The sequence below is a fragment of the Telluria sp. ZB4P34 genome (assembly GCF_059686055.1).
In genome coordinates this window covers 908,788-966,458 of the sequence record NZ_JCASIF010000001.1, presented here as the reverse complement: position 1 = coordinate 966,458, position 57,671 = coordinate 908,788, and the positions used below count along the sequence as shown (strand labels likewise).

45 protein-coding genes (2 of these 45 only partly in view) are annotated in these 57,671 nt (G+C 66.5%); 20 read left to right on the top strand and 25 right to left on the bottom strand.

Translation table 11 applies throughout. From position 1 onward, the window contains the following. On the top strand, nucleotides 1–640 hold the 3' portion of the coding sequence (gene imuA, locus AC56KL_RS04285; RefSeq protein WP_497178893.1) for a translesion DNA synthesis-associated protein ImuA. It extends 95 nt beyond the left edge of the window; 640 of the gene's 735 nt are visible here — the last part of the coding sequence; the start codon falls outside the window, past its left edge; the stop codon is at nucleotides 638–640. After that, a complete protein-coding gene (locus AC56KL_RS04280; protein ID WP_497178892.1) occupies nucleotides 570–2,102 on the top strand; it encodes a Y-family DNA polymerase in 1,533 nt (510 codons plus the stop codon). Before imuA ends, AC56KL_RS04280 begins: the two co-directional genes overlap by 71 nt. Nucleotides 2,103–2,333: 231 nt before the next feature. Here AC56KL_RS04280 and AC56KL_RS04275 read toward each other — a convergent pair whose 3' ends face one another. From AC56KL_RS04275 to AC56KL_RS04225, 11 genes are all read right to left on the bottom strand, one after another. Beyond that, entirely contained in the window at nucleotides 2,334–2,777 is a 444-nt protein-coding gene (locus tag AC56KL_RS04275) for a YybH family protein (RefSeq protein ID WP_497178891.1), read from the bottom strand. 26 nt (nucleotides 2,778–2,803) lie between these two features. Further along, entirely contained in the window at nucleotides 2,804–3,802 is a 999-nt protein-coding gene (locus AC56KL_RS04270) for a CopD family protein (protein WP_497178890.1), read from the bottom strand. Beyond that, on the bottom strand, nucleotides 3,803–4,168 hold the full coding sequence (gene copC, locus AC56KL_RS04265) for a copper homeostasis periplasmic binding protein CopC (protein WP_497178889.1): 366 nt from the start codon (nucleotides 4,166–4,168) through the stop codon (nucleotides 3,803–3,805). It lies immediately after the preceding gene. Between the two features lie 63 nt (nucleotides 4,169–4,231). Further along, nucleotides 4,232–4,615 carry a copper-binding protein gene (locus AC56KL_RS04260; RefSeq protein WP_497178888.1) on the bottom strand — a complete coding sequence of 128 codons (384 nt, stop codon included), beginning with the start codon at nucleotides 4,613–4,615 and terminating at the stop codon, nucleotides 4,232–4,234. 89 nt (nucleotides 4,616–4,704) lie between these two features. Continuing rightward, complete coding sequence (locus AC56KL_RS04255; protein ID WP_497178887.1) at nucleotides 4,705–6,096, bottom strand: multicopper oxidase family protein; 1,392 nt, start codon at nucleotides 6,094–6,096, stop codon at nucleotides 4,705–4,707. A 15-nt stretch (nucleotides 6,097–6,111) separates the two neighbouring features. Continuing rightward, on the bottom strand, nucleotides 6,112–7,527 hold the full coding sequence (locus tag AC56KL_RS04250) for a TolC family protein (protein ID WP_497178886.1): 1,416 nt from the start codon (nucleotides 7,525–7,527) through the stop codon (nucleotides 6,112–6,114). A gap of 14 nt (nucleotides 7,528–7,541) precedes the next feature. After that, nucleotides 7,542–7,868: a hypothetical protein gene (locus tag AC56KL_RS04245; RefSeq protein ID WP_497178885.1), complete on the bottom strand. Its 327-nt coding sequence runs from the start codon at nucleotides 7,866–7,868 to the stop codon at nucleotides 7,542–7,544. 105 nt (nucleotides 7,869–7,973) lie between these two features. Then, entirely contained in the window at nucleotides 7,974–8,390 is a 417-nt protein-coding gene (locus tag AC56KL_RS04240; protein ID WP_497178884.1) for a hypothetical protein, read from the bottom strand. A 210-nt stretch (nucleotides 8,391–8,600) separates the two neighbouring features. Then, nucleotides 8,601–8,795 (bottom strand): heavy-metal-associated domain-containing protein, encoded by a 195-nt coding sequence (locus AC56KL_RS04235; protein WP_497178883.1) that lies wholly within the window; start codon nucleotides 8,793–8,795, stop codon nucleotides 8,601–8,603. A 112-nt stretch (nucleotides 8,796–8,907) separates the two neighbouring features. Beyond that, nucleotides 8,908–9,366, bottom strand: coding sequence for a Cu(I)-responsive transcriptional regulator (gene cueR / locus AC56KL_RS04230; protein WP_497178882.1), 459 nt, complete (start codon nucleotides 9,364–9,366; stop codon nucleotides 8,908–8,910). A gap of 14 nt (nucleotides 9,367–9,380) precedes the next feature. After that, nucleotides 9,381–11,879 carry a heavy metal translocating P-type ATPase gene (locus AC56KL_RS04225; RefSeq protein WP_497178881.1) on the bottom strand — a complete coding sequence of 833 codons (2,499 nt, stop codon included), beginning with the start codon at nucleotides 11,877–11,879 and terminating at the stop codon, nucleotides 9,381–9,383. A gap of 369 nt (nucleotides 11,880–12,248) precedes the next feature. Between AC56KL_RS04225 and copM the strand changes: the two genes are divergently transcribed. From copM to AC56KL_RS04210, 3 genes are all read left to right on the top strand, one after another. Further along, nucleotides 12,249–12,551, top strand: a complete 303-nt coding sequence (gene copM / locus AC56KL_RS04220) for a CopM family metallochaperone (RefSeq protein ID WP_497178880.1) — start codon at nucleotides 12,249–12,251, stop codon at nucleotides 12,549–12,551. Between the two features lie 400 nt (nucleotides 12,552–12,951). Then, nucleotides 12,952–13,290: an ISC system 2Fe-2S type ferredoxin gene (gene fdx, locus AC56KL_RS04215; protein WP_497178879.1), complete on the top strand. Its 339-nt coding sequence runs from the start codon at nucleotides 12,952–12,954 to the stop codon at nucleotides 13,288–13,290. Nucleotides 13,291–13,353: 63 nt separating this feature from the next. Further along, nucleotides 13,354–15,783 (top strand): heavy metal translocating P-type ATPase, encoded by a 2,430-nt coding sequence (locus AC56KL_RS04210; protein WP_497178878.1) that lies wholly within the window; start codon nucleotides 13,354–13,356, stop codon nucleotides 15,781–15,783. A 231-nt stretch (nucleotides 15,784–16,014) separates the two neighbouring features. Here AC56KL_RS04210 and AC56KL_RS04205 read toward each other — a convergent pair whose 3' ends face one another. Together AC56KL_RS04205 and AC56KL_RS04200 are read right to left on the bottom strand one after the other, a co-directional pair. Further along, entirely contained in the window at nucleotides 16,015–16,659 is a 645-nt protein-coding gene (locus tag AC56KL_RS04205) for a PEP-CTERM sorting domain-containing protein (RefSeq protein WP_497178877.1), read from the bottom strand. A 52-nt stretch (nucleotides 16,660–16,711) separates the two neighbouring features. Then, the gene (locus AC56KL_RS04200) at nucleotides 16,712–21,973 is read right to left on the bottom strand and encodes a beta strand repeat-containing protein (RefSeq protein ID WP_497178876.1); all 5,262 of its coding nucleotides are present in this window, start codon (nucleotides 21,971–21,973) and stop codon (nucleotides 16,712–16,714) included. A gap of 501 nt (nucleotides 21,974–22,474) precedes the next feature. On the opposite strand from AC56KL_RS04200, the gene AC56KL_RS04195 reads away from it, so the two are divergent. After that, nucleotides 22,475–22,903 (top strand): response regulator, encoded by a 429-nt coding sequence (locus AC56KL_RS04195; RefSeq protein WP_497178875.1) that lies wholly within the window; start codon nucleotides 22,475–22,477, stop codon nucleotides 22,901–22,903. A 130-nt stretch (nucleotides 22,904–23,033) separates the two neighbouring features. Beyond that, nucleotides 23,034–23,282 carry a hypothetical protein gene (locus AC56KL_RS04190; RefSeq protein ID WP_497178874.1) on the top strand — a complete coding sequence of 83 codons (249 nt, stop codon included), beginning with the start codon at nucleotides 23,034–23,036 and terminating at the stop codon, nucleotides 23,280–23,282. 16 nt (nucleotides 23,283–23,298) lie between these two features. Here the strand turns inward: AC56KL_RS04190 and arfB are convergent, their stop codons facing one another. After that, the gene (gene arfB, locus AC56KL_RS04185) at nucleotides 23,299–23,694 is read right to left on the bottom strand and encodes an alternative ribosome rescue aminoacyl-tRNA hydrolase ArfB (protein WP_497178873.1); all 396 of its coding nucleotides are present in this window, start codon (nucleotides 23,692–23,694) and stop codon (nucleotides 23,299–23,301) included. A gap of 137 nt (nucleotides 23,695–23,831) precedes the next feature. Here arfB and AC56KL_RS04180 point away from each other — a divergent pair, with 137 nt between their 5' ends. Further along, nucleotides 23,832–26,114 (top strand): DOMON domain-containing protein, encoded by a 2,283-nt coding sequence (locus tag AC56KL_RS04180; RefSeq protein ID WP_497178872.1) that lies wholly within the window; start codon nucleotides 23,832–23,834, stop codon nucleotides 26,112–26,114. Between the two features lie 30 nt (nucleotides 26,115–26,144). Here AC56KL_RS04180 and AC56KL_RS04175 read toward each other — a convergent pair whose 3' ends face one another. Beyond that, nucleotides 26,145–27,254 (bottom strand): metallophosphoesterase, encoded by a 1,110-nt coding sequence (locus tag AC56KL_RS04175; protein ID WP_497178871.1) that lies wholly within the window; start codon nucleotides 27,252–27,254, stop codon nucleotides 26,145–26,147. Nucleotides 27,255–27,282: 28 nt separating this feature from the next. After that, entirely contained in the window at nucleotides 27,283–27,975 is a 693-nt protein-coding gene (locus AC56KL_RS04170) for an aspartate/glutamate racemase family protein (RefSeq protein ID WP_497178870.1), read from the bottom strand. Between the two features lie 219 nt (nucleotides 27,976–28,194). On the opposite strand from AC56KL_RS04170, the gene AC56KL_RS04165 reads away from it, so the two are divergent. The 4 genes from AC56KL_RS04165 (at nucleotide 28,195) to AC56KL_RS04150 (ending at nucleotide 32,676) form a co-directional block, all read left to right on the top strand. Then, nucleotides 28,195–28,653, top strand: coding sequence for an Hsp20 family protein (locus AC56KL_RS04165; protein ID WP_497178869.1), 459 nt, complete (start codon nucleotides 28,195–28,197; stop codon nucleotides 28,651–28,653). Nucleotides 28,654–29,041: 388 nt separating this feature from the next. Then, nucleotides 29,042–30,580, top strand: a complete 1,539-nt coding sequence (locus tag AC56KL_RS04160) for a Do family serine endopeptidase (RefSeq protein WP_497178868.1) — start codon at nucleotides 29,042–29,044, stop codon at nucleotides 30,578–30,580. Between the two features lie 81 nt (nucleotides 30,581–30,661). Continuing rightward, nucleotides 30,662–31,324, top strand: coding sequence for a response regulator (locus AC56KL_RS04155; protein WP_497178867.1), 663 nt, complete (start codon nucleotides 30,662–30,664; stop codon nucleotides 31,322–31,324). Further along, nucleotides 31,321–32,676: an ATP-binding protein gene (locus AC56KL_RS04150; RefSeq protein ID WP_497178866.1), complete on the top strand. Its 1,356-nt coding sequence runs from the start codon at nucleotides 31,321–31,323 to the stop codon at nucleotides 32,674–32,676. The genes AC56KL_RS04155 and AC56KL_RS04150 overlap by 4 nt, the downstream gene beginning before the upstream one ends. A gap of 108 nt (nucleotides 32,677–32,784) precedes the next feature. Here AC56KL_RS04150 and AC56KL_RS04145 read toward each other — a convergent pair whose 3' ends face one another. Then, nucleotides 32,785–33,561, bottom strand: coding sequence for a LytR/AlgR family response regulator transcription factor (locus tag AC56KL_RS04145; protein WP_497178865.1), 777 nt, complete (start codon nucleotides 33,559–33,561; stop codon nucleotides 32,785–32,787). A 14-nt stretch (nucleotides 33,562–33,575) separates the two neighbouring features. Next, entirely contained in the window at nucleotides 33,576–34,676 is a 1,101-nt protein-coding gene (locus AC56KL_RS04140) for a sensor histidine kinase (protein ID WP_497178864.1), read from the bottom strand. A gap of 144 nt (nucleotides 34,677–34,820) precedes the next feature. Here AC56KL_RS04140 and dacB point away from each other — a divergent pair, with 144 nt between their 5' ends. The 4 genes from dacB to AC56KL_RS04120 all read left to right on the top strand — a co-directional run bounded on the left by dacB (nucleotide 34,821) and on the right by AC56KL_RS04120 (nucleotide 40,042). After that, nucleotides 34,821–36,329: a D-alanyl-D-alanine carboxypeptidase/D-alanyl-D-alanine endopeptidase gene (dacB, locus tag AC56KL_RS04135; RefSeq protein WP_497178863.1), complete on the top strand. Its 1,509-nt coding sequence runs from the start codon at nucleotides 34,821–34,823 to the stop codon at nucleotides 36,327–36,329. A gap of 72 nt (nucleotides 36,330–36,401) precedes the next feature. Further along, a complete protein-coding gene (locus AC56KL_RS04130) occupies nucleotides 36,402–38,567 on the top strand; it encodes a TonB-dependent receptor plug domain-containing protein (protein ID WP_497178862.1) in 2,166 nt (721 codons plus the stop codon). An 82-nt stretch (nucleotides 38,568–38,649) separates the two neighbouring features. Next, a complete protein-coding gene (locus AC56KL_RS04125; RefSeq protein WP_497178861.1) occupies nucleotides 38,650–39,780 on the top strand; it encodes a branched-chain amino acid ABC transporter substrate-binding protein in 1,131 nt (376 codons plus the stop codon). Nucleotides 39,781–39,790: 10 nt separating this feature from the next. Next, on the top strand, nucleotides 39,791–40,042 hold the full coding sequence (locus AC56KL_RS04120) for an MbcA/ParS/Xre antitoxin family protein (protein ID WP_497178860.1): 252 nt from the start codon (nucleotides 39,791–39,793) through the stop codon (nucleotides 40,040–40,042). A 121-nt stretch (nucleotides 40,043–40,163) separates the two neighbouring features. Here AC56KL_RS04120 and AC56KL_RS04115 read toward each other — a convergent pair whose 3' ends face one another. The 4 genes from AC56KL_RS04115 to AC56KL_RS04100 all read right to left on the bottom strand — a co-directional run bounded on the left by AC56KL_RS04115 (nucleotide 40,164) and on the right by AC56KL_RS04100 (nucleotide 46,399). Beyond that, nucleotides 40,164–40,397, bottom strand: coding sequence for a hypothetical protein (locus tag AC56KL_RS04115; protein ID WP_497178859.1), 234 nt, complete (start codon nucleotides 40,395–40,397; stop codon nucleotides 40,164–40,166). A 172-nt stretch (nucleotides 40,398–40,569) separates the two neighbouring features. Next, entirely contained in the window at nucleotides 40,570–42,303 is a 1,734-nt protein-coding gene (locus AC56KL_RS04110; RefSeq protein ID WP_497178858.1) for a response regulator, read from the bottom strand. After that, the gene (locus tag AC56KL_RS04105; protein WP_497178857.1) at nucleotides 42,290–43,780 is read right to left on the bottom strand and encodes an ATPase domain-containing protein; all 1,491 of its coding nucleotides are present in this window, start codon (nucleotides 43,778–43,780) and stop codon (nucleotides 42,290–42,292) included. The genes AC56KL_RS04110 and AC56KL_RS04105 overlap by 14 nt, the downstream gene beginning before the upstream one ends. Nucleotides 43,781–43,978: 198 nt before the next feature. Further along, nucleotides 43,979–46,399, bottom strand: a complete 2,421-nt coding sequence (locus AC56KL_RS04100) for a TonB-dependent receptor plug domain-containing protein (protein ID WP_497178856.1) — start codon at nucleotides 46,397–46,399, stop codon at nucleotides 43,979–43,981. Nucleotides 46,400–46,745: 346 nt separating this feature from the next. Between AC56KL_RS04100 and AC56KL_RS04095 the strand changes: the two genes are divergently transcribed. Continuing rightward, nucleotides 46,746–48,278 carry a methyl-accepting chemotaxis protein gene (locus AC56KL_RS04095; protein WP_497178855.1) on the top strand — a complete coding sequence of 511 codons (1,533 nt, stop codon included), beginning with the start codon at nucleotides 46,746–46,748 and terminating at the stop codon, nucleotides 48,276–48,278. Between the two features lie 15 nt (nucleotides 48,279–48,293). On the opposite strand, the gene AC56KL_RS04090 is transcribed toward AC56KL_RS04095, so the two are convergent. Next, nucleotides 48,294–48,986 carry a sigma-70 family RNA polymerase sigma factor gene (locus AC56KL_RS04090; RefSeq protein ID WP_497178854.1) on the bottom strand — a complete coding sequence of 231 codons (693 nt, stop codon included), beginning with the start codon at nucleotides 48,984–48,986 and terminating at the stop codon, nucleotides 48,294–48,296. A gap of 148 nt (nucleotides 48,987–49,134) precedes the next feature. Between AC56KL_RS04090 and clpP the strand changes: the two genes are divergently transcribed. Beyond that, nucleotides 49,135–49,740: an ATP-dependent Clp endopeptidase proteolytic subunit ClpP gene (gene clpP / locus AC56KL_RS04085; RefSeq protein ID WP_497178853.1), complete on the top strand. Its 606-nt coding sequence runs from the start codon at nucleotides 49,135–49,137 to the stop codon at nucleotides 49,738–49,740. Nucleotides 49,741–49,848: 108 nt separating this feature from the next. Here clpP and AC56KL_RS04080 read toward each other — a convergent pair whose 3' ends face one another. Next, entirely contained in the window at nucleotides 49,849–51,696 is a 1,848-nt protein-coding gene (locus AC56KL_RS04080; RefSeq protein WP_497178852.1) for a M61 family metallopeptidase, read from the bottom strand. Between the two features lie 109 nt (nucleotides 51,697–51,805). Continuing rightward, nucleotides 51,806–52,612, bottom strand: coding sequence for a PhzF family phenazine biosynthesis protein (locus AC56KL_RS04075; RefSeq protein WP_497178851.1), 807 nt, complete (start codon nucleotides 52,610–52,612; stop codon nucleotides 51,806–51,808). 110 nt (nucleotides 52,613–52,722) lie between these two features. Between AC56KL_RS04075 and AC56KL_RS04070 the strand changes: the two genes are divergently transcribed. After that, complete coding sequence (locus AC56KL_RS04070; RefSeq protein ID WP_497178850.1) at nucleotides 52,723–55,917, top strand: error-prone DNA polymerase; 3,195 nt, start codon at nucleotides 52,723–52,725, stop codon at nucleotides 55,915–55,917. Between the two features lie 224 nt (nucleotides 55,918–56,141). Beyond that, a protein-coding gene (locus tag AC56KL_RS04065; protein ID WP_497178849.1) for a diguanylate cyclase domain-containing protein crosses the window boundary here: on the top strand, nucleotides 56,142–57,671 show its 5' portion. Its footprint extends 423 nt past the window's final position; 1,530 of the gene's 1,953 nt are visible here — the first part of the coding sequence; it begins with the start codon at nucleotides 56,142–56,144; the stop codon falls past the right edge of the window.

Below are 57,671 nucleotides of genomic sequence, written 5' to 3'. Positions count from 1 at the left end.
CACGCGCTGTGTCGACACCGGGCATGCGGCGCTGTCGCCGCAGCTGCCCGGCGGCGGCTGGCCCGTTGGCACCCTGGTCGAGCTGCTGCTGCAACAGCCCGGCATCGGCGAAATGCGCCTGCTGCGCCCGGCCCTGCAAGCCTGCGCCGAACGCCGCATCGTCCTGCTCCAGCCGCCCCATCCGCCGCAAGCCCTGGCGCTGGCCGCGCTGGGCCTGCAGCCTTCGCAACTGCTGTGGCTGCGTACCAGCCGCAGCGCCGACGCGCTGTGGGCGGCCGAGCAGGTGCTGCGCAGCGGCAGCTGCGGGGCGCTGCTGTTCTGGGCCAACCACGCGCGCGGCGAAAGCCTGCGCCGCCTGCACCTGGCGGCGCAGAGCGGCGAAACCCTGTTCTTCATGCTCCGCCCGCTGGCCGCGGCGCAAGATGCTTCGCCCGCGCCCCTGCGCCTGGCGCTGCGCCCGGCGGCCGGCGGCATGCACATCGACTTCGTCAAGCGCCGGGGGCCGCAGCGCGACGCGCCGCTGTTTCTTCCGCTTGGTTTGCCCCTCACTTCTTCCCTGGTACAACGACATGCGTTTGTGGATCGGCCTGTCCCTACCCCAGCTGGCGCTCGACATCTTCAGCCCCAGCTGGTGCAGTGACCCGGGCAGCGTCGTGCTGGAGCAGGAGCGCGTGCTGGCAGTGTCGCCGGCGGCGCGCGCGGCGGGCGTGCGGCCCGGCATGCGGCGCGGCGGCGTGCTCATGCTCATGCCCGAAGCGCGGCTGCTCGAACGCAGCCCGGCGCGCGAAGCCGAGGCGCTCGACGCGGTCGCGCTGGCGATGCTGCAGTTCACGCCCCAGGTCGCACTGGCCGAGGAAGCGACGCTGCTGCTCGACATCGGCGCCAGCCTGCGCCTGTTCGGCGGCATCCGCGCCCTGTGCGCGCGCGTGCGCGCCAGCCTGCGCGCGCTCGGCTACACCGCATCGGTCAGCTGTGCGCCTACGGCGCGCGCGGCCTGGCTGCTGGCGCGCGCGGCTGCCCATGGCAGCATGGCGGAAGCGGGGCGGGGAGCGGGGCGCGGCCGCTTCCCCGGGCGTGCCTTACGGCAGGCCTCGCTCGAACGCCGCCTCGACCGCCTGCCGCTGGCCCTGCTGCCTCCGGCCCGGCCGTTTGGAGCCTGGTTCGAGGGCATCGGCTGCGAAAGCCTGGCCGAACTGCGGCGCCTGCCGCGCCCCGGCCTGCAGCGGCGCTGCGGACGCGAGCTGCTCGATATGCTCGACGCTGCCTACGGCCTGTGCCCCGAATTGTTCGAATGGGTCGCGCCGCCCGAGAGTTTCCGGGCCCGGCTGGAGCTGTTCGACCGCATCGAGCAGGCTGAACTGCTGTTGGCCGGCGCCCACCACCTGGTGCTGCAGCTGGTCGGCTGGCTGTGCGCGCGCCAGCTCGCGGTGGAACGCATCACGCTGCTGATGGAACACGAACGGGGGCGGGTGGCGATGCCGCCGACGCCGCTCGAGATCGTCCTGGCCGAGCCGGGCTGGCGCGACGAGCACCTGGTGCGCCTCCTGAAGGAGCGCCTGGCCCGGCAGGAATTGCCGGCGCCGGTGATCGGGCTCGGGCTCGAAGCGCGGCAGGTGAGGGCGATGGCGCCGCCGACCGAATCGCTGTTCCCGGAGCCCGGCGGCAGCGAGGAAGACCGGATGCGCATGCTCGAGCTGCTGGTGGCGCGGCTGGGAGCGGACAACGTGCTGCAGGCGCTGCCGCAGGCCGATTACCGGCCCGAAGTCGCCAACGAATGGGTGCCGGTGCAGCAGGAGCTGCGCCCGGCGGCGCAGGCGGCGCGCTTGCCGCCGGATGTCGGCAGCCTGCCGCGTCCGAGCTGGCTGCTGGCCAAGCCGATCGCGCTCCTGATGCGCAACCACCGGCCCTTCTACGGCTCGCCCCTGAAGGTGGCCTCGACGCCCGAACGCATCGAGGCCGGCTGGTGGAGCGAGACCCAGACCCGCGATTACTTCATTGCCGAAGGACAGGACCATAGCTTGTACTGGATCTACCGCGAGCGCATCGTCGGCGCGGGCGAGGACGCCGAGCCGCGCTGGTATTTGCACGGCCTGTTCGGATAGCGAGTACAGCCGACTGCCCAAGCTGCTGCGCTTTTGGTTTAGTCAGCAGCTCAAGGCATGGAAGCCTCGCTGCCTGGCCCATGAACGATTCAGCTGGCATCCGGGTACAGTGTGGCTCTACTGCGGGAGCAAGGCGCCGGCTTGACCTGTAGGCGACGCCTTGCCGGAGCATCATTCAAAGCAGGCGTACCGGGCTGATCCTGCGCTCCTGCGATACCAAGGAAAAATTACTTACTTTGCTTTCCGGGATGACCAGTGCACATGGATGATCGCCCATGCGTCGCCACGTTTTTCCAGCACCGCCGTTCCGGTACCGAAAGCGTGCACCGGCTTGCCACGCGAGGTCCCGCTGGTCTCCGTCTCCTCCCAGACAACGGCGGTGTTGCCGTCGATACGCTCGGTTTGCTTGAGCACCTTGCGCGTCGAGGCCTTTGCAAAATCCATATCTCCGCCCAGGTGATGGCTTGCATATTCGTCGCGTGAGCGCTCGACATAGCCGGCTTCATAGATTGCAATTTCTGGCGCCAGGAGGCTGAGGGCCTTCGCCTTATCGCCGGCTGCCAGCGCGTCGTGAAACGCTGCAAGCGTTTCCTTGGGAGACGCTGCGAAACTGGCAGCCGAGCTGGCAACCAGGATGCTCGCCAGTGCGAGTTGTTTCAGGGATGTCTTTATCATTGTTATTCCTTTGAACGAAGAAGTAGTCAAGATGCCGTTGGTGGTGGCGTCGAGCTTAGAAATGCTGCCGCTACGATTGCTGCAACGAGGAAGAATGCTTCCACTTGCAGGACCCGCGCGAACGCTTGGCCTGTCCTTGCCCCGACTGTCGTGCTCATGCCGGGCTCATCCTCATTGCACGTTTCGCGGCCCGCACCGGACTGGGTGCCATCGGTAAGGGTGCGAAGCTGCAAAAACATCGTCGGCATGACGACGAAGCGGTTCAGGCCGCCCAGCGTCGCGGCACAACATACCAACACTATTTTGACAAGTAGGCTCGTGGCATAAGGATTACCGAATGCGTTATCGAATTCGCCAAGGCCTCGCCAGGCACTGGCCAGGCCCGTCGCGAAAATCCCGATCAGTGCAATGCTTGCCGAACGCGACAGTACAGCAGTGTAGTCGGCGCACTCGCGACGGCTCTGCAAATCTGCATCAGGCCCGCTACGCATGACGATTGACCCCGCCACAAGTACTTCGCCTACCCAAAGACTGATCAGGATCAGGTGCACCCAGTCGAATGCTACGGCCCAGGTAAAGTCGCCGCCTGCTCCAGCGTGGCTGACCATGCTACGGCTGTAGAGCAGTAGGCCAATCCCCACCGTGCGAACCGTCGACCTTGTCCGGGCCCTCGGGTCACGCGCGACGGAAGCGACTCCGATGACGACGAGTGCAACGGCTCCGATCATCCACGCTGTGCCATAGTGGGTTGCGGTGATTACCGAATGAATTGCCGGCAGTGCCTCGGTCAATGGAACTTCCGCCATCGACGCTGCCTCGACCCAAAGGATCGCGACGTACGCCATCACGGCCGAGCCAGTCGCTGCAAGCACGGTCTTGCGTAAGCGAGGCAACAGCCTGCTTGCCCAGACAGACCTACCCCGGCGAAGCCAATGTGATGCGGTACTTGCACCGACGAGCACGGCAAACGACAGGTTCAGAACGGCCGTGACGGCACGCTGGAGCGACGCGAAGTCAGCTTCCAATTACTTCACCCGGAAGTTGAACTCGCCCTTTACCTTGTGCCCGTCGCGCGTGACGGTACTCCATTGGACGCGGTACGCACCGGCGTTCAACCTGGGAAAATCAGCAAGCAGCGCTTTTGCATTGGCAGGGTCCACTGCGATCTTCGACGGTTCGACAACGGCAGCATTCTCATCGACCAGCTTGATCTTACTGAACGGCAGTTCAAGCGGATCGCTGAACTGCAGGCGCACCTGAGCAGGCGCCGGACTGACGATGCTGTTGGCTTGGGGAGTCGACGCCTCGAGTTTCGTGTGAGCGATAGCAGCAGGGGCCGACATGATCGATACGATCGTAGCGGAGGCGACAAGCAGCTTTTTGATGTTCATGATGTTTCTCTGGAGTGTTCCCACATCAGGTGACTGTGGGATGGTTATGTAGCTTGGACGCTCTTAGTCGGCCTTCTGCATCTGCACAATCGTCACGGCGCCGTTGACGCGGTCTGCCGCAAACTTGACCCTGTCGCCCACGTTGACCTGTTCCAGCATCGCCCGGTCCTGCACGCGCAGGACCATCGTCATCGCCGCCATGTTGAGGTTCTTGATTTCGCCATGGCGCATGGTGATTTTTCCGGCTTCCTTGTCGATCTTCCTGACTTCCCCCTCGACCAGTTCGACCGGTGCTGCCGCCTGGTGACCGGCATGCGCTGCGTGCGAGCCGTGGCCAGCGTGGCCAGCGTGGCCAGCGTGGCCAGCGTGGCCATTGTCCTGTGCCGTTGCGAACGAGGCGCCGGCGGCCATTGCCATTGCCAGAGTCAGTTTCGAGAATGCGTTCATGTTGTTTCCTTTCGTTGGTCGATTCAGTTGTCGTGCTTGAAAACCTTGATCTTGCCGTCCGCGCGCACCCGCAGGACGTCATGGGGATGTCAGTGGTGTCCCTGGTGGCCCTTTGGTTTGCGAACAGTGACTTCAACTTCAGGCGTCTTGGCCGCGGGCATGGACTGGCCACCCGGGCTGTGGTGGCGAACGGCCGCTGGCGGCTCGCCCTTCCATTCATAGGCGACCGTGCCGGCGGGGTGCTTGTACCAGCCCGGATCCTTGTAGTCGCCAGGCTTCTGGTCCTTGCGCACCTTCAGCACAGTAAACATGCCACCCATCTCCACGCCGCCGAACGGTCCCTGGCCGGTCATCATCGGCAGGGTGTTGTCGGGCAGCGGCATTTCCATGTCGCCCATCGAACCGCCTTTCTCGCCCATGACCATGTAATCCGGAACCAGCTTGGTGATCTTCTCTGCAACGCCACGGTGGTCCACGCCGATCAAGGTCGGGACGTCGTGGCCCATCGCATTCATGGTGTGGTGCGACTTGTGGCAATGGAAAGCCCAGTCTCCCGGCTCATCCGCAATGAACTCGATCGCGCGCATCTGGCCTACCGCGACATCGGTCGTGACCTCCGGCCAGCGGGACGCCGGGCGGGTCCAGCCGCCATCGGTGCCGGTGACCTCGAACTCGTGGCCGTGCAGGTGGATCGGATGGTTGGTCATCGTCAGGTTGCCAGTGCGAATGCGTACGCGATCGCCCTGGCGTACATTCATTGTGTCGATGCCTGGGAAGGCGCGGCTGTTGAAGGTCCAAATATTGAAATCCAGCATTTCGTTGACGCGTGGCGTGTAGCTGCCCGGTTCGATGTCGTAAGCATTCAGCAGGAACACGAAGTCGCGGTCGACCCGATGATGCGCCGGATTCCTGGGGTGGGTCACCCAAAAGCCCATCATGCCCATGGCCATCTGGACCATCTCGTCCGCATGCGGGTGGTACATGAAGGTACCTGGCCGGCGCGCGACAAACTCGTACACGAAGGTCTTGCCTGGCTGGATGCCAGGCTGGGTCAGGCCAGTGACGCCGTCCATGCCGTTGGGCAGGCGCTGGCCATGCCAGTGGATGCTGGTGTGCTCCGGCAGCTTGTTGGTCACGAAGATACGCACGCGGTCGCCTTCGACCACTTCAATGGTCGGGCCGGGGCTCTGGCCGTTGTAGCCCCACAGGTTGGCCTTCATGCCCGGAGCAATCTCGCGCACCACGGGTTCGGCAATCAGGTGGAACTCCTTGACACCGTTATTCATGCGCCAGGGCAGCGACCAGCCGTTCAGCGTCACGACCGGATGGTAAGGACGGCCGTTGGGCGGAGACAGCGGCGGCTGCGTCGCTGCAGTGGTCATGATGGGTGCTTCGGGCAGGGTAGCCGCGCCGGCGCGGCTCACCAGGCCGGCGCCAACCAGTGCAGCTGCGCCAGTGAAGAAATCTCGACGAGAACTCATTGCTTGTTTCCTTGTTTAATGTGCTGGAGCTGCTTCGGTACTTGCGCCACCGGCCATACGGACGCTTGCGCCCCCGGTGCCGTTGATGGCAGCCTGCAAGTCGGTGTCGGCAATCCAGTAGTCGCGCTGCGCTTCGATCGCCGCATTGACCCCATTGATTTGTGCCCGTGCGTCCGCCAGCAGTTCGAAGACGCTCATCAGCATGCCGTTGTAACGCAACAAGGTCTCTTCTGATATCTTCTTGCGTAGCGGGACGATTTCATCGCGGTAGTGCTTCGCCACGTCGTAGCTGGTGCGGTAAGCGGAATACGCTTCCCTCACTTGGGACCGGGCCGAAATCGCGGTATCGGCAGTGCGGTGCACGGACTGCATGTAGAGAGCCTCGGCTTTTGCGGTGCGGGCGCCGCCCCAGTCAAATAGCGGCAGCGCAAGCTCGATCTCGTAGCCGTTCTCGCGCGGCTCGCCGGACTTGCTTGCGTTCATGTAGCCGGCTTCCAGTACATTCACGAAGCCGGTGGCCTTCGTCAGTCCCAATGCGCGTGCAGTCGCCTCTGTGCTCAGCTTTGCAACCCGGACGTCCAGGCGCTGCTGCATCGCAAGCGATTCGATATTGCCGGGTTCACGTGGGGCGGCTGGCAGATCGGGAAGCCGGTCGGGCAGCTGGAACGACGTGTCTGCACCCCATACTCCCATGAGCCTTGTCAGCTGCTCGCGTGCAGCTGTTGCGTTGTGGCGTGCACGCGCAAGCTGAGTGCCAGCCTCGGCGGAGAAAGCCTGCTCGCGTGCCTGGTCGAGCGCGCTCAGGTTGCCGACTTTTGCCATGCGCGCAGCCAGTTCGGCGCTGGCCTGTGCGGCCTCGCGCACCTGCTCGGCGTAGCGGGCGGACTGCGCCGCCGCCACCGCATTGAACCAGGCTTTGCGCGTGTCTGCAGCCGTGCGAACCGCTTCAGTGGCGGCAACCAGCTTGGCACTTTCGAAGCGGCGTGCTTCGATGTCCCGGCGCAGCGGAATCGTCAGCAGTCCGACGAGATCGAACATGACGCTGCGTTCGATCTCGGTTTCCCCGTGACCTGACATGCGACCGAAGCTGAAGGACGGGTTGGCCATACGGCCTGCCTGTACCAGGTCGGCCTCAGCAACGCCCAGCTCGGCAAGCGAAGCCCGCAGGCCCCGGTTGTTGAGCAGGGCGACGCGCACCGCACTATCGGCAGTCAAAGGCCGTTTCAGCAGGGCGGACAGTTCCGCCTGCACGTCGGTTTGCGCACCAGCACCACGCGGCAGACGGATATCCTGACCGATGCGCTCGGTCGTCATGGACGAAACGGCGTCGAGGCCTCCGTCCTTGGAGAAGGTCGCGCAACCGCCGAGGGTCAGGGCCATGGCGCCGATCGCGATACTGCGAAGGGCTGGATGTGTTTGTGCTGTTTTCATTGATCGGCCTCAGCTCAGTGATGCTTGTGTTGGTCCTTCGGCGCAGCAGCCGGCACCGGCTGGCGCGGCACTTCCTGGGCCGGTGAGGGCGCAGGCGCCTGGTGATGACCGGCGTGACCTGGCTGGCCAGCCACGGCCTCATTCGCAGCGCGCCAGGTCTTGTCGGGCGTCTGGGACCTGTTCGCAGGCGGCACATGGCCTGTCAGCACGGACTTATAGACGGTCGCTGGCACGGCAACGGAAGGGTCTGCCGGGTCGGGCGAACGATTGGACTGCTGCGCCTGAGCTTGAAGTGCGGCAGCGGACAGGGCGGCAAAGGCGGCCCACAGCTTGAGTTTCATTGTCAATCCTCGAAATCGGTCGTGAGGTGCGCATGCGCACCAACATCCAGGCCGCCCTGCAGCCACAGCCAAGTGGGCAGCAGAAGGCCTGGTCGATCAAGCGGATTAGTGCCTGGGAGGGCGTTGAAGGCCGTCCGGGATGAACCCGGCGATATGCTTGGCAGGAGCGACGACGACAGCTTCCGAACCGGTGAAACCAGGAACCGAGAGCGAAGGAGATGGGGGAGCGACGGCGCCGATACAGAATGCCGAGCAAGCGCTACAGGAAGAATGCGATAGCTTTCCTGCCTTTTCGTCGGTAGAACCGTCTTCTAGCGCAGTGTCAACCGAATCCATGGCGTGCATCTCATGATGAGAATGGTCATCCTCGGAGGCGGCAGCCAAGCCGTGGTCGGGCATGTGCACTGCGCTGGACTGTTGCTGAACCGGTGCGCAGGACATGTTGACGGACGCAGCCGCCGCGTGTAGCGGAAGTGCGGCCATCAGGAGCCATATCAGCAATGTCGTGAACAGACGGTTCATAGGTGCGATGAGTATAGCACGACAGATTTTGCGTTCTAACAGGCTTTGCCTGAGCAAAGCCGCTCTGTGCACTTCAATTTGTAGCTAAACGTAAGTTGTTCTGCGTCTCTGGATGCTTGCAGGGTGCGGTAATCCCGCAAGGTCGCAGATTGCTTGAGCCTGGGTTAACAATTGGGATGTATTCCGTCTGGAATACATCCCGCTCATTGCTCAGGACTCGCGCGGCGGGAAGCCGGCCGCGCGAAGCGCTTCCACGATATCGGTTCGCGACGCCGAGGTTTCGACCGTTGCCCGTCGAGCCGGCGGATCGGTAGCAACGACTGCATTCGCATCGACCGATTGGATAGCCTTCGTAACGCTACGCGCACATCCGCCGCAGGTCATGTTTTCGAGATGAAATTGCATGGTAAGACTCCTCTTTCAATGTGAACGGTAAGCTTAAAGCTTGCTACGGTTGGAAGGTCAAGCGCCCGTGTCATTGCCCTGTCGTGAGGTGTGGGCGCTGGTATGGAAAGGACTAAGGTCTCGCGCCATCCACGCGCCGCTGCACCGCGCCTGTACGTTGTTCCGACTCTCCACGCATATCGTCCGGCAACGCCAAGTTGGCCAGGATGGGACAGTCGGGGCGCTCGTCCCCCGCGCAGCAGCTAACCAGCGATCCAAGGGTGTCTACCATCTGCTGCATGGCCGCCATCCGTCGCTGCAGGTCGTGGATATGTTCCTGCGCCAGGCGCTTGACGTCGGCGCTGTGTCGCGACTTGTCGTTCCACAGGCTGAGCAGGTCAGCAATTTCCGCGACCGAAAACCCCATGTCGCGCGCGTTACGGATGAAGTGCAGGCGGTGGATGTCCGACGAGGTATAAGCCCGGTAGCCGGAGCCGGTGCGGCTGGCAGGAGGGATCAGGCCGGTCTGCTCGTAATAGCGGATCATCTTGGCCGATACTTTTGATGCCCTGGATGCTTCTCCGATATTCATATTTACTCTCCTCATTATTCGGCGGCGCCAGCGGACGCCACCAGCGGCGCCTTGAACCGGCGCAGACGCAAGGCGTTGCCCAGCACGAAGACGCTGGAAAGGGCCATGGCGCCGGCCGCAAAGACCGGCGACAGCAGCAGGCCAAAGGCAGGATACAGCGCCCCCGCGGCCACAGGAATCAGGGCAGTGTTGTATGCAAAGGCCCAGAACAGGTTTTGGCGAATGTTGCCGATGGTCGCCTTCGACAAGGCGATGGCATTCGGGACACCCTGCAAACTGCCCGACATCAGCACGACGTCGGCCGATTCCACCGCAACATCGGTCCCGGTGCCGATCGCTATCCCAACGTCCGCTTCCGCCAGGGCCGGCGCATCGTTGATACCGTCTCCGACGAAGGCGACCCGGCCGTGAGCGGCTTTCAGGCGCTTCACTGCTTCCACTTTTCCTGCCGGGAGCACCTCGGCCACGACGTCGTCGATGCCCAGCCGCCGCGCAATTGCTTCCGCCGTGCGCCGGTTGTCGCCGGTGATCATCGCCACTTTCAGGCCAAGCCCGTGCAAGGCCGCAATGGCGGCCGGCGTACCGGCCTTGATTGGGTCTGCCACCGCAATGATGGCGGCCAGGCGCTTGTCGACAGCCGCATACAGCGGCGACTTCCCTTCGCTGCCCAAGCGCTGAGCGGTATCGGCGAAGTCGCCGACGTCCAAGCCCAGAGAGCGCATGTAGCGATCGGCACCCACATGAACCTCAAGCCCATCGACCGTCGCGCGCACGCCCATCCCGGTCACCGAATCGAAATCGGACAGCGCCGGAAGTGCAATCCCTCCTGCAGTCGCCGACTCGACGATGGCGCGGGCGATCGGGTGCTCCGAACGCGACTCAACGGCAGCAACCATCGCCAACACCTCCGTGCGGTCGAATCCGGGAGCGATCTCGAGATCGGTCAGGACAGGGCGACCTTCGGTCAGGGTGCCGGTCTTGTCGAGCGCCACGACCCGGGCATCCTTGAGCAGCTGGAGCGCTTCGCCCTTGCGGAACAGGACCCCCATCTCCGCCCCGCGCCCGGTGCCGACCATGATCGAGGTTGGTGTAGCCAGGCCCATCGCGCACGGACAGGCGATGATCAGCACGGCCACGGCGTTGACAATCGCAAAACTCAGCGCCGGCGAAGGTCCGAAGGCGAACCAGACTGCGAAGGTAAGCGCAGCGGCGATCATGACGGCCGGGACGAACCACAGGGTTACCTTGTCCACCACGGCCTGGATCGGCAGCTTGGAGCCCTGGGCCTGCTCGACCAGGCGGATGATCTGGGCCAGCATGGTCTGCGCGCCGATCGCGGTGGCCCGGATCCTCAGACTGCCTTGCTGGTTGACGGTGCCGCCCACGACGCTGCTGCCAGCGATCTTCTCGACCGGGACTGGTTCGCCGGTGATCATCGACTCGTCGACGTAGCTGCGGCCTTCGGTGACCTCACCATCCACGGGAACGCGTTCGCCGGGCCGGACTTCGACGAGTTCGCCAAGCGCGACCTCGGCCACCGGTATGTCGACGACGCGGCCATCGCGCAGCACATGCGCGTCCCTGGCTTGCAATCCAACGAGGCGCGTGATGGCTTCCGAGGTGCGGCCCTTGGCGCGGGCTTCCAGATAGCGGCCCAGCAAAATCAATGCGACGATGACGGCGGCCGCTTCATAGTACACATTGACAGTGCCGGCAGGCAGCAGGCTTGGCGCGAAGGTGGCAACGACGGAGTAGCCGAATGCAGCCGCGGTGCCGACTGCGACCAGGGAATTCATGTCCGGCGCCAGGCGCAGCATGGCAGGCAGACCTTTCTGGAAGAAGCGCCGACCCGGGATGGCCAGCACCAGTGCGGTCAGCACGAATTGCAGGTACCAGCTCGCCTGCATGCCGATCGTTGCCATGATCCATTCGTGCACACCTGGAATCAGGTGCGAGCCCATCTCGGCAGCGAAGACCGGCAGGGCGAGTACCGCGGCCACGGTCAGGTCGCGCTTCAAGGCCGCCTGCTCGGCGTCTTTCTTTTCCGCGGCTTCAGCGTCGGTACGCACAGCGGCATCGACCGGCCGCGATGCGTATCCGGCCTTGTCGATTGCCTCCACCAAGGTCTCGACACTGGCCACGCCGCGTACGGTGGCGCGCTCGGTCGCCAGGTTCACTGTCGCCTGCGCGACGCCCGGTACCGCCGCCAGGGCGCGCTCGACGCGGCCGACGCATGAAGCGCACGTCATCCCCTCGACCACCAGTTCCACCGTGTTGGCGGGAACGTCGTAGCCGACCTTCTCGATGGCCTGGACCAGCGTCATCCGGTCGACGCCAACGGCCGACCGGATTTCCGCCCGCTCGGTGGCAAGGTTGACGGAAACACGCTCGACGCCCGGGATCTTTGCCAGGGCAGCCTCCACCCGTCCCACGCAACTTGCGCAGGTCATTCCGTCAATCGGCAGGCTGATTGTCGACGTGTCGCGTGCACTCATCGTACTGGACATGCTCATGGTTCGCTCCAAGCCTTGACTAACATGCGACCAGTCTAGAGCTTGCCATCGTGGGAAGGTCAAGGGTGCTTGCGAAAATTTTAGTAGTTGGAATATCTCGACGCTGCAGACGCGGTTGACAACCCCGGCATTCCCTATCCTGAAAGCGTGCCTGCAAGTGCCGGATTACTCCGCAATGCTTGCTGTCGCGCCATTTCTGCACGTGCTCTGCGCGAAGTCCGGCAAGCACGATTGACCTTCCCACGGTGACAATCGTTAGCATCGAGCGCTCCAGGCGAATGCCAGGCGATGCACGGCCATGAAGGCCGATCGCCAATGGCGCGGACATACAACCCAGCAACGCCCCTCACTCAATTTTACGGAGCAGCCATGAACCACCACCAGCACATGCAACATGATGCAGCAAAAGCGTCTACCAATCCGATCATTGAGAAATATAAGGCTGTCAACGAAAAGATGCATGCCGACATGTCGGCAGACCTGACTGGCGACGCGGACCTCGACTTCATGCGCGGTATGATCCCGCACCACCAGGGTGCCGTTGCCATGGCGCGCGTGGTTCTCCAGCATGGCACGGACCCTGAAGTGCGTGCCCTGGCGCAAGCCGTGATCGCGGCCCAGGAGAAGGAAATCCGGATGATGCGCAGCTGGCTGTCGAGGCAGGCATTGTAGGCACATCCAGTAATACAGCGCTTGCCGGGCAGCGTTGTCATGCGTGGAGCGGGCTGCCTGGCGGGATTGATACTCACCGAATGTGCTTCCAGGTATTCAAGGATGCGTCGAGAACCAGGATGAGGGATAACACCCTTGACCTTTCCATTGTTGGAAGGTCTACAGTGGATTCACTCAGTCTTCGCGAGGTCCATCATGTACCACCACATCAGCGAAACGCTCAGCCCTGAAAGGCATCGGCCGCTCACCCCAGACTATACGAACGAAGCGTTTTCTGCGCCGCCACCTGAAGTTCCTGGGGCAGCGACAACACGCCGTCCTGACGATCGGCGCGCAGCGGCACGATCCTGCCTGTTATGCCGTTATCGTCAGGCGAGCACGCCAGGTATGGAGGTGGGTGATGCCTAAGATTCATGTCCAGCCACATCCCGACTATGCGCTCCATGGTGCAGAGCTGACTGTTGCCGCAGGTACGAGCATCTGCGATGCCCTGCTCGACAACCATATCGATATCGAGCATGCCTGCGGCAAAGTCGGCGCCTGCACGACCTGTCACGTCATCGTGCGGGGAGGCGCACAGTCCCTCCATCCAGCGAGCGAGTCCGAAGAAGACATGCTCGACCGGGCCTGGGGCGTCGAGCAGCAGTCGCGGCTTTCGTGCCAGGCAGTCGTGGCCGACGCCGACCTCGTTGTCGAGATCCCCAAGTATTCACTGAACCACGCGAAGGAAGGTAGCTAGCCTCGGACACGGCGCCGGTGCAAGGGCCGATCAGACGAGCACGCATTTTTCAAGGGAGTCAGCATGAAGCACGACGCACACGCGCATTCAGGTCACAAGCAAGGAAACGGGCATGGCGATCACGATCGCTTCGCAGCTCGCGATGGGGCAGGGAAGCACGGAACCGACATTGAGTCGCGCTCTGGCGACGTGACTGCGGCGGCTGACAAACCGTTCACCGATCCCGTCTGCGGAATGAAGGTCGCGGACAAGCCCGGCCGAAGAATTGAGCATGACAGGACTGTTTACCATTTCTGCAGCGTCAAGTGCATGGACAAATTCCGGGCCACACCATCCGCCTATTTGGCAAAGGAGACGGAGAGCGCGCCGCCAGCTGCACCGGCCGGCACCATCTACACCTGCCCGATGCACCCGGAGATCCAGCAGCCTGGTCCGGGGACCTGTCCGATCTGCGGAATGTCCCTCGAACCGATGATGCCTACGCTGGAAGAGGATGAGAATCCGGAGCTGACAGACTTCCGCCGCCGATTCTGGTGGACCCTTCCGCTGACCCTGATTGTCACCGTCCTGGCCATGGTGGGGCACCGGATATTCAGCGGCGGGCTGGCTTACCAGAGCTGGATCGAACTGGCACTCAGCACGCCGGTCGTGTTGTGGGCAGGCTGGCCATTCTTCGTGCGCGGTACGCAGTCGATCCGCAACCGCAGCCCCAATATGTGGACCCTGATCAGTATCGGCGTGGCCGCCGCCTACGGATACAGCGTCGTCGCCACGGTCGCGCCGGGCCTGTTCCCTGCGAGCTTCGAAATGCATGGACGCATCGGTGTCTACTATGAAGCTGCGGCCGTGATCATCTCGCTGACGCTGCTGGGGCAGATCCTGGAGCTGCGTGCCCGTTCGCGGACATCGGCTGCGATCAAGTCTTTGCTCGGCCTGGCGCCCAAGACCGCCCGCCGCATCCGCGCCGACGGCAGCGAGGAAGACGTGGAGCTGTCGCATGTTCACGTTGGCGACCAGCTGCGCATTCGCCCCGGCGAGAAAGTCCCGGTTGACGGGACTGTCCTCGAAGGTGAGAGCGCGATTGACGAAAGCATGCTTACTGGCGAGCCGTTGCCCGTAACGAAGCGCGCCGGCGACAAAGTTATTGGCGCAACAATCAACGCCAGCGGCAGTCTCATCATCAAATCCGAACGCGTGGGTTCGCAGACGATGCTGTCGCAGATTGTGCAGATGGTCGCAAGCGCGCAGCGTTCCCGTGCACCGATGCAGCGACTGGCCGACGTAGTAGCCGGATATTTTGTTTCGGTGGTTGTCCTGGTTGCTTTGGTGACGCTCCTTGGCTGGGGATTCTTTGGGCCGGAGCCGAGCTGGGTATATGGCTTCGTCAATGCAGTGGCGGTGCTGATCATCGCCTGTCCGTGTGCGCTGGGCCTGGCCACGCCAATGTCGATCATGGCAGCCACGGGCCGCGCTGCGACCCAGGGTGTACTGTTTCGCGATGCCGCGGCGATCGAGGCCATGCGAAAGGTCGACACCCTTATTGTCGACAAGACCGGCACCCTTACTGAAGGGAAGCCGGCGTTCGATCGGGTGGTCGCTGCGCTTGGGTTCCAGGACGAGGAGGTGCTTCGTCTTGCAGCAAGTCTGGATCAAGGCAGCGAACATCCTCTTGCACACGCCATTGTGGCCGAGGCCAGGAAGCGCGAACTCAAGCTCGACAAGCCCGAGACGTTCGAATCGTCCAGCGGGATCGGCGTACGCGGTACCGTGCAAGGTCAACAGCTTGCCCTTGGAAATACTGCGCTGATGGAGAGCGAAGGGATCGACTGGAAACCGATGCAGCTCACTGCCGAGGAGTTGCGCCAGGTGGGAGCCAGCGTGATGTACCTGGCGCGGGATGGGCGCCTGATGGGTCTGGTGGCGGTCTCGGACCCGGTAAAAGAGACGACCCCGGAAGCGCTTGCGGCGCTGCGAGACGCTGGCATCAGGGTTGTCATGGCGACGGGCGACGGGGTGACTACTGCCAAAGCGGTGGCGGCTCGCCTTGGAATCGAAGACGTGCACGGCGAAGTCAAGCCACAAGACAAGCTGGCATTGGTCGAGCGGCTGCAGAAAGAAGGCCATGTCGTTGCCATGGCCGGAGATGGGATCAACGATGCGCCGGCCCTGGCAAAGGCTGATGTAGGCGTCGCCATGGGGACAGGAACCGATGTTGCCATCAACTCAGCGCACGTCACCCTGATCAAAGGCGACCTGCGCGCGATCGCCAGGTCACGGCAGCTCTCGCTTGAGACCGTGCGGAATATGCGTCAAAACCTCGGATTTGCCTTCATTTATAACGCAATGGGCATTCCGCTGGCAGCTGGGGCACTATACCCCTTCACAGGTCAATTGCTGTCACCGATGATTGCAGCCCTTGCGATGAGCCTGAGCTCGGTTTCCGTCATCGTTAATGCGCTGCGGTTAAGGGGCGTACATGCTGGAACTAAATAGTCGCGGTCGTGTGCTTACACGATTACTTCATTGCCGAAGGACAGGACCATACCTTGTACTGGATCTACCGCGAGCGCAGCGTCGGCGCGGACGCCGGGCCGCGATGGTGTTTGCACGGCCCGATCGGCTGAACCGCAAGCCCAGGAAAGAAACAGCCCCGCGGCTGGCGCCTGCGGGGCTGTGGATTGCTACGGGATGCCGCCGCACCCGAAGGGCGGCGGTGTCAGCGGATCAGCGGCGTACGATGCGGCGGCGCGCACCGGCCAGTCCGGCCAGGCCCAGGCCCAGCAGGCCGAGGCTGGCCGGTTCCGGCACATCGCCGCCGGGTTCGGAGGCATCGGTCAGCAGCTGGAACACCGCTTCGCCACCTGTCATCAGGTAGAAGAACTCGCCGGCATCCAGGTCGGCGCTATAGCTGATCTCCAGGCCGTTGTCGGTGAACGACCAGGTCGGCATGATCACGGTGTGGTCCTCGCTGAGCGGATTCTCGGCCAAACTGTTCGACACCAGGCTCAGGCCGGTGATCCGTTCCATGCCGTCGAACAGGATATTGCTGAGCCTTGCCGTAAAGATGTCGAAATCCCCGGCGCCCTGTGACGACAAGCTCAGGCGCATGGTGGTCGGATCGAAGTCGAGGTAGACCAGGCCATTGGGCACGCCTTCTTCCCACGCGACCGGGCTGTCCTCGACCGCACCCGCTCCCAGTTCCACGCCAGCGCCCACCGACTGGCCCAGCGCGCTCAGCTGGCGTGCGTAGGGATAGTCGGGTGCTTCGGGGAGATCGGCCACGTAGCGGTTGTCGGCGCGGGTGACGAAGTCCGCCGAGATGATGCCCGCGTTGGCCTGCGAGGCCAGCAGTGCCATAACCAGCAACAAGATTTTCTTCATTTTTTCCTCTTAGTTTATTAATTCGAGTAATCAGGTGGTCTTAGAACACGCCGTCATGGTCCACCGGATGCGCCAGCCCGACCAGCGCCGCTTGGGCGGTGACCGGAGTAAAGGCGCTGCCGAAGTTGGCGCTCGTGTAGTCGCTTGCCAGCGTGTTCCGGAAGACGACGACGGTGTCCCACACCGAGCCGTTCATGGCGGCGCCGTCCTTGTCCCATTGCAGTGCGACGTCGGCGCCGTTCTGCAGCAGGCGCAGGTAGCCGTTGGCGAAGGGATCCTTGCCCGCCAGACCCGTCGACGCCGACACCAGGCCGGTGATGCTCAGGATGTCGCCGCCGGCGCCCGCCGTGAAGTCGGTCACCGTGACGACGCCGCTGCCGCTGCCCGGGTTGTTCAGGTTGATGGTGTCGCTGCCGGTGCCGGTGGTGACGGTATGGCTGGCGGTCCGGAAACTGAAATTGAAGGTGTCCTTGTCGGCGCCGCCATCGAGCAGCTGGCTGAGGTTGGCGAAGCTGACGTTGACGCTGAAGCTGTCGTCGCCGGCGCCGCCGTAGAACTCGTTGTTGCCGAGGTTGTCGCTCAAGGTGTCGTTGCCGCCGCCGCCGTTGAGCACGTCGTTGCCGGTCTTGCCATCCAGCGTGTCGTTGCCTTCGTCGCCGTTGAGGACGTCGTTGCCGAGATCGCCTTCCAGCGTGTCGTTGCCCTCGCCGCCGTTGAGCGTGTCGTTGCCCTCGCTGCCCCTGAGCGTGTCGTTTTCGCCCAGGCCGTTGATGACATCGTCGTTCAGCGTGCCGGCCAGGGTATCCCTGGCGGCGCTGCCGTCGAGCGTGATGCCCACGCCGCTGCCGTTCGGATTGTAGCCGGGCGTGAAGTTCTCGTAGGTAAGGCTGCTGGCTTGCACGTTCTGGAACACGACCAGGGTTTTCCAGACGACGCCGTCGGCGGCGCCCTTCAGGTCGAACTGCAGTTCGCTGTTCGCACCGTTTTGCACCACCCGAAGGAATCCGGTCTTGAACGGATCGGTATTCGCCGGCGCACCCGCCATGCTCATCACGCCGGCGATGTCCACCACGTCGCCGCCGGCGCCGACCGTGAAATCGGTGACCGTGATGACGCCGCCCCGATCCATCGAGGTCATCTTGATCAGGTCGCGGCCGGCGCCGGTCGTGATGGTGTGGCCGACGTTGTTATAGGAGATCTCGAAGGTATCCCTGTCCGCGCCGCCATCGGCCACCTGGCTGGAGCTGGAATTGTAGATCCGGAAGCTGTCGTCGCCGTCGCCGCCGTTGAGCTGGTTGCTGCCGATGTTGTCGTCCAGCGTATCGTTGCCGGCGCCGCCATTGAGCACGTCGTCGCCGCGTTCGCCATCGAGCGTATCGTTGCCGTCGCCGCCATTGAGCGTGTCCTTGCCCTCGCTGCCCTTGAGCGTGTCATTCTCGCCCAGCCCGTTGATGATGTCGTCGTTCAGCGTACCGGCCAGGGTGTCCCTGGCTGCCGTGCCATCGATTGTGATGCCGGCCCCGCTGCCGTTCGGGTTATAGGCGGGCACAAAGTTATTGTAGGTAAGGGTTTCGGCCTGCACGTTCTGGAACACGACCACGGTTTTCCAGAGAACGCCGTCGGCGGGACCCTTCACGTCGTACTGCAGCTCGGCATGCGCACCGTTCTGCACCACGCGCAGGAAGCCGGTCCTGAACGGGTCGGTATTCAGCGGCGCGCCCGCCGTGCTGATCACGCCGCCGATGTCGACCACGTCGCCGCCCGCGCCGACCGTGAAGTCGGTGATCGTGACGACGCCGCCCCGATCCATCGCGACCAGCTTGACCAGGTCGCTGCCGGCGCCGGTCGTGATGGTGTGGCCGACGTTGTTGTAGGAGATGTTGAAAGTGTCCTTGTCGGCGCCCCCATCCATCACCTGGCTGAACTGGACATTGTAGAGATCGAAGCTGTCCTCGCCACTGTCGCCGTTGAGAATGTTGTTGCCGATACCGTCGTTCAGCGTGTCGTTGCCGGCGCCGCCATTCAGGACATCGTCGCCGATCTCGCCGTTCAGCCTGTCGTTGCCATCGCCGCCGTTCAGCGTGTCCTTGCCTCCGCCACCGTTGATGGTATCGTGCCCGCCCAGGCCGTTGATGGTGTCGTTGTTGACCGTTCCGGCCAGGGTGTTGTTGCCATCGTCGCCATTGATCACGTTGCCGAGGCCGTTGCCTTGCGGGTCGTAAGCAGGCGTGAAATTGTAGGACGTGAAGCTGGAGGACGAGGTGTTCTGGAACTCGATCAGGGTCCTCCAGGCGGCGCCGTCCCCGGGGCCGCTGCTGTCCCACTGCAGTTCGACGCTGGCGCCGTTCTGCAGCAGGCGCAGGTAGCCGCTGGAGAAGGGATCCTTGCCCGCCAGGCCATGGACCAGGCTGTCGATGTTGACCACGTCGCCGCCGGCGCCGGCCGTGAAGTCGGTGATCCTGATGACGCCGCTGCGCTCCATGACGCCCAGCTTGATCAGGTCGCTGCCAAGGCCGGTCGTGATGGTGTGGTCGACGTTGACATAGGAAATGTCGAAGATGTCCCTGTCGGCGCCTCCGTCGGCAAGCTGGCTGAAGCTGGCATTGTAGATCTTGATGGTATCTTCGCCGTCGCCGCCCTTGAGCTGGTTGTTGCCGAGACCGTCTTCCAGCGTGTCGTTGCCGCTGCCGCCGTCCAGCGTATCGTTGCCTTCGCCACCGTCCAGCGTGTCGTTGCCGTCGCCGCCCTCGAGGAGGTCGTTGTTATCGCCGCCATGCAGGCTGTCGTTGTCGGCCTCGCCGTAGAGCTTGTCCTCGCCGATGCCGCCGCTCAGGGTGTCGTCGCCCGCACCGCCATACAGCTGGTCGTCGCCGGCCAGGCCGCTGAGGGTGTCCTTGCCGTCCAGGCCGTTGATCCGGTCCCTGCTGGCGCTGCCATTCAGCGTGTTGTCCCCGCCGTCGCCGTTGATCACGTTGCCGATGCCGCTGCCATCGGGGTTGTAGGCCGGCGTGATGTTGTCGATGCTGAAGGCGGTGGCCACCGTGTCCTTGAGCAGCATGACCGTGGCCCAGCTGCCGGCGCCGCCGCTGCCATCCTTGTCCCACTGCAGTTCGGTGTCGGCGCCGTTCTGCTGCAGGCGCAGGAAGCCGCCCTGGAACGGATCGATCCCGGCATTCCAGCCGGTCGACCCGGACAGCAGGCCGGCGACGTCGAGCACGTCGCCGCCCGCGCCGGTGGTGAAATCCGCCACCGTGACGACGGCGCTGCCGCTGGTCGGCGAGCTCATCCGAACCTTGTCGCTGCCGGTGCCGGTGATGACCGTCTGCGCAGCCTGGCGGCCCAGGATCTCGATGGTGTCGTTGTCGGCGCCGCCGTCGATCAGGGTCTGCGTGGTGGCGTTGGTGCCCGCGTTGCCGACCTTGATCGTATCGTTGCCGTTCCCCCCGCTGTAGCTGTTGGTGCCTTCACTGTCGTTCAGCGTGTCGTTGTCGTCGCCACCAAGCAGGGTATCGTCGCCGGCGCCGCCATGGAGCGTGTCGTCGCCTGCGCCGCCTTCGAGCGTGTCCGCGCCGGCCGCGCCGGACAAGGTGTCCTTGCCGCCCAGGCCGACAATGCGGTCGTCGGTCGAGCCGCCGCTCAGGCTGTCGTCGCCGTCCGTCCCCATGATGGCGCCGATCACGCGCAGCACGAAGACGTCACTGGCGCTGCCGCCGTTTCCATCGCTGGCGGTCAGGCGGATCGAGAAGGGCGCGATGTCGCCCACGTCCGGCGTGGTGCCGCTCAGGGCGCCGGTGGCGGGATCGAGCGAGATCCAGGCCGGCAGCGGCGAACCGTCTTCGAGGGTGGCGCTGTAGCTCAGGACCGTGCCGGCATCGATGTCGGTGAAGGCGGCGGCCGGCAGCGCGTAGCTGAAGGCGGCGCGCGCCATCACGTCCTGGTCGGCCAGGCTGAGGCGATGGACCGGTGCATCGTTGACGCCGGTGATGGTCCAGCTGGCCGAGGCGGCAGTGGTGGCCGCGCCGTCCGACACGCCGTAGTCGACGGTGACGGTCGTGCTCTGGCCCGCGGCCAGCGACTGGTAGGCCGCGCCGGACGGATCGAGCCTGAAGGTGGCGGTCGCCGCGTCGTAGCTGACGCCGGCCGGCAGGCTGGATGGCACGTCCACGACCGACAGCACGGCGCCATGGTCGGCGTCGCCGGCATTGGCCAGCGCGTCCAGCACCAGGGCCGCGCTGTTCTCGTCGGCCGTCACGGCGACCGCGCCGCTCACGACGGGTGCATCATTGGTGCCGGTAATGGTGATGGTGAGGGTGGCGTCGGCGCCCAGCTCGCCGTCGGTGGCGCGGTAGCCGAAGCTGTCCTGCACCCTCTCCCCTGCGGCCAGGGCCTGGACCGCCGCGGCGCCGTGCGCCACGGTATAGGTGTAGCTGCCGTCGGCGGCGATCACCAGCCGGCCGTACTGGCCTTCGTAGATGCCGGGAGCCGCCACCTGCAGCGGGTCGCCGTCGGCGTCGCTGTCGTTGTCCAGCACATTGCCGCCGACGGTGGCGGCGCCGTCTTCCGCGACGGCCTGGGCGTCCGCATTCGCGAGCGGCGCGTGGTTCACGGCCGGGCCGACGCCAATGAAGTCCTCGCGCGTCAGGACATGGAGGCCAGCCAGTTCGATGCTCAGGTCGGCCTCGCCGTCGCCGTTGATATCCGCATGCACCAGGGTGCTGGCGCCACTGTGCACGTACCAGACGCTGTCGACGTTGGGGCGGGTCCCGCTCCAGTGCAGGCCGCTGGGACCGGACAGCTTGCTCAGGTCGATCCGGTCCTGGCCGGCCACGAAGTCGAGGATCGTGTCGCGTGCGCCGCTGCTCGCCGAATCGCCGGCCGCGCCGTATTCGAAGGTGTCGCCGCCGGCGCCGCCGCTCAGGAGGTCGGCGCCGCCGCGGCCGGCGATCACGTCGTCGGCCGCGCCGCCCGCCAGGCGGTTGACGCCGTCGCTGCCCGACAGCCTCACGCTGGCGGCGGCGGCGCTGGCGTCCACGTGCTCGAAGCCGGTGATGGTGTTCGGCTTGAACAGCGCGTCCTGGTCGGCCGCAGCCAGGTCGATGCCGGCCGCCTGGCGCACCACGAGGGTGTCGTCGCCGATGCCGCCGTCGATGATGCTGCCGCGGGTCGCGTCGTTCTGGTAGACGATGCGGTCGTTGCCGGCGCCCCCCCTCAGGGTGTCGACACCGCCGCCACCGTCGATCAGGTCGTCGCCGTTAGTGCCATTGAACAGGTCCGTCTTGCGGGTCCCAACGAAATTTGCCATGTTTGCTTTCCCGTATTTGTTATAGATGCGATATGTAACAAGCTGTGCCGGGTCGCCTTTACTTCATGTAAAGACGGCGCCAGGGCCAGTCGAGGGCCGATGCCGCGTACATTGCGCGGCATGCTGCTGGCGGCCAGTCGGCCGCGTCCCTTCCTCATGCATCCCTATGAAATCCCGCTTGGAGATTTCCAGTCGACATTTACCCATGGATATGCATCCGGCAAATACCCCCAAACGTGGGGGGTTGTCACCAATGAAAGATGTTTTCGGAACTGATATTATTTTTGCATCGTTGCAAGGCGTGTAACATGCGTTGGGGGCCGTGATACTGCCGGCGGGGTGCGGAGCGATGCCAGAGCGGAGCTGGGGCAGGCATGTGGCCAGGCGGGCGCTTCCCTCATTCGAATTGGGCCATACTCGCGGCATGCGCATCGCACTGCGTGCGCGCATTGCATTTAACAATTTCATGGAGGTTGCGTGTTCGGCTCGATGAACGGCCGTATGTTGTCCGATACCGGGCGTCCGGAGCGATCGTCCGGCAGTGCCCAGGCACACTGGCAGGACGCGGAGGCGCCGGTGGGAGGCATACGCAAGGTACTGGTGGTCGACGACGAAGCCGACGTGGCGGATCTCGCCGAGATGTTGCTGTCAGCTCATGGGCTGGACGCCATGGTTGCCTATTCCGGCGCCGCGGCCCTCGACCTGCTGGCTGCCCATCCCGACATTGACGCCCTGATCTCGGACGTCATGATGCCCGGCATGAACGGGCTCGAACTGGCCGAGCAGGTGGCTGGACGCTATCCCAGGGTCAAGATCATCCTGGCCTCCGGCTACATGGCCCCGTCCATGTTCCAGCAGCGCGCCCTCAGTCAGCTCTTCATCGCCAAGCCTTACCGGATCGACCAGCTCATCAAGCTCCTGCACACCTGAGTCCATACGGGGCGATGACGCCATGCCTGGTGGAGGGACGTTCCGGCTGTCGACCGCAAGCAGGATAGCGCCGGCGCCATGGACCCGGTGGCGGCATGGTATCGTCGCGATCCCGACCACTACCCGACACATGGACACGACGATGGACTACAGCGAGCTGATCTTTGCCTACCACGTGCGCGAACTGGCGATGAAGCGCCTGGTGCACGAGACGCCCGAAGGCCTGACGGCCGAGGCGGCCACCCAGTACATGTTCGAGCGCTTCGAGCCCACCGTCATCGGCGTGGTGCGCGAACTGCAGAACGTGGCCACCATGATCCGCAAGGCGGCGCCGCACGCGGCGGCCCAGGAGCCGCTCCAGGAGCCGCCGTCGCCCTGAATATCCGAGGGCGGCGCTAGTCGCCGACCTTGCCGCGCAGCGCCTTGACCCGCCCGCTGCGCGCCTTGGCATCGAGCCGGCGCAGCTGCGAGCCGCGGGTCGGCCGGGTAGGGCGGCGCACGACCGGCACGGCGCTGGCACGGTCGACCAGCGCCTGCAGGCGCTGCAGCGCGTCGAGCTTGTTCTGCTCCAGGCTGCGCGAACCCTGCGCCTTCAGGACGACCACCCCTTCCCCCGTGATGCGGGCGTCGCGCAGCGCCAGCAGGCGTTCCTTCACCTCCGGCGGCAGCGACGAGGCGGCCACGTCGAAGCGCGCATGCACCGCGCACGACACCTTGTTGACGTTCTGTCCGCCCGGCCCCTGCGCCCGGATCGCGCTGAATTCGACTTCCGCCGGATCGATGACTGCCATTGCCTGCTCCATGCTGTGGCGCCCCGCGGCCCCGTGCCGCATTGTAAAGGCAGCCCCGAGCACGCGGCATGACAGCACACGTTGTCAAAAGCACATGCTACACTCGCGGGTTCGACTTTTCCCACCTTGTACCGAACGTGTCTTTCATCCCGTCTCGCCTGCCCCTCCTGCTGCTGTGCGGCGCCTTGACCCTCGATGCCGGCGCCGCCGACAGCACTGCCCTGCGCTCTGCGCGCATCAAGGGTGCGCCCGCGCCCGCCATCGACGGCCGCCTCGACGAGCCGGCCTGGCAGGGCGCGCCGGCCTACGCGGGCTTCCACAAGCATGCGCCGCGCGACGGCAAGGGGGTACCAAGCGGCCTGCGCACCACGGTGCAGCTGCTGGTCGACGATGATGCGCTGGTGTTCGGCATCCGCGCCTGGGACCCGGCCCCCGGGCAGATGCGCGGGGCGCTGGCCCGGCGCGACAAGGTCGACCTCGACCAGGACTTCATCGGCATCTGGATCGACCCGGTGGGTCACGGGCGCGCCGCCCAGTTCGTCCGGGTGAACCTGGCCGGCGTGGTGAGCGACGGCCTGCACCGCGTCGATGCCGACGAATCCGACCTGGGGCCGGACTTCCCGGTCGAAGCCGCCGTCACGCGCCTGCCCGACGGCTACAGCATGGAAGTCCGCTGGCCGCTGTCGAACCTGCGCTTTCCCTACCATGGCGGCAAGGACTGGCGCCTGCTGGTCGAGCGCAGCGTTCCCCATGCCGACGGCACGCTCCTGGTGAGCGCACCGCTGCGCACCGATGCGCTGAGCCACCTGTCCTTCCTGCGCGAGGTCGAAGGCATGGGCGAGACGGTGGCGGCGGTGCGCGACCGCCGCTTCATCGAGCTGCGGCCCGAACTCACGCTGCGCGCCGGCCGCGCCGCCGACGGCCCCGCGCGCCAGCGCGCGCACGCGGCCGACCTGGGCCTGGAGATCAATGCGCGCCCGCGCGCCGACTGGGTGTTCAACGCCACCATCAATCCCGACTACTCGCAGGTCGAGGTGGACCAGCCGGTGTCCCAGGGCGCCGGCAATATCGCCCTGAGCCTGCCGGAAAAGCGCGGCTTCTTCCTCGAAAGCGCCGACGTGCTGGGCCTGCCCCTGCCGGCCTTTTATTCGCGCACGGTGGGCAATCCGTCCTGGGGCGTGCGCGCCACCTGGCGCGCGGCCGGTGCCGACGCCACCGCGATGAGCCTGCGCGACCAGGAGGGCGGGCTGGTGCTGCGCGGCCGGCCCTACGAGACCCTCGAATACCTCCAGCCGCGTCCTACCCGCGCCAGTCTGCTGCGCACCCGCTGGCATGGCGACGGCCTGCTGCTCGGCGCCTTTGCTTCGCAGCGCGCGGTGGAGGGCGGGGGCGCCAACGACGTGATCGGGCTGGACGCCCACTGGCGCGGCAAGGCCGCGAACGGGGCGGAACGGCAGGCCATCGTGACCGCCATGCATTCGCGCACGAACGCCGGTTTCGACGGCGCCCTGCAGCCGGTGCGGGGCACCCGCCAGCCGGGCAACTACCTGCACGGCAAGTTCACCCACAGCTCGGAGGCCTGGTGGAACGAAGCGGTGCTGGAAGCGATCGGCGCCGGCTTCGTCAACGACAACGGCTTCGTGCCGCAGGCCGGGATCGTCAAGCTGCAAGCGGAAACGACGCGCAAGCTGGGCGGGCAATCGGTGGCGGGGCTGGAGTTGTACGAGTTCGAATTCCTGCTGCAGGGCGCAGAGGTAAGGACGCTGCGCGACCACGGCAATGGACAGGCGGGCGGAGAAACCGTGCTGCGCGAACTGCGCCCCGGCATCTGGCTGATGGCCGGCCGCCAGACGGAATTCTGGACCCTGCTCGGCTTCGACCACCAGCGCGCCCGCACCGGGGGCAAGCTGCACGGTACCCGCGCGCTGCACTTCGGGTTCTCGAGCACGCCGCTGCCCTGGGTGTCGAAGATCGCGGGAGAAGTGGCGCTCGGGCGCCAGCTCGACGCCGACGCCGACCGGGTCGGCCCGGGCGGCAACGTGACGCTCGACCTCGGCCTGCGCTTCCCCTTGCAGCGGGGCTGGTCGCTGGAACTGGACCACCACTTCAACCGGGCCTGGGTGCAAGGCACGCTCGGCCATCCGGCCTTTGCGGACAACGCCTGGCGCTGGCTCGCGCACCTGCACTTCAGCCCGCGCGATTCGCTGCGCCTGCTGGCCCAGAATACCTGGGCCGCGCGCCGCGACGACGGCGTCACCCAGCTGGAAGCGTGGAACGAGCGCCAGGTGCACCGCTCGCTGCTGTACCGCTACCAGTGGCGCATCGGACGCACCGCATCAGCCGGCTATGTGGATGAAAAGATGCCGCTGGTGGACCGGCGCAGCAAGTCGCTGACGTTCAAGCTGCAGTGGGAAATGTAAGGGCGCTGCCGGCCCGCCCGTCCAGTGCGCTCATGCTGGAGCGCGCAGCGTCAGCCTGATGATCTCGCCCGGCTGCCACAGGCGCATGCGCGGCCCCCAGCTGCCGGCGCCGCGCGTGACGTACAGCAGCATGCCGCCGACCTCGTAGGCGCCCGCGTATTTCGCGAAGCGCTGCTGCACCGCGTAGCTGAAGGGCCAGATCTGGCCGCCGTGCGTGTGCCCGGACAGCATCAGGTCGACGCCGCGTGCGCGCGCCTCCTCGATGATGGCGGCGGCCGGGATGTGCGACATCAGGATGGTGGCGGTGTTCGTCGGCGCCGGAATGGTGCGCGCCAACCCGTCGGTGAACGCCGTTTCCTTGCGCATGCGGCTGCCGATGTCCTCGATCCCGGCGAGCACCAGGCCGGGGGCGAGCTCCACCCGGCGGTCGCGCAGCCAGCGCACGCCGCCTTCCTGGAACTCGCGCACGGTGGTCTCGGCGTCGCCGTAGAACTCGTGGTTGCCCGTCACCGCCCACACGCCCAAGGGTGCGCGCAGGCCGCGCAGGGTAGGCGCGAGCTGCGGCTCGCCGATCGGGTTATCCTCGACCTGGTCGCCCAGCAGCAGCACCGCGGCGGGCTGCAGGGCGTTGATCTGGGCGACCCGCGCCGCCAGCCATTCGGAGCGGCGCTGGGCGCCCAGGTGGATGTCGCTCACCGCCACGATGACGGTGCCGTCCAGGGCCTTGGGCAACTCGCGCATCACCACTTCCTGCTCCACGATGACGGGGGCGCGCATGCCCTGGAACAGGGCGAAGCCGGCCAGCAGCACCCCGGCGACGGCGCCGGCCATGCGCAACTTCTGCGTGTGGGCCCGCCACCAGAATCCGAAGCCGCTCGCGATATCCGCCGCCAGCAGGCACAGGGACATCACGAAGGTGATCCCGAGCCAGGTCAGCGCGAACTGTCCCGGCCACCAGCGCCAGTCGAGCGCCTCGTCACCGACGCGCACGCCGGCGAAATACAGCAGCCAGATTAGCAGGGCGCCGATCCACCAGGCCTGCCGCGGAATGCGGCTGCGCACCGCGTCGAGCGAGTACAGGCGCGCCGCGACGTACAGGTGGAAGAGGGTGCCGATGATGTTCAGGACGATCGAAAACATGGATGCATGGATGGGGTGCTGGAACCCCTTACGTTAGCGCAAATTCGGCCGCCTTGCGCGCGTGCAGTGCGGTGGTGTCGAACACGGGAACCGGGCTGTCCGCCGGTCCCACCAGCAGCGCGATCTCGGTGCAGCCGAGGATGATGCCTTGCGCGCCGGCCTCCACCAGGCCGCGGATCACGGCGCGGTAGGCCTCGCGCGAGGCGTCCAGCACCTTGCCCTGGCAGAGCTCCTCGTAGATCACGCGGTGCACCAGCGCGCGCGCAGCCTCGCCGGGCACGACCACTTCCAGGCCGTGGCGCTGCTCCAGCCGGGCGCGATAGAAATCCTGCTCCATCGTGAAACGGGTGCCGAGCAGGCCCACCTTGCGCAGGCCGGCGGCGCGGATCGCCTCCGCCGTCGGGTCGGCGATGTGGAACAGGGGGATGCCGGCCGCCGCCTCGATCGCGGGCGCCACCTTGTGCATGGTGTTGGTGCACAGGACGATGAAGTCGGCGCCGGCGCGCTCCAGTCGGCGCGCGCAGTCGGCCAGCAGGGCGCCGGCCGACTCCCAGTCGCCCGCGCGCTGCAGGCGCTCGACCTCGTCGAAATCGACGCTCACCAGCACGATCCTGGCCGAGTGCAGGCCGCCGCGCAGTTCGCGCACGGTTTCGTTGAGGGTGCGGTAGTAGGGAACCGTCGATTCCCAGCTCATGCCGCCGATGAGTCCGATCGTTTTCATGGGTCGCTCCAGGCTTGCGGAAGGTATGGACGGGCCAGTGTAGCACCAGGGGCAATATTTCAGACTGCACGCGATGTGCAAATAATATTTGCAAAGTTTATCAAAAATCCGTATTTCGTATGCCTTGAAATGCCATCGACATGGCACTAGATTGGACTCACCGGATGCTCACGATGAGGTCCGGCAACATATCGCTTAACTTTTACGAGGATATCTATCATGCGTACTTTCGACCTGACTCCCCTGTACCGTTCCGCCATCGGTTTCGATCGCCTGGCCAGCCTGCTCGAGCAGCGCGGCGAGCCGAGCTACCCGCCGTACAACATCGAACTGGTGAGCGAAGATAACTACCGCATCGTGATGGCCCTGGCCGGCTTCAGCCGCGATGAAGTGGAGATCGTCACCGAGCGCGACACCCTGCACGTGACCGGCCGCAAGCAGAAGGACGAGACCCAGCGTACCTTCCTGCACCGTGGCATCGCTGCCCGCGACTTCGAGCAGCGCTTCCAGCTGGCCAACCACGTGAAGGTCACTAGCGCCTCGTTCGACAACGGCATGCTCACCATCGAACTGGTGCGCGAAGTGCCCGAAGCGTTCAAGCCGCGCAAGATCGCCATCGGCGACGGCAAAGGCGCCAACAAGGTCCAGGTGCTGGAACAGCAGCGCGAAGCTGCCTGATTTCTGCCCGATCCAGGCGCTCGGACCGAGGACTGAACGCCCGAGGTACAAGGAAGTAGTTTGAAAGAGGGCGTCCCGCGGGGCGCCCTTTTTGACGATGGGGATTGTTTTTCGTAGGGTGGTCGGCTCTGCCGACCGCGCGGTGATAGTTGGCCCATGAACGGCCACGCTGGCAGATCTGGCCAATGATCGTTGGCCCATGAACGGCCGCGCGGCCAGATCTGGCCAGGATTGAACGCGCGCTCGGCGAAGCCGGCCACCCTGCGTTAAGACGCCGCTAAGACTGGAAGCTGCCAGCTTAAGCAAGGTCTAAGCCAGCTTTGGGAAGATACACCCCATCGATAAGACGACATCATCGGTCAATCACTAGCCAATCAGGAGCACATACATGCGTAACGAAGGTGCCGTCACTGCCGTCACTGCCATCACTGCCAAACGCCTCACGCTGGCCTTGTGTGCCGCTGGCGTCATCGGCGGAGCGGTCGGTGCGCTCGCCGTCAACCATAACAATGTCGCAGCCGAGAACGCACTGGCTGCTGCAGCGCCTGCGCCTGTCGCCGCGCCGGCCCCCGCTGTCGCAGCCCCGGCTCCAGCGGCCACGGTCACGCTTCCCGACTTCACCCGCATCGCCTCGCAGAACGGCAAGGCGGTGGTGAACATCCAGGTTCGCGGCGGCATCAAGACCGCGAACCGCGGCAACGTCCCGCAGATTCCGCCGGGTCACCCCCTATATGAGTTCTTCCGGCAGTTCCAGGACCCCCGCTTCGGCGGCGGCCGGGAAGCGCCGGCTCCCGTTTCCGGCGCCGGATCGGGCTTCATTGTAAGCCCGGACGGCGTCATCCTGACCAACGCCCACGTCGTGCAGGGCGCCGACGAAGTCACCGTCAAGCTGCAGGACCGCCGCGAGTTCCGCGCCAAGGTGGTTGGCACCGACCCGCGCACCGACGTGGCCGTGCTGAAGATCGACGCCAAGAGCCTGCCGGTCGTGCCGGTCGGCCAGTCGCGTTCCCTGCAGGCGGGCGAATGGGTGCTGGCCATCGGTTCGCCGTATGGCCTCGAGAGCACCGTCACCGCCGGCGTGGTGAGCGCCACCGGCCGCTCGCTGCAGGACGGCCTGGTGCCTTTCATCCAGACCGACGTGGCGGTCAATCCCGGCAACTCGGGCGGCCCGCTGATCAATACCCGCGGCGAAGTGGTGGGCATCAACTCGCAGATCTACAGCCAGACCGGCGGCTACCAGGGCCTGTCCTTCGCGATCCCGATCGACGTCGCGCTCAAGATCAAGGACCAGATCATGGCCACCGGCAAGGTGCAGCACGCCAAGCTGGGCGTGAACGTGCAGGAAGTCGGACAGGCCTTCGCCGACTCCTTCGGCCTCGCCTCGCCGGAAGGCGCGCTGATCGCGAACGTCGAACGCGGCGGCCCCGCCGACCGCGCCGGCCTGAAGTCGGGCGACATCATCCGCCGCGTGAACGGGAAGGCAATCGTGTCCTCGGGCGACCTGCCGAGCATCATCGGCCTGTCCAGGCCGGGCGAGCGCGCCAGCCTCGATGTCTGGCGCGACGGCAAGCTGGTGCGCATCGATGCGGTCCTGGGCGACGCCAGCGAGAAGCCCAAGCGCGGTATGCAGGAAGAGCTGGCCTCGAACGGCGCCAGCAACGGCGCCAAGCTCGGCCTGGCGCTGCGTCCGCTGGAACCGATCGAGCGCCGCCAGAGCGGCATCGCATCGGGCCTGGTGATCGAGGACGCGCAGGGCGCGGCTGCGGTCGCCGGCGTCGAGCCGGGCGACGTGCTCATTTCGGTCAACGGCCGGGCGGTCAACTCGCTCGACCAGGTCCGCGACGTGGTGGCGAAAGCCAACAAGTCAGTGGCCTTGCTGATTCAGCGCGGGAATGACAGAATCTTCATTCCAGTGCGGATCGGTTGAGGAAGCGTAAGATCTTCTACCGAGTGTAGGAAGAAGCGATACTCATACACTCAACGGCACGGTTTCAAGAACGGGGAATTCATGCGGCTATTGCTGGTAGAAGACGATACGATGATCGGCGAAGTAGTGCTCGACCTGTTACGGGCCGAGCACTACGCCGTCGACTGGGTCAAGGACGGCGAAATGGCCGACACGGCCCTGATGCAGAACCAGAACTATGACCTGGTCCTGCTCGACCTTGGCCTGCCGCGCAAGGACGGGCTGGACGTGCTGCGCTCGATGCGCTCGCGCAAGGACCGCACCCCGGTGCTGGTCGCCACCGCGCGCGATTCGGTCGCCCAGCGCATCGCCGGCCTCGACGCCGGCGCCGACGACTACGTCCTCAAGCCCTACGACCTCGACGAGCTGCTGGCGCGCATCCGCGCGCTGCTGCGCCGCGCCGCCGGGCGCGCCGAACCCATCTTCGAATACAAGAACATCACCATCAATCCGGTCACCCGCGAAGTGATGGTGGACGGCGCCCAGGTCGCGCTGTCGGCGCGCGAATGGGCCGTGCTGGAGGCCCTGGTGGCGCGGCCCGGCGCCGTGCTGTCGCGCGCCCAGCTGGAGGAGAAGCTGTACAGCTGGCGCGATGAAGTCTCCAGCAATGCGGTCGAAGTCTACATCCACGGCCTGCGCAAGAAGCTGGGCAGTGACCTGATCCAGAACGTGCGCGGCGTCGGCTACATGGTGCCCAAGGCATGAAATTCAGGTCCAAGGTCACGCACTCGCTGCGTGGACGCTTGCTGTGGTACCTGCTGGCGGCGATCACCATCGCCGCCCTGGCGCAGGCCTCGATCGCCTACCGCACCTCCCTGCACGACGCCGACCAGATCTTCGACTACCACATGCAGCAGATGGCGCTGTCGCTGCGCTCGAGCACGCCCCTGTCGAACAGCGAGGCGCAGCAGCGGCTCCAGGCCCGGAACGAGGGCAGCGAGGGCGGGGCCGGAAGCGACGACATGGTGGTGCAGATGTGGTCCCCCGACGGCGTGCAGGTATTCCACAGCGTCTCGCGCGCCAAGCTGCCGCAGCGCGCGGTGCTGGGTTTTTCCAACGTCAAGGCCAACAATACCGTGTACCGCGTGTTCTCGATCCAGACCGAGAACCAGACCGTGCAGGTGGCCCAGGACCTGGCCGTGCGCCGCAACATGGCGGGCAACCTGGCGCTGCGCACCCTCGGTCCGATCGCGGTCATGATGCCGATCCTGATGCTGGTGGTGTGGTGGGTAGTGAGCGGTTCGCTCGAGCCGGTGGCGCGGGTGCGCTCGCAGGTGGCCTCGCGCCAGGCCGACGACCTGTCGCCGGTGTCGGAAGCCGGCCTGCCTGACGAAGTGCGTCCGCTGGTGCAGGAACTCAACCTGCTGTTCGGGCGCGTGAAGACCGCCTTCGATGCGCAGCAGACCTTTGTCGCCGATGCCGCGCACGAGCTGCGCACCCCGCTGGCCGCGCTGCGCCTGCAGGCGCAAAGCCTGGACCGCGCCGACACGTCCGACGCCCGCAAGCTGGCGGTGTCGCGCCTCACGGCCGGCATCGACCGCGCTACCCGCCTGGTCGAGCAGCTACTGGTGCTGGCGCGCCAGGAAGCGGCCGCCGCCACCGCCGCCAGCCGCCCGGTCGACCTGACGGACCTGGCGCGCCGCACCGTGGCCGACCTGGCCGGCGTGGCCGCGGCCAAGGGCGTGGACGTCGGCATCCACCAGGCCGATGCGGCGGTCGTCGAGGGGCAGCCGGACGCGCTGCAGATCCTGCTGCGCAACCTGGTGGACAACGCCATCAAGTACACCCCGGCCGGCGGTACCGCCGACATTTCGGTGTCGAGCGACGCGGGACACACGGTGGTCACGGTCGAGGACAGCGGTCCCGGCATCCCCCCGGACGAACGCGAGCGCGTGTTCGACCGTTTCTACCGCGTGGCAGGCAGCGAGGCGGCCGGCAGCGGGCTGGGACTGGCGATCATCAAGGCCATCGCCGAACGCCACGGCGCCAGCCTGGTGCTCGGCCAGTCGGAACGCCTGGGCGGCCTGTTGGCCACCGTCAGCTTCAGGGCGCCGTAGGATGGTCGGCTTCGCCGACCGCGCGTTCAACCATGGGATGCGTTGTCACGGCGCCTGCCAGAGCTGGACGCGCGGTCGGCAAAGCCGACCACCCTACAAAGACCCCCGTCAGATGGATCCCAGCACCTGCTTCAACGCGCCCGCATAACGCTCACTGACGGCCACCGCGTCGCCGTTGCGCATTGTCAGCCAGTAGGCGCCGTCGCCGCGGGTCTCCAGGCTTGCGATCTGCTGGCGCCGCACGATCGTGCCCCTGTGCACGCGCAGGAATTCGCCCGGGGCCAGCAGGCCCTCGAGGCGCGCGAGCGTCATCCGGTGCAGCACGGTGCGCCCGGGCAGGTGCAGCTCCACATAATTGCCAGCCGATTCGATGCGCAGGATGTCGCTCACCTTGACCTGCTCGATGCGGCCGACCGAGCGCACGCCGATGTACTCCGGGTACTGCATACCCTTGGCCCGGTCCGCATCGACAAAGCGGCGCAGTGCGGCGCCGTAGGCTTCGCGCTGGCGCTGGCGCAGCATGCTCGCGGCCCGCTCCACGGCCTGGGCGAGGCGCGCATCGTCGAGCGGCTTCAACAGGTAGTCGAGGGCGTGTACCTCGAAGGCGTCGATCGCATGCTCGCTGTAGGCGGTCACGAACACGATCAGGGGCGGCTCGGCCAGGCCGCTGAGTTCGCGCGCCAGCGCCAGGCCCGATTGCCCGGGCATCTGGATGTCCAGGAATACGAGGTCGACCTCGTGCCCGGCGAGGGCCGCGCGCGCCGCCACGGCCCCGTTGCATTCCGCCTGCAGCTGCCAGCCCGGATGGGCGGCCATCGCCAGGCGCAGGTTGACCCTGCCCGGCATTTCGTCGTCGACGATCAGGTAGCGCATTGTCATGCTCATGCTCATGCTCATGCTCATGCCCCGCAGGCCAGCGGCAGCCGGATCTCGGCCACGAAGCGCTCGCCCTGGCGGCCGGCGCGCAGCGAGGCATCCGGGTGCACCAGCCGCAGCCGGTCGCGGGTGTTGGCGAGCCCCAGGCCGGCGCCCGGGTTGGCGGGCGCGCCGCTGCGGGCCGGGTTGGTGACCCGGACCAGCAGCGCGTCTTCCTCCCGGATGAAGGACAGGTGGATGTCGCCCGGGCCTTCGCTGCAATCGAGGTCATGGCGCAGGGCGTTTTCCACCAGCGGCTGCAGCAGCAGCGGCGGGCACGCCACCTCGTGCAGGTGCTCGCCCGCGCCGTCGACGTGCATGCGCAGGCGCTCGCCGTAGCGCAGGCGCTGCAGGTCGAGGTAGTCCTGCACGAAGCGCAGCTCGGCGGCGACGGTGGCCCTGTTGCCGGCGCTGGCCGACAGGACGTAGCGCAGCAGGTCGCTCAGCAGGCCGATACCCTGCAGGGCCAGCGGCTTGTCGTCGCTGCGCACCAGGGCGCTGATCGCGTTCAGGGCGTTGAACAGGAAATGCGGTTCGAGCTGCGCGCGCAGCGCCAGCATGCGTTGTTCCTCGAGCGCCAGGCGCAGGTTGAGCATGTCGGTCTGCGAACGCTGCCACGCCAGTTCGCGCTCCTTCGATTGCCGGGAATAGAACAAGGCCAGCACGGCGGCGAAGGTGCCGGTGGTCGAGAACCAGCCCACCAGCAACATCTTCATCAGGAGCTGCCGGGCGTCCTCCAGGCCGGCCACCTGCAGCATGTCGCGCTGCCAGGCCATCCAGGTCCACTGGGCAGGCTGGAACAGCAGGACGAGCACGACGAACATGCCCAGCACGTTGCGCGGACGCGAGATCAGGATCGGCCAGCGCGTGAGCGCCATGCTCAGGCCGGCGCTCAGCGCGATCAGGGGCACGGCGTATTCGACGAACCAGGTGGCCAGCAGCGCCGGATAGTGGCTCTCGACGCCGGCGCGCAGGTTGTCGCTGTAGGTCTGCAGCGCCCCGAGCACGCTGATGGCCGTCCACAGGCACACGGTAACGAGGACGATGCGCGCGAACGGCGGCAGGCGGAGAATGGATGACTTCATCGGAAAAAGTATAGCAGCGCCCAGGCGCCCCCGGACCGAGGGGAGGGCGAGGCCGTCACATGGAAGCGGCCGTTCGTCACATTTCCGATGAAGCCCGGCAGGACGGTGCGCACAATGGGCACGATCGACACCCGAAAGGCGAGCATGTCCCCCTGCACTACCTTGATCATCCGGGCCGCCGGCGCATGCTGTGCGGCCATGGTCCTGGCATCCGGCCAGGCCGCCGAGGCCGTTCCCGCCGCCGTCATGAGCGAGCTGGCGCGCCAGGGCCTGCCCGCCGCGGCGCTGAGTTACCGGATCGCGCCGCTGGCCGGGCCTTCGGCAAGCGCGCGGCCGCAGGGGCAGGGCGAACACCGCCTTGTGAATCCGGCGTCGGCAATGAAGCTGGTGACGACGCTGGCCGCCCTCGATACGCTCGGTCCGGACCACCGCTGGAGTACCGCGATGCTTGCCGACGCCGCGCCGCGGGACGGAACGCTGGAGGGGAACCTGTACCTGCTGGGCGGCGGTGAACCCAACCTGAGCTGGGAGCGGCTGGGCGGCATGCTGCGCACGCTGCGAAACAGCGGCATCGTCTCCATCGCGGGCGACCTGGTGCTGGACCGCTCGCTGTTCCAGCCGGCCCGGCCGGACCTTGGCGCGCCGCCCTTCGACGACACGCCGGACGCCGCGTACAACGTGATTCCCGATGCGCTGACGGTGTCGGACTACCTGGTGCGCTACACGCTGGCGTCCGATGCATCCGCCGTGGCCGTGCAGACCACGCCGCCGCTGTCCGGCGTCACCGTGGTGAACCGGATGACCATGAATGAACTCCCTTGCGGCGCCTGGGACGAAACCTGGCGCCGGCCGGAGGTGCAGGCCGACGCCCGCGGCGCGGTCCGCATCGTGCTGACGGGCGCCTTCCCCCGCAACTGCCGGACGACGGTCGAACTAGCCACCCTCGAGCGCAACCTCTATGTCGAACGCCTGGTGCGGGCCCTGTGGCAGGAAATGGGTGGGCAGTGGGGCGGCCGGGTGCGTGAGGGCAAGAAGCCAGCCGGCGCCGTCACGCTGGTAGAGCGCCAGTTCGAGAGCTTGGGCGAGACGGTCCGCAGCATCAACAAGACCTCGCACGCGGTCAAGGCGCGCCTGCTGTACCTGGGACTGGGGGCGACCGCGACCACCACCGCGAACGACGCGGCGGCGGATGCGGCGCCTGCAGAGGCCGGCCTGCCGACCCGCGAACGCGCACGCCGGCGCGTGCTCGACTGGGTCGCCGCGCAGGGTGTCGACCCGGCCGGCATGGTGATCGACAACGGCTCCGGGCTGTCGCGTCACGAACGGATCAGCGCCGCGCAGTTGTCTGCATTGCTGCAGCGCTCCGCGTCCAGCCGCTGGCACCCCGAGTTCGCCGCCAGCCTGCCCATCGCGGCGCTGGACGGCACGATGAGCAAGCGCCTGCAGGACAGCCCCGCCGCCGGCAATGCGCGCCTGAAGACCGGCACGCTGCGCGACGTCGCCGCCCTGGCCGGCTACGTGCGCGACCTTCGCGGACAGGACTGGGCCGTGTCGGCCTTCGTCAACGATCCGCAGGCCGACAAGGGCAGGGCGGTGCTCAATGCCCTGGTCACCTGGGTGGCCGGGGGCGGCGCCATCGCGCTGCCCGACTGAACGGAATTCCTCAACGAACAGCGGCGAGGGAAAACCTCCCTGGCCGTCCCGAAACCCTCCTCGCTCATCAACATGCACATCATCCGAACCGGCAGCGCCCGTGCGCTGCTGCTGGCGGCGCACGCCTCCGCCATGTCCGCGGCCTCCGCCCAGGCCGTCCCGCAAGCCATGCAGCAGGTGCTCGTCACGGCCGGCGCCGCGGACGCGCGCCTCGAATCGAGGACCAGCGCGACCACTACCGCCATCGTCGTCGGGCGCGACGAACTCCTGCGCCAGGGCGACCCCAGCCTGGTCGAGGCGCTGAAACGCCAGCCCGGCATCACGGTCGACGCCGCGCCAGGCAGGGACGCGGCGATCCGCATGCGCGGCATGGGCGGCGGCCATGTGGCGATCCTGCTGAACGGCTTGCCTGCGCCCAGTGGCTTCTCGCTCGAATCGCTCAATCCCGACCTGGTCGAACGCATCGAGATCCGGCGCGCCGCCACCGCCGAGACCAGCAGCCAGGCCGTGGCCGGCAGCATCAATATCGTCATGCGGCGCGCCGGGCCGGGCAAGACCGGCCCCGCCACCGAGCTCAAGGCAGGCAGCGCTTTTGTCGGCGGCCGCGCGGCGCCCCAGCTGCTCGCCCAGCACAGCGGCCGCACGGGGACGCTCTCCTACACGCTGGCCGCGACCCTCAGGCGCAACGTCAATGCGATCGATGCCAACACGCTCGAAGAAGGCGCGCAGCCCGCGCTGCTGCGCCGCATCCGCTGGACCGACGAGCAGGTCGAGGACATCCTGGAACTGGCGCCGCGCCTTGCGTGGCAGCCGACGGCGGCCGACAGCGTCAGCGCGCAAGCCTATGTGCGCCGGCGCCATCTCGACAACGTCAAGCGCGAGCGCGAAAGTACCGTGGTCGGCCGGCCGACCGCCTTCCCGCACGCCTGGCAGCGCTTCGAGACGCGCCCCCTGCACGCCTATGCCGACCTGGCCTGGAACCGCAGGATGGAAGCGGGCGCGCGCCTGGCCGTCAAGCTGTCGGGCTTTCATATGGCGCGCGAGGCCGATTTCGTCTTCCGCGGCATGGACCCGCAAGACCGGCTGCTGGAGTCGCACCTGGTCGCCTCCGGCCCCACCGAGCGCGAGTGGAACTTCAGCGGCAGCTGGCGCCGCCCGCTGTGGGGGAGCCACGCGCTGGCCGCCGGCTGGGAGTTCGGCCGCAAGGGGCGCAGCGAATACCGGCGCGAGCGCCATGCCGACCCCGGCGGCCGTGTCTTCTACACCAGCGACGAGGACTACCGCGCCCGGGTGGCGCGCAGCGCCTTCTTCATCCAGGACGAGTGGGACGTCGGCGCCGCCTGGTCCGCCTATGCGGGCCTGCGCCGGGAAGACCTGCATACCACCGGCGAAGGCAATGCGGATGCGCCGGTGGACGTGAAAGCGGGGGCCTGGAGCCCGGTGCTGCAGCTGCTGTTCAGGCCCCCGCGTGCGGAAGGAGACGACGGCCCGCGCGACGGCCTGCGCCTTGCCGTCAGCCGTACCTACAAGGCGCCGGACATCGTCCAGCTCATGCCGCGCCGCTACACGGTCGACAACAACAACAGCGCCGCCAACCCGGACCAACAGGGCAACCCCAGGCTGCGTCCCGAGCTCGCCCTCTCGGTCGACCTGGCCTGGGAGCGCACCATGGGCGAGGGCAACATGCTCAGCGTCAGCGCCTTCCACAAGCGCATCCGCGACATCACGCTGGTGCAGGTTTCGGAGAGCCGCGGCGTGTGGACGGCGACGCCGGAAAACCGCGGCGGCGCTACCGTGCGCGGCATCGAGTTCGAGGGCAAGGCGACGCGCGGAGCGCTGGCGGCGCGCGTCAACCTGGCGCGCAACTGGTCGCGCGTGGACAGCCTGCCGGGGCCGGACCAGCGCATCGAGAACCAGCCGGCCTACAGCGGCAATCTGGGACTGGACTATGCGGCCTCCGGCGGCCGGGTCGACCTGGGCGGTACCTGGACGGTGCGCGGCCCCGTGGTCAGCCGCGCGAGCGCGCTGATCCTCAGCGACAAGGGCATCCGGCGCCAGCTCGACCTGTACGCCGTATGGAAGCGCGACGCCCGCTCGCGCCTGCGCCTGTCGGTGTCGGACCTGGGGCAGCGCCACTACCGGGAGAGCCTGCAGTACCAGGGAAGTTCTCCGCTCGGGCGCACGACCGTCTTCCGGCTGCATCCAGGCTGGCGTCTCGTGTGGGAACAAAGCCTGTGACGGGAAGCGGGACGGGCGCGGGAACGGTAGAATGCAGCCTTTGGGGCGTATGCCCGACCGCTGCATGAAGAAAGAGGAAGCGATGAAGAAGCAAGCAATCCTGTTGGCCGCCCTGTCGGCTGCCGCCGCTGCCGCGCCGGCACAGGAAGTGGTGAAGATCGGCCACGCGGCCGCCGTCACCGGCCCGGTAGCGTATTTCGGCAAGGACACCGAGAACGGCGCCCGCATGGCGATCGAGGCGCTCAACGCGAAAGGTGTCAGCATCGGCGGCAAGAAGGTCCGCTTCGAGCTGGCCGCCGAGGACGACGCCGGCGAGCCGAAGCAGGCGACCGCGGTGGCGCAAAAGCTGGTTGACGCGAAGATCAACGGCATGGTCGGTCACGAGACCTCGGGCACCACCATCCCGGCTTCTAAGATCTATCATGCGGCCGGGATCCCGCAGATCTCGCCTTCGTCGACTTCCCCGGTGTACACGCGGCAGGGCTTCAACACCACCTTCCGCGTGGTGGCCAACGACGTGCAGCTGGGCCAGGCGCTGGGCCGCTACGCGGTCAAGAGCATGAACGCCAGGCGCGTGGCGGTGGTCGACGACCGCACCGCCTACGGCCAGGGACTGGTGACGGAATTCGCGCGCAGCCTGCAGCAGCAGGGCGGCAGGGTGGTGGCGCGCGAGTTCACGACCGACAAGGCAACCGATTTCACCGCCATCATCACGCGCCTGCGCGCCACCAAGCCCGATCTGGTCTTCTTCGGCGGCATGAGCGCCACCGCCGGCCCGATGCTGCGCCAGATGAAGCAGCTCGGCATGAATGTGCGCATGATGGGCGGCGACGGCCTGTGCTCGGACGAGATCCACAAGCTCTCCGGCGGCACCATGGCGGATGGCCAGGTGGTGTGCGCGGAAGCGGGCGGCGTGCAGGGCGAAGCCCGGGCGGCCATGGACAGGTTCCGCGCCGACTACAGGAAGCGTTTCGGTATCGACGTCCAGATCAACGCCCCTTACGCCTTCGACGCGGTGATGACCATGGCCGAGGCGATGGTGAAGGCCGGGTCCAGCCAGCCGGCGAAGTACCTGCCGGTACTGGCCACGATCCAATACAAGGGCGTGACCGGTCCGATCGCTTTCGATGCGCGCGGCGACATCCGCGACGGCGCCATTACGCTGTACTCGTTCAAGGGCGGCAAGCGTTCGCTGCTCACCGTGACCAAATAAGGAGCATGCCGTGGCCGCAAACGATTCCATCAAGCCGGATGCCTTCGCGGCGCTGCAAGCCCGTTTCGGCCAGCAGTCGCGCAAGGCGCAGGCCTATTACACCGTGATGCACGAGGCGCGCGCCATCGTGGGCAGCGACGAGGCGGCCAGCGCCTGGATGAACGAGGCGCAGCCGGCGCTCGGCGGCAGGAGCGCCGCCGAGGCGGTGGGCGAGGGCCGTGAGGATGAGGTCCTGGCCTTCGTGCACTCGCTAAAGAAGTAAGGCGCTCCAGACTGTTTTAGAAAACGCCGAAAAGCAGCAGGACGATCAGCGTCAGCACGATCGAGACGGCGATGGAGCCGAGGCAGCCGAGCTTGTTCGAGAAGAATAGGAACATGGGTGCTCAGTCTCCCGGTCCTTCGCCCGGCATCGTGTCGGCCATCAGGCGTAACTCTTCCGGCGTCAGTTCTTCCGGCTTCTTGTTCGCGAGGCCGTCGACGTCGGCGGTGGCGGACAGGTCCTGCCCGGCCTGCTGTCGGTTCTGCTCCTGGCTCTGTTGCCGGCCTTGCTGCTGGCCTTGGGTAGGCTGGCCGCCTTCCTGACCCGGCTGTTCCTGCGATTTCTGCTGCATGTTCATGATGTGCTCCCTGGTTGGCTTTGCCGTGAGGTGATGCACAAAGTGTGGCACAGAGCGGGTTTTGGCGGCGTCCGGCTCCATGACGCATCATATGGAAGAGCCGAGCTCAAGCTACGCGACCTCGCCATCCTGCGTGAAGGTGTCGCAGGCGCCTTGCGCCGGCGCGCCGCGCTCAATGCCGCCGCAGGGGCGGCACCGAGGGGCTGGCCCGGCCCAGGGCGCGGTCGACGCTGAGCGCCAGTTCGGCCAGCTGGAAGGGCTTGCGCAGCAGGATGTCGCTCCCCAGCACCTGCTCGATCGCCTTCATGTCCGCGTAGCCGGTGGCGATGATCATCGGTATTCCCGGGAACACCTGGCGTGCGCGCAGCATGAGTTCGGCCCCGGTGATCCCCGGCATCAGGTAATCGGTGATGATCAGGTCGGGGCGCGCCTGCTGCAATTCGTCCAGTGCGGCCTCGCCGTTGGCGGCCTGGGTGACGGTGTGTCCGAAGGCTTCCAGCAGGGAGACCATCGATTCGCGCACGAAGTTGTCGTCTTCGACCACCAGGATGCGCGCCCCCGGGCGGGATTCCGGAACCGGCGCCAGCCCAACGGCAGGCTCGGCGCCGGCAGCGCCGTCCCAGGCGCGCAGCCAGATCTCGACGGTGGTCCCGGCGCCCGGCCGGCTGAGGATGCGCGCCGCGCCGCCCGACTGCTGGGCCATGCCGTACACCTGGCTCAGTCCCAGGCCGGTGCCCTTGCCGACCGCCTTGGTGGTAAAGAAGGGTTCGAAGACCCGGGCGACCAGGTCCGGATCCATGCCGCTGCCGCTGTCGGTGACCGCGATGCGAACGTAGTCGCCGGCCGGCAGCAGCCCGTCCGGCGGCTGGGCATTGCCGGCATGGAAGCGAAGCTCGCCCTTGCCCTCGGTCGCGTCGCGCGCATTGATGGCCAGGTTCAGCAGGGCCATCTCCATCTGGTTGGCGTCGGCCACGACGGTGGCGCAGCCGTCCTCCACCTCGAAGCTCAGGCGGATCTGCGAGCCGACCGAGGCCGCCACCAGTTCGCGCACGCCGTCGAACAGGGCGTCCACCCTGGCTTCGCGCAGGTCGAGGTTCTGGTTGCGGGCAAAGGCCAGCAGCTGGCTGGTCAGCTTGCCGCCGCGCTGGCAGGCGCGCCGCGCGATCTCGGCGCGCTGGCGCGCCACCTCGTCCTTCGAGAGCAGCAGGATCAGGTCCATGCTGCCCTGGACCACGTTGAGCAGGTTGTTGAAATCGTGCGCAATGCCGCCGGTGAGGCGGCCGATCGCTTCCATCTTCTGGTACTGCACCATGGCCTGCTGCACCCGTTCGCGCTCAATGACCTCGTTCATCAGGCGGTCGTTGGCCTGGGCCAGGGCGCGCGTGCGCTCTTCGATGCGCGACTCGAGGGTCTCGTTCAGGGACAGCAGGTCTTGCTGGCTCTCCTGCAGGCTGGCGGCGCCGCGTTCGCGGTCGGCCAGCAGGTCGCGCGCCTGGTACTGGCGGCGCCGCGCGCGCAGGGCCGAAGAGGCGGCGCTGCGCAGGGTCTGGGCGTTGAGCGGGCGCTCGAGCAGGATGATGTTGCCCAGCTCCTCCAGGCGGGTGCGGGCGCCGTCGAGCGGGGCGCCGATGGCCTTGGCCAGCAGGATCACGAAGGGGAAATCGGACCACGGCTCCTGGCGCGCCAGCCAGGTATGCAGCGCGCCCATGTCTACCCCGTGCAGGGCTTCCTCGGCGATGATGGCCATTCCCGCGCCCCCCTCGATGGCGGCCGCCAGCACCGGAAAGTCGGGGACGATGTCGCACGCCGCCCTGTCGTGCGCCAGCACCGAGCACATGACTTCGGCGTCGCGCCCGCGCGGCGCCAGGATCAGGATGCGCTCGTCGTGCGGACTAGCTGTCTTCATGCGGCAGGTTCGCCATCATCGGCGTCGAGCCGCGGTAGCTCGGCAGCCCGGTCAGCACGCCGTCGAAGCCTTCCAGCGCGTCGCCGACGCGGACGCCCTCGCGGTTCAGCTGCAGCTCGTGGATGGTGAGCGCGTGTTCGGAAGTGCGGCTCTTGATGACGGTGATGGCGCGCCGCAGGCGGCCGTTCGATTCGAAGAAGCGCATCATCACGGTGCCGTCGCTCAGGTAGCTCATGTCCACGTCCGAGCGCACGTCGCCGACCATGCCGTGCTGGCCCAGCACCATCACCGTGGTCACGCCCTGCTGGTTCAGGAAGGACAGCAGCTCGTGCATCTGCAGCAGCAGGAACTGCTCGCCCGGCATGGCCTGCAGGTAGGCGTTCAGGCTGTCGATGATGACGAAGTCGACGCCGTCGCGTTCTACCGCTTCACGCAGCATCTGCGCGAACTGGCCCGGCGCCAGCTCGGCCGGGTCGATGTGGTGGATGCGCAGCTGGCCGTTGTCGGCGTAGGGACGCAGCTCCAGCCCGAGCGCCGTGCTGCGCGCGAAGAAAGTGCCGAGCCCCTCGTCGAACAGGTACATGGCCGCGTTTTCGCCGCGCTCCAGCGAGGACAGCAGGCAGCGCGTGGCCAGCGTGGTCTTGCCGATCCCGGACGGGCCCACGATCAGGGTATTGGTGCCGCGCACCAGGCCGCCGCCGAGCAGGGCGTCGAGGCCCTCGGACCCGGTGGAGCGGACCATCGGCGTGAAATCGCGGTTGTGCTCGGCCGCGACCAGGCGCGGGTACATCGTGATGCCGCCCGTGTCCAAGGTGTAGTCGTGGTAGCCGCCGCGGAAGCGGATGCCGCGCATCTTGATGATATTGACGCGCCGCCGCTCGGTGCCGAATTCCTTGGCGATCTGTTCCAGGCTGATGACGCCGTGGGCGATGCTGTGCAGGTGCTGGTCGGACTGGCTGGTCTTGTCGTCGAGCAGCAGGACGGTGCAGGCGCGCGCCGAGAAGAACTGCTTGAGCGCCAGGATCTGGCGGCGGTAGCGCAGCGGGTTCTGCGCCAGCAGGCGCATCTCGGACAGGCTGTCGAACACCACGCGCACCGGCTTGATCGCATCGACCCGGTCCATCACCTTGCGGGTGGTCTCGCCCAGCTCGACTTCCGAGGGGTGGAACACCGACTGCTGCGCATCCAGGTCGAGTTCGGTGTCATCGGCCAGTTCGAAGATCGACAGCGCGTCGATGTTCCAGCCGTGGCTGGCCGCCACGGCGCTCAGCTCGTCGGCGGTTTCGGACAGGGTGATGTACAGGCCGGCGTCGCCCTTGGCCACGCCGTCGAGCAGGAACTGCAGGCCCAGCGTGGTCTTGCCCGAGCCCGGCGAACCTTCCACCAGGTAGACGCGCTGCGGGGTCAGGCCGCCGCCCAGGATGTCGTCGAGGCCGGCAATGCCGGTGGAAATGCGGGCGTGTGCAGCGGTATTCATTGATACGGCCTATGCTGGGGTGGCGCTGGCAGCGCGGAAAAAGTGAGGTATACGTTGCGTACCGCCAACGCACGTGGATCACGGCATTATACGCATCCGTTAACGCAAGCCTGATTCCATTTGTAACAATTACATGCCTTCGGGATAAAAAAAAGGGTTCCCGGCCGGGAACCCTTTCGTGGACGGGACAGACCCTGGTCAGAAGCGGTGCGACAGGCGCGCGAACCAGGCCGCGCCGTTCAGGCCGAACTGCACGCTCTCGTACTTGAAGCCGTTGTCGGTCTCGTTCGGGTCCTGCCCGGTCGGCTTCACGTCGAAGATATTGGTGCCGCCCACGGTGAACTTGGTCTTGGTGGTGAACGCCCAGGTGAAGGACAGGTCGGCCGAGGTCTTCGGCTTGTAAACCTGGTTCGGCACCGGCGGACCCGAGAAGGTGCCGAGGGTCTGCGGGCCGAAATGCACGATGCGCAGCCCGGTTTCCAGCTTGCCCAGGGTGTGGTCGAAGCCCAGCGTGGCCTTGCGGCGCGGCGCGCCCTGCTCGATGAACAGGCGCTCGCGCTCGGACAGCAGCACGTCCTCGAAGCCGCGCAGCGCGCTCGGTGCATGCACGCCGGTCACTTCGGTCTTGCTGAAGTTGAGCGCCAGGAAGGTATTCAGCTTGCCCTGCCCGGCATCCATGCGGTGCGAGAGCGTCACGTCCAGGCCCTGGGTCTTGGTGTCCACCGAGTTGACGAAGAACTGCGCCTGGCCCACGCCCAGCTGCTGCAGGGTGGCGCCCAGGGCAGGGTAGTTGTCGGCGTCGAAGCGGCCCGACAGCACGATGCGGTCGTCGATGTCGATGCGGTACAGGTCGGCCGTGAGCGAGGTGGCCTGGCCGGGCGACCAGGTCAGGCCCAGCGTGGTGCTCTTCGATTGCTCGTCCTTCAGTTGCGGGATGCCGGCGGCATTTGCCACGCGGCCCCCGTTCGGCGCCAGCACCACGTCGAGCGGCTGGCCGTTGACGAAGTCGGTGAAGGTCGACGAGAAATACACCTGCTGCAGCGACGGCGCGCGGAAGCCCGTGCTCGCGGAACCGCGCAGGAGCAGGGCCGGGTTGACGCGATAGGCGCCCGCCAGCTTGCCGGTGGTAGTCGAACCGAAGTCCGAATAGCGCTCGTGGCGCAGCGCCGCCTGCAGCTTGAAGCGCTCGGTGAGGTCGGTTTCGATGTCGAGGTAGGCCGCGTTCGAGTGGCGGTCGCTGTCGGTCACGTCGATTGGCTGGAAGCCCGGGAAGCCCTGGCTGCCGGCATTGCCGCCCACGCCGACGCCGTCGGCGTCGATCCAGGAACCCGGCTCGCCCGCCACGATCCTGTAGTTCTCGCGGCGGTGCTCGAAGCCGAAGGCCAGGTTCATGCCCTGGGCGATGCCGCTGTAGAAGCGCGAGACGTCCAGGTTGGTGGTCGCCTGGCGGAACGAGAAGCCGCCGGCATCGAACATGCTGGCGCTCACGCCACGCCCGCCGCGGCTGAGGTCGAGGTTCGCGATCGACGCGTTGAGCGTGTTCGCGATGGTGTAGCGCATGCGGTTGTGGCCGAAGGTCTGCGAGAGGTCGGTGTTCCACTCACCGACTTGCCAACGGTAGCCGAGCGTGCCCCAGTGGTCGTTGATGTCGCCGTTGATGAAGGGGACGAAGCCGTTCGGGTACATCGCCGCCGAGTTGCGCGACGGGATGTCCTCGGAGCCCACGCCTTCGCGCGCCCAGGCGGCCGACGAAGCGTCGCGGTTCTGCGCGCCGGCCGTCACGTACAGCTTGCCGTCGGCCAGCGGGAATTCGCCGTTCAGGTACACGGTGCTGTTCTGCGATTTGGTGTCGCCGATGATGCGCGGATTGCCTTCCTCGGCCCGGTTGGAGCGGCCGCGGTCGTAGTATTCGCCGGTGATGCCGAGCACCCCGCCGGCCACGGCCACGCCGCAGTAAGCCGAGGCCAGGTAGTTGTCGCCGTCGCCCTCGGTGTACTGGCCGAAGCCCGCCACCATCTCGCAGCCCAGGTTCCTCTTCAGTTCGATGTTGATCACCCCGGCGATCGCGTCCGACCCGTACTGCGCGGCGGCGCCGTCGCGCAGCACCTGCACGTTACGGATGGCCATCACGGGAATCGCGTTCATGTCGGTGCCGGTGTTGCCGCGGTTGCGCGCGCCAAACAGGTTCACCAGCGCGGTGGTATGGCGGCGCTTGCCGTTCACCAGCACCAGGGTCTGGTCGGAACCGAGGCCGCGCAGGGCGGCGGAATCGACCAGGTCGGCGCCGTCGGCGCCGGTCTGGCGGGTGGAGTTGAACGAGGGCGAGACATTGTTCAGGACCTGGGCCAGGTCGAACTGGCCGCCCTGTTCGGCGGCCTTGGTCATCGAAATGGTATCGACCGGTACCGGGGTGTCGATCGCCGACGAATTGCCGACGCGGCGCGAGCCGACGATGCTGACGCTCTGTATCCCGCTCTCCGCCGCTGCAGGAGTGCCTGCGGCGACGGGCGTCGTGGATGCCGTGTCCTGGGCATGGGCGGCGGGCGTCATGACGGCGAATGCGGCGCCGCCGTATAGGGCAAGCAGGACCGAACGGGGAAGGCGTTTGAGTGTGAGCACTGGTTACTCCTGAGGAAAATTGAATACTAATCAATCCCACGGCCGAGCACCAAGGCCCTGTAGCATTAACGCAACGTTGTAAATATATTACTCCAGCTTATACAATTAAAATCGTCAAATTTGTGTCTGCATATGTAGAAACGCCGCAACAAATTTTTAAATAAGTCGATCAACACCTCGAGAAATGTAGGACTTTTCTTACGTTGAGCTACTATTAGTGGAAGTTCGGTTAGCCAGTTTTCAGACTTCTTGGTATGAATGTCGCATAAAGTGGCCAGACCAAATGGCAAGTGGCCAGCAGCAAGCGCGAGCTTGCAGACTGATGAGATTTGACGTGGAAATAACAATGCTAAACAACCTGAAGATTGGAACACGCCTGGCACTGGGCTTCGGCGCGATGGGGATGCTGACGCTCCTGCTGGCCACCATCGCGCTGCTGCGCATGGCCGACACGGCGCAAATGGTTGCCGAAGAAAAACGCATCCGCACGACCCAGCTCGCCCAGTTGATCGAACTGCGCGAAGCACTTGGCCAGACCGGCCTTGCGGCCCGCAATGCCTACATCTACGAACGTGACGAAGATGCGCTCAGGGAACTCGACGTCCTGGACCAGCAGCGCGCCATCTTCCTGGACCGCCTCGGCCGGCTCGAACCCATCCTCGGCAAGCGCGCCGACTTCGGCAAGGCCAGCCTCGGCCTGAAAGCGATGGCGCGGGAACTGGGCCGTCCCCGCCAATACCGCAGCGCGCAGCAGATGAGCGAGTTCGGCGTCTTCCTCGTCAATGAGTGCAGCCCGCTGCGCCGGCAGATCGTGGCCGACCTCGATGTGGTCATCAAGAATATCGAGTCGGAGCTGAAGACGGCCAGCGAAGGCGTCGATACGGTGCTGGACGATTCAAGGAACCTGATCATCGCCATTGCCGCGATTGCGCTGGTGGGCGGCGCGATCCTGGCCTACCGCGTCACGGTCGGCATTACGCGTCCGCTGCGGGAAGCCTCGCGCTTTGCCGAAGCCGTCGCGGTGGGTGACCTTACCGCACATATCGATACCGGATCGAAAGATGAAATCGGCAGCCTGCTGCAGGCCCTGACCACCATGCGCGTCGGCCTGGCCCGGATCGTCGGCGGGGTACGTTCGGGAACCGAATCGATCTCGGTCAGCAGCCGCCAGATCGCTTCCGGCAACCAGGACCTGTCGGCCCGCACCGAGGAGCAGGCCAGTTCGCTGCAGCAGACCGTCGGCACCATGCATTCGCTGACCGATATGGTCAACCGCAATGCGCAAGATGCGCGCTCGGCCAGCGCCCTGGCGGCCGAGGCATCGCGCATCGCGGACCGCGGCGGCGCCATCGTCGGCGACGTGGTCAGGACGATGGGCGACATCAGCCACGCGTCGAACCAGATCGTCGACATCATCGCCGTCATCGACGGCATCGCCTTCCAGACCAACATCCTGGCCCTGAACGCGGCCGTCGAGGCGGCGCGCGCGGGCGAGCAGGGCCGCGGCTTCGCCGTGGTGGCGGCGGAAGTGCGCCAGCTCGCGCAGCGCTCCGCGAATGCGGCGCAGGAAGTCAAGCAGCTGATCCATGCGTCGGTGTCGAAGATCGACGACGGCACCACCCTGGTCGACCAGTCGGGCAAGACCATGCAGGAGCTGCTCGGCAGCGTCCAGCGCGTGAATGCCCTGATCGAGCGGATCGCCGCTGCCAGCGACGAGCAGGCCGGCAGCGTGCGTGAAATCCATGCCGCCGTCGGACAGGTGGACGACCTGACCCAGCAGAACTCCTCGCTGGTGGAGCAGGCGGCAGCGGCGGCCGAGTCGATGCACGACCAGGCCAGGGAACTGGCGCGGCAGGTCGAGGTGTTCCGAATCGCCTGACGCGCCAGGGATACGCTAGGCCGCGCGTGCGGGCCTATAGGCGGCGTCGTTGGCCGCAGGGCGGCCCCGCATCCGCGGTGGCGGCGCCGCGCTGACCGACATCGGCTGCTCATCCGCGAGCAGGGTCACCACGGCCGGCAAGTCGATGCCGTTGATCGCGGCCTGGAAACGGCGGACCAGCTCGCGGCACAGTTTCTCTTCCAGCGGGAGCCCGGCCTTGCCGGCAGCAAGCCGGCGGCGTGCACGCGCCAGGTGCTGGCGCGCATTCACCGCCTGCGTGCCGAGCACCGCCGCGATGTCGGCATGGCTGCAGTCGAGGGCTTCGTGCAGTACCAGGGCCAGGCGTTCGGACGGCGACAGGCGCGCCAGCAGGCAGGCCAGGGCCTCGCCCAGTTCGGCGCAGCGCAGCAGATCGCGTTCCGGCGGCCCGGACGCTTCCAGGGGCGCCAGTTCCATGGCCTCCTGCACCGCCACGGCCTCGCGCGCGCGCCGGCGCAGGCGGTCGATCGACTGGCGCCGCACGACCGTGGTCAGCCAGGCCGCGGGCGTTGCCAATGCGGCTTTGTCGAGGCCATGCCATTTCAGGTAGCAGTCCTGCACGATGTCCTCGGCATCGGCCGCATTGCCGACGATGCGGCTGCTGATCGCCGTCAGGCGCGGGCGCAGCCCTTCGAAGGTAGCGCCATCTGGATCGGTGGTGCAGGGCATCGCAGTCTCCTGTCGCGGTGGGATGTCCACATGACGCTTGGCGGCGCCGGAATGTGACGGGCGGGCGATATTTTTTTCGCGACGTCACGCGGGGGCGGCGGCAAGCGTCATGCAGGTAGACCAACTCTACCGCGAAAGGACGACCATGATGCCTCATTTTCCAACGGGGCTGGGCCTGGTGCCCACCGTCATCGAACAGACCGGGCGCGGCGAGCGCGCCTTCGACATCTACTCGCGCCTGCTGAAGGAGCGCGTGATCTTCCTGGTCGGCGAAGTCACCGAGCAGTCGGCCAACCTGCTGGTGGCCCAGATGCTGTTCCTGGAATCCGAGAACTCCGACAAGGATATTGCGTTGTATATCAATTCGCCGGGCGGCTCGGTGTATGCCGGCATGGCCGTGTACGACACGATGCAGTTCATCCAGCCGGAGGTATCGACCCTGTGCACGGGTTTTGCGGCCAGCATGGGTTCCTTCCTGCTGGCCGCGGGCGCTCCCGGCAAGCGCTATGCGCTGCCGAATGCCCGCATCATGATCCACCAGCCGCACGGCGGCTCGCAGGGCGTGGCGGCCGACATCGAGATCCAGGCGCGCGAGATCCTGTACCAGCGCCACCGCCTGAACAGCCTGCTGGCCGAGCGCACCGGGCAGCCGCTGGCGCGCATCGAGAAAGACTCGGACCGCGACAATTTCATGTCGGCCGGCCAGGCCGCGGAATACGGGCTGGTCGACCGCGTGCTGGATGTGCGCCGATGAATGCGCCCATGAATGCGCCCATGAATGCGCCCATGAAAAAACCGCGGCGCGGGGCGAGCCCGGGCCGCGGCTGAGCGGGCGGCGCAGTGGGCCGCCGCCGGGACAGGGTCAGGGCTTGCTGGCGGCCTTGGCCGGCTCCACCTTGGCAGCACCGTCGTTCGGCCATGCCACGCCCAGCCAGGACGCATTCATCGCCTTTTGCGCGTCGCTCGCCTTGTCGACGGCCTGCAGCTTGGCCTTGCCTTTCGGCTGCTGCGTCGGCGTGAGCTGCTTCTCGACCAGCTCGTCGCGGCGGAACAGGTGCACCTTGAACGGCGCCGCCTTGGCGAGCGCCATCTTGTCGCCGATGTCCTTGGCGGACACGCGCAGGCCGTTCACGGCCACCAGGGTGTCGCCCGAGACCACGCCGGCCTTCCATGCGGGGCTATCGCGCTCGACGACGGTGACGACCGCCGGATCGCTGCCTTCGCGCAGTGTCCAGCCGGCCCACCATTCCGTCTTCTGCTCCTGGTCCTTCGGCACGTCGACGACCTTCTTCAGGCCGACCTGGGCCAGCAGGGTGTCGAACGGGATCTCGGCAGTGCCGTCCACGTACTGGGCCCACCAGCCGCTCCAGTCCTGGCCGCTGACCGCGCGCAGCGCGGCCAGCACGGCCGGCACGTCGTAGCCCCCCTGGGCGGTCGAATGCTTCTCGAACAGGACGCGGTGCATGTCCTCGAGGCCACGCTTGCCGCCGGTCTGGCGGCGCAGTTCGAGGTCCATCATCAGCGCCAGCACCTGGCCCTTGGAATAGATGTTCACCGAGGCGTTGCGGGCACGCTCGCCGCCCACGGCGATCCACTCGTCGAAGCTGGCGTCGGCCGCGCTTTGCTGGAAGCGGCCCGGCTGGCGCAGGTAGTCGTCGATCAGCTTGGCGTAACCCTCCAGGAACTCCTCGCGCTTCTGCAGGCCGGCGCGCAGCACGATCAGCTCGTCGTAGTAGGAGGTGTGGCCTTCGGCGATCCACAGCAGGCGGTTGTAGTTCTCGTTCTGGTAGTCGTAGGGCACCATCTCCTTCGGACGGTAGGCCTTGACGTTCCAGGTGTGATAGAACTCGTGCGCGGCCACGCGCAGGAAGTCGAGGTAGGGCTTGCGCGGCGCGAAGGTCCAGCGCGGCTTCTGGATGACGGTGGAATTGGCGTGCTCGGTGGCGCCGCCGACGCCGTCGGTGGCGTGGACGATGAACAGGTAGCGCTGGAAGGGATACTTGTTATCGTACATCTTCGCGGTCTCGGCGACGATCTTCTTCAGGTCCGTCATCATCTGCTTGCCGTCGTGGTTGCCGCGGCCCCAGATCGCCAGTTCGATGTTGCGGCCATCGACCTTGTCGCTGTAGAACTCGTGGATGCCGGTCTCGATCGGCGCGTCGACCAGCACGTCGTAGTTGGGCGCAACGAAGCAATGGTCGCAGTTGCCCGCGTCCATGCCCGAGCGCGACTTCCAGCCCTGCGGCACGTCCAGCTTGACCTTGACCGGTTCCTTGCGGAAGGGCGCCGCGTAGACGAACACGCCGCTGGCGTCCAGGTAGGCGTGGGTCTCGTCGATGTGGCGGGTGCGCTCGCCCAGCAGGTTGGCGTACAGCTCGTACTGCACGGTCACCGCGTCGCCCGGCTTGGTACGGACCTGCCAGGTGCCCTTGTCGGTCTTGGCGACCGCCAGCGGCTGGCCCTTGGCATCGAAGGCCTTGAACAGGCGCAAGCCGTTGGCCAGGTTGAGCATGTTGTAGCGGCCGGTGCGCCAGTTCGGCATCTGCACGTCCAGCGTGCTGCCGGTGGTCGCCGGGAAGGTGGCGCGCACTTCGGCCAGGTGCTGTGCCGCATTGGTAATGCGCAGCTGGTAATCGACGTCGGCGCGTGCGGTGGCACTGGCGCCGAGCATGATCAGGGGGAGGGTGTAGGCAAGGAAGGGTGGTTTCATGTCCGCGGTGTGGTGTGGTGTGGGCTCTGCCTGAGCTCTAGTGGGTATGCGCGGAAGTGTAGCGCAGCTTTTGCTGGACGGACAGCATCTTTGCCTGTACGTACAGGCCCTAGGACCCGGCAGCGTCGCCGGCGATGCTGGTCACCACGGCGTCCGGCTCGGCGCGGCCGCCGACCAGGATGGCGCCTTGCTCCACCTGTGTACGGATCAGGCAGGACTGGCCCGTGGCGCGTCCCTGCAGCAGCGTGACGCCGTGTCCGAGCAGCGCCGTGAGCGCGCCCGCCGCCACGCCGGTGGCGCTGTCTTCGAGCGCCGGATCGAGGTGGTTGAAGTTGCGTCCTTCGAATCGGCCATCGGCCAGGCGGCACCAGGCGTAGATACCGTTCACCCCAAGCGTCTTGCCCCATGCGGTGATCGCCTCCAGGTCCGGCCGCAGGCCATGCAGGGTGGCGGCGTCCGGCACTTCGACCAGCAGCTTCGGGCTGCCGACCGAGGCCACCTGCGGCGGCGAGGCCAGCGCCAGGCCGGGGGCCGCCAGCAGGCGCGCCGGGAGGCCGGGCGCAAGTAGGGGCTGCGCGACCTGTTGCGCCTGCAGGCGAATGTAACAGCCGTCGCCGCCGCGCAGCAGTTCCAGGCGCTGGCCGCGCATCGCCGTCGTCACCCCCAGCTGCGGGGCGTCGGGATGGCGCGCGAAGAGCACATGCGCCACCGCCAGGGTCGCGTGCAGGCACAGCGGGCTGCGCATGGGCGGATAGTAGAAGTCGACCACGTCGCCATCGAGGAAGACGCAGGTCGTGTTGCGCGCCCGCGCCAGGGCGCGGCGTGCTTCCTCGTTCGAGCGGTCGCCCTCGATGACGAGGGCCGGGTTGCCGCCGCCGGCGTGCTCGCCGAAACACTTCAGGGCACGAATCTGCATCGTATTTCCTTGCTGAACGGATCGTCTCGGTTATACTGTGTTTTTATACAGTATTGCTGGTTTGACTAGCATTGTATCCCCTTTGCCTCGCGTTTGTTCACCCTCTGCCGATGACCGATCCGCTCTCCACGCCACCCCAGGTACTGCCTCCATATGCGGAGCTGTTCTGCCTGTCGAACTTCTCCTTCCTCGAAGGCGCCTCGCATGCGGAGGAACTGGTGGCGCGGGCGGTGCAGCTCGATTATTTCGCGCTGGCCTTGACCGACGAATGCTCCCTGGCCGGCGTGGTGCGCGCCCATGCCGAGGCGAAGAAGGCCGGGTTGCCGCTGGTGATCGGCGCCCACTTTCACCTGAAGAACGCGGACGGCAGCCCCGCGCTCTCCCTGGTGCTGCTGGCCAAGAACCGCAACGGCTACGGCAACCTGGCGGAGCTGATCACCCTGGGCCGCACCCGTAGCGGGAAGGGGACCTACTTCCTCACGCCGGACGACCTGGCCCGGCCCGCGCCCGCCTACGCGCACCTGAAGCACATGCCCGACTGCCTGGCGATCCTGCTGCCGCATTATCCTTCGCACGAAGCGCTCGACGTCGACCGCCTGCACGCCCAGGCCGCGTGGATGGCCACCGCCTTCCCGGGCCGCGCCTGGCTCGGCCTGGTGCTGCTGCACCGTGCTTTCGACGAGGCGCACCGCGAGACGGTGGAAGAGGTGGGCTGGCAGCACGGCCTGCCGATCACGGCGCTCGGTCACGTGGTGATGCATGTGCGCTCGCGCAAGCCCCTGCAGGACACGCTCACCGCCACCCGCCTGAAGAAGCCAGTGGCCGATTGCGGCTACGGCCTGGCCCAGAACGCCGAGCAGCACCTGCGTTCGCGCCTGCGCCTGTCGAACATCTACGGGCGCGAGGCGCTGGCCGAGACGGTGCGCATCGCGCGCCTGTGTACCTTCTCGCTCGACGAGCTGCGCTACGAATACCCGGACGAAGTGGTCCCGCCCGGCCACGATGCCCGCAGCTTCCTGCGCCAGGAGACCTATATCGGCGCGCACCGGCGCTTCCGCGACGGCATCCCCGCCAAGGTGCAGGCCCAGGTCGAGCACGAACTGCAGCTGATCGCCGAGATGAAGTACGAGCACTACTTCCTCACCGTGTACGACATCGTGCGCTTCGCACGCTCGCAGCACATCCTGTGCCAGGGACGCGGTTCGGCCGCCAACTCGGCCGTGTGCTACTGCCTCGGCATCACCGAAGTCGACCCGGCGCGCGCCAGCCTGCTGTTCGAGCGCTTCATCTCGAAGGAGCGCAACGAACCGCCCGACATCGACGTCGACTTCGAGCACCAGCGCCGCGAAGAAGTCATCCAGTACATCTATCAAAAATACGGGCGCGAGCGCGCGGCGCTGGCGGCGGTGGTGATCAGCTACCGTCCAAAGAGCGCGCTGCGCGACAGCGGACGGGCGCTCGGCATCGACCTGGCCATCGTCGAGAAGGTGGCCAAGACCCACCACTGGTTCGACAGCCGCGCCGATCTGCTGGGGCGCCTGGCCGAGGCGGGGCTGGACCCGGAATCGCGCCTGGCGCAGCAATGGGCAACGCTGGCGGACAAGCTGCTGAACTTCCCGCGCCACCTGTCGCAGCACCCGGGCGGCTTCGTCATCGCACGCGGCAAGCTGTCGCGCCTGGTGCCGATCGAGAACGCCACCATGGCGGACCGCAGCGTCATCCAGTGGGACAAGAACGACCTCGAGGAACTCGGCCTGATGAAGGTCGACGTGCTGGCGCTGGGCATGCTGTCGATGATGCGCCGCGGCCTCGAACTGGTGGGCCAGCGCTACGGCAACCTGTTCGAGATGCAGGACATCCCGCCCGACGACACCGCTACCTACGACATGATCTGCGCGGCCGACACCGTGGGCGTGTTCCAGATCGAGTCGCGCGCCCAGATGAGCATGCTGCCGCGCATGCGTCCGCGCCGCTTCTACGACCTGGTCATCGAGGTGGCCGTAGTGCGCCCCGGTCCGATCCAGGGCGGCATGGTGCATCCCTACCTGCGGCGGCGCCAGGGCTTCGAACCCGTGCATTATCCGAGCCCGGAGATGAAGGTGGCTTTGGCGCGCACACTGGGCGTGCCGATCTTCCAGGAACAGGTGATGCAGGTGGCGATCCTCGGCGCCGGCTTCACGCCGGGCGAGGCGGACCAGTTGCGGCGCGCGATGGCGGCCTGGAAGCGCAAGGGCGGGCTGGAGAAGTATTACGACCGCATCGTGCGCGGCATGCTGGAGCGCGGCTACACGCTGGAGTTCGCGGAAGCGATCTTCAGCCAGATCCAGGGCTTCGGCGAGTATGGTTTTCCCGAGTCGCACGCGGCCAGCTTCGCGCTGCTGGCCTATGCCAGCTCCTGGCTCAAGTGCCACGAGCCGGCGGCTTTCCTGTGTGCGCTGCTCAATAGCCAGCCGATGGGCTTCTACAGCCCGTCGCAGCTGGTGCAGGACGCGCGCCGCCACGGCATCGAGGTGCGCCCGGCGGATGTCGCCATCAGCGGCTGGGATTCGACCCTGGAAGAATACGATCCGGCCGACCGGTCGCGCCAGCCGGCGGTGCGCCTCGGCCTGAACCTGCTGCGGGGGCTGAAGCAGGATGTGGCGCTGCGCATCGAGATGGCGCGCGCCGTGCGTGCGTTCGAGAGCGTGGCCGACCTCGCGCGCCGCGCCGGGCTCGACAGGGGCGACCTGCAGGTGCTGGCCGGCGCCAATGCGCTGCAGTCGCTGGCCGGGCACCGGCGCGAAGCGCTGTGGCAGGCGGTAGGCGCGGTGCCCGACCGCGACCTGCTGCGCCCGACCACGCCGCAGGAAGAACTGCCGCAGCTCGCCGCGCCTTCCGAGGCCGACGAGATCGTGGGCGACTACCGCGCCCAGGGCCTGACGCTCGGCCGCCATCCGCTGGCGCTGTTGCGCGAAGGACTGCTGGCCAGGCGCTTCATGCCGGCGTCTACCCTGATGGACTACGCCGACGGCCAGCTGGCGCGCGCCTGCGGCCTGGTGACGGTGCGCCAGCGCCCCGGCACCGCCAAGGGGGTGCTGTTCATGACGCTGGAAGACGAGACCGGGAACATCAACGTGATCGTGTGGCCCACGCTGGTGGAGCAGCAGCGGCGCGAAGTGCTGAATGCGCCGCTGCTGGGGGTGTACGGCGTGTGGCAGAAGCAGGGGTCGGAGCAGGGGCAGGTGCGCCACCTGGTGGCCAAGCGGCTGGTGGACATGTCGCATTTGCTGGGGAAACTGCGGGCGCCGAGCCGGGATTTCTGCTGACCGCTACGCTTCAAGCCGCCCGGTCCCAGTGGAGACCTGCCGCGGACACGAGGAATGGTACATCGGCAGCGATTTCTGACTTATCATGCGGTAACACCGCTCGACTGCGTCGATGGTGGAGATCCGCATCCCGATTCAAGGAATTGCTTGTGCGGCACGAGAATTGAATGGAGAGGATTCAGGCGCGCCTTGCCGCTCTCCCTGCTTGCACGACGAGTTTCCGAATGAGCAAGAATTCGCGACACGCACTTCCACCGGCATCGCACGCAGCTGCCGCATGCGACTGGGACCCGATTGCACTGGCCGATGCATCGCCATCGATCGCGTGGACTGCCGACGCCGAGGGCGCGGTCGATCATGTCAACCGGCGCTGGCTCGCCTATACGGGCATGTCGCTGCGGGAGAGTCTCACGGCCGGATGGGCTCCCGTGCTGCACCCCGATGACCTGCAGGGCTTTACCGCAGCGTGGGCTCAGGCCCGCGCGTCAGGCGAAGCCTGCGAGACCGAATGCCGGTTCATGCGGGCGTCCGACGCCAGCCACCGGTGGCATCGCGTCCAGCTCGCGCCGCTGCGCGATCGCAGCGGAGGCATCGTCCGATGGTTTGCCAGCTGCGTCGACATCGACGCGCTGAAACGGACGGCTGCCGACGTCGACATGCGGGTATGCGAACGAACGGCCGAGCTCCTTGCGTCGAATGCGCAGCTGCGCGAGGAGCTGGAACGGCGCACCCTGCTGACCCGGACGCAGCAACGCGACGCGCTCCGGCTCAACGACATCATCACGACCCAGTGCCAGCTCACCGAAGCGAAGCTCGACCTCGAAGCATTCCTGGAACTCGTCGTCTACCGGATGGACGCGCTGACGGGGGCGACGGGATCGGTCGTCGAGATCGTCGAGGGCGAGGAGATGGTCTACAGGGCGGGCTCGGGAGTGACACGGTCCTACGTCGGCATGCGCCTGAAGCGCGGCAACAGTATTTCCGGATTGTGCGTGCGCATGAGGGAAGTCCTCCATTGCGTCGACAGCGAAATCGACGAGCGGGTGGACAAGACCGCATGCCGGCTGATCGGCGCGCGTTCGATGCTCGTCGCCCCGCTGTTCCACGAGGGCGAGGCTGTCGGGGTCTTGAAGACCATCTCATCGACACCCTTCGCCTTCGGCGCGGCCGACATCCAGACCCTGCAGCTCATGGCGGGCCTGGTCGGCTCCGCATTCGCACACCAGGCGGCATTCAGCGACAAGGAAGGCCTGCTTGCCGAACTCGGCGCAGCTGTCGCCGCGTTCAGGGCGAGCGAGCAGCGAACCCGGACGATCATCGACAGTGCGCATGACGCCTTCGTGGCGGTGAATGCCGACGGACGGATCACCGACTGGAACCAGCGGGCCCAGGAAACCTTCGGATGGACGCGGCAGGAAGCGCTCGGGCAAGCCCTGGATGGGCTGATCGTTCCCGAACGCTATCGCGCTGCCCACGTGGCGGGCATGGCGCGCTTCAACGCGTCGCGCGAAGGTGCACGGATCAACAGGCGTCTCGAATTGCACGCCATTCGCAAGAACGGACAGGAATTTCCCGTCGAGATGACGATCAGCGTGATCACGAACGCTGCCGGCGACGAGTTCTGCGCCTTCCTGCACGATATTACGGACCGTAAACTGGCGGAACAAAGCCTGCGGCACATGGCCCAGATGGACCAACTGACCGACCTGCCGAATCGCAGGCTGTTCAATGACAGGCTGGACAGCGCCATTGCG

Excerpts from the sequence above, each read along its gene's own strand:
- AC56KL_RS04280 (WP_497178892.1), top strand. The coding sequence starts at position 570 with ATGCGTTTGTGGATCGGCCTGTCCCTACCCCAGCTGGCGCTCGACATC.
- AC56KL_RS04275 (WP_497178891.1), bottom strand. The coding sequence starts at position 2,777 with ATGATAAAGACATCCCTGAAACAACTCGCACTGGCGAGCATCCTGGTT.
- copC (WP_497178889.1), bottom strand. The coding sequence starts at position 4,168 with ATGAACATCAAAAAGCTGCTTGTCGCCTCCGCTACGATCGTATCGATC.
- AC56KL_RS04260 (WP_497178888.1), bottom strand. The coding sequence starts at position 4,615 with ATGAACGCATTCTCGAAACTGACTCTGGCAATGGCAATGGCCGCCGGC.
- AC56KL_RS04255 (WP_497178887.1), bottom strand. The coding sequence starts at position 6,096 with ATGAGTTCTCGTCGAGATTTCTTCACTGGCGCAGCTGCACTGGTTGGC.
- AC56KL_RS04250 (WP_497178886.1), bottom strand. The coding sequence starts at position 7,527 with ATGAAAACAGCACAAACACATCCAGCCCTTCGCAGTATCGCGATCGGC.
- AC56KL_RS04245 (WP_497178885.1), bottom strand. The coding sequence starts at position 7,868 with ATGAAACTCAAGCTGTGGGCCGCCTTTGCCGCCCTGTCCGCTGCCGCA.
- AC56KL_RS04240 (WP_497178884.1), bottom strand. The coding sequence starts at position 8,390 with ATGAACCGTCTGTTCACGACATTGCTGATATGGCTCCTGATGGCCGCA.
- AC56KL_RS04235 (WP_497178883.1), bottom strand. The coding sequence starts at position 8,795 with ATGCAATTTCATCTCGAAAACATGACCTGCGGCGGATGTGCGCGTAGC.
- cueR (WP_497178882.1), bottom strand. The coding sequence starts at position 9,366 with ATGAATATCGGAGAAGCATCCAGGGCATCAAAAGTATCGGCCAAGATG.
- AC56KL_RS04225 (WP_497178881.1), bottom strand. The coding sequence starts at position 11,879 with ATGAGCATGTCCAGTACGATGAGTGCACGCGACACGTCGACAATCAGC.
- copM (WP_497178880.1), top strand. The coding sequence starts at position 12,249 with ATGAACCACCACCAGCACATGCAACATGATGCAGCAAAAGCGTCTACC.
- fdx (WP_497178879.1), top strand. The coding sequence starts at position 12,952 with ATGCCTAAGATTCATGTCCAGCCACATCCCGACTATGCGCTCCATGGT.
- AC56KL_RS04210 (WP_497178878.1), top strand. The coding sequence starts at position 13,354 with ATGAAGCACGACGCACACGCGCATTCAGGTCACAAGCAAGGAAACGGG.
- AC56KL_RS04200 (WP_497178876.1), bottom strand. The coding sequence starts at position 21,973 with ATGGCAAATTTCGTTGGGACCCGCAAGACGGACCTGTTCAATGGCACT.
- AC56KL_RS04195 (WP_497178875.1), top strand. The coding sequence starts at position 22,475 with ATGTTGTCCGATACCGGGCGTCCGGAGCGATCGTCCGGCAGTGCCCAG.
- AC56KL_RS04190 (WP_497178874.1), top strand. The coding sequence starts at position 23,034 with ATGGACACGACGATGGACTACAGCGAGCTGATCTTTGCCTACCACGTG.
- arfB (WP_497178873.1), bottom strand. The coding sequence starts at position 23,694 with ATGGCAGTCATCGATCCGGCGGAAGTCGAATTCAGCGCGATCCGGGCG.
- AC56KL_RS04175 (WP_497178871.1), bottom strand. The coding sequence starts at position 27,254 with ATGTTTTCGATCGTCCTGAACATCATCGGCACCCTCTTCCACCTGTAC.
- AC56KL_RS04170 (WP_497178870.1), bottom strand. The coding sequence starts at position 27,975 with ATGAAAACGATCGGACTCATCGGCGGCATGAGCTGGGAATCGACGGTT.
- AC56KL_RS04165 (WP_497178869.1), top strand. The coding sequence starts at position 28,195 with ATGCGTACTTTCGACCTGACTCCCCTGTACCGTTCCGCCATCGGTTTC.
- AC56KL_RS04160 (WP_497178868.1), top strand. The coding sequence starts at position 29,042 with ATGCGTAACGAAGGTGCCGTCACTGCCGTCACTGCCATCACTGCCAAA.
- AC56KL_RS04155 (WP_497178867.1), top strand. The coding sequence starts at position 30,662 with ATGCGGCTATTGCTGGTAGAAGACGATACGATGATCGGCGAAGTAGTG.
- AC56KL_RS04150 (WP_497178866.1), top strand. The coding sequence starts at position 31,321 with ATGAAATTCAGGTCCAAGGTCACGCACTCGCTGCGTGGACGCTTGCTG.
- AC56KL_RS04145 (WP_497178865.1), bottom strand. The coding sequence starts at position 33,561 with ATGAGCATGACAATGCGCTACCTGATCGTCGACGACGAAATGCCGGGC.
- AC56KL_RS04140 (WP_497178864.1), bottom strand. The coding sequence starts at position 34,676 with ATGAAGTCATCCATTCTCCGCCTGCCGCCGTTCGCGCGCATCGTCCTC.
- dacB (WP_497178863.1), top strand. The coding sequence starts at position 34,821 with ATGTCCCCCTGCACTACCTTGATCATCCGGGCCGCCGGCGCATGCTGT.
- AC56KL_RS04130 (WP_497178862.1), top strand. The coding sequence starts at position 36,402 with ATGCACATCATCCGAACCGGCAGCGCCCGTGCGCTGCTGCTGGCGGCG.
- AC56KL_RS04125 (WP_497178861.1), top strand. The coding sequence starts at position 38,650 with ATGAAGAAGCAAGCAATCCTGTTGGCCGCCCTGTCGGCTGCCGCCGCT.
- AC56KL_RS04115 (WP_497178859.1), bottom strand. The coding sequence starts at position 40,397 with ATGAACATGCAGCAGAAATCGCAGGAACAGCCGGGTCAGGAAGGCGGC.
- AC56KL_RS04110 (WP_497178858.1), bottom strand. The coding sequence starts at position 42,303 with ATGAAGACAGCTAGTCCGCACGACGAGCGCATCCTGATCCTGGCGCCG.
- AC56KL_RS04105 (WP_497178857.1), bottom strand. The coding sequence starts at position 43,780 with ATGAATACCGCTGCACACGCCCGCATTTCCACCGGCATTGCCGGCCTC.
- AC56KL_RS04095 (WP_497178855.1), top strand. The coding sequence starts at position 46,746 with ATGCTAAACAACCTGAAGATTGGAACACGCCTGGCACTGGGCTTCGGC.
- AC56KL_RS04090 (WP_497178854.1), bottom strand. The coding sequence starts at position 48,986 with ATGCCCTGCACCACCGATCCAGATGGCGCTACCTTCGAAGGGCTGCGC.
- clpP (WP_497178853.1), top strand. The coding sequence starts at position 49,135 with ATGCCTCATTTTCCAACGGGGCTGGGCCTGGTGCCCACCGTCATCGAA.
- AC56KL_RS04080 (WP_497178852.1), bottom strand. The coding sequence starts at position 51,696 with ATGAAACCACCCTTCCTTGCCTACACCCTCCCCCTGATCATGCTCGGC.
- AC56KL_RS04075 (WP_497178851.1), bottom strand. The coding sequence starts at position 52,612 with ATGCAGATTCGTGCCCTGAAGTGTTTCGGCGAGCACGCCGGCGGCGGC.
- AC56KL_RS04070 (WP_497178850.1), top strand. The coding sequence starts at position 52,723 with ATGACCGATCCGCTCTCCACGCCACCCCAGGTACTGCCTCCATATGCG.